55 protein-coding genes (2 of these 55 cut by a window edge) are annotated in these 57,671 nt (G+C 39.6%); 46 read left to right on the forward strand and 9 right to left on the reverse strand.

The genetic code is table 11. The features are described from left to right. The 3 genes in view from lepA to NHH15_RS07720 are tightly spaced (at most 9 nt apart) and all read left to right on the forward strand, a layout consistent with a single transcriptional unit that may run on beyond the window. Positions 1-951, forward strand: the 3' portion of a protein-coding gene (gene lepA / locus NHH15_RS07710; protein WP_262066072.1) for a translation elongation factor 4. 864 nt of this gene lie to the left of the window's left edge; the window shows 951 of its 1,815 coding nt (coding positions 865-1,815); its start codon lies off the left edge, out of view; the stop codon is at positions 949-951. A 1-nt stretch (position 952) separates the two neighbouring features. Continuing rightward, a complete protein-coding gene (gene hemW / locus NHH15_RS07715) occupies positions 953-2,047 on the forward strand; it encodes a radical SAM family heme chaperone HemW (RefSeq protein WP_262066073.1) in 1,095 nt (364 codons plus the stop codon). 9 nt (positions 2,048-2,056) lie between these two features. After that, positions 2,057-2,605 carry a nitroreductase family protein gene (locus NHH15_RS07720; protein WP_262066074.1) on the forward strand — a complete coding sequence of 183 codons (549 nt, stop codon included), beginning with the start codon at positions 2,057-2,059 and terminating at the stop codon, positions 2,603-2,605. 2 nt (positions 2,606-2,607) lie between these two features. Here NHH15_RS07720 and NHH15_RS07725 read toward each other — a convergent pair whose 3' ends face one another. Both NHH15_RS07725 and mnmL read right to left on the reverse strand, forming a co-directional pair. Beyond that, on the reverse strand, positions 2,608-3,120 hold the full coding sequence (locus tag NHH15_RS07725) for a DUF4364 family protein (protein ID WP_262066075.1): 513 nt from the start codon (positions 3,118-3,120) through the stop codon (positions 2,608-2,610). A gap of 1 nt (position 3,121) precedes the next feature. After that, positions 3,122-4,048 (reverse strand): tRNA modification radical SAM protein MnmL/YtqA, encoded by a 927-nt coding sequence (gene mnmL, locus NHH15_RS07730; protein WP_262066076.1) that lies wholly within the window; start codon positions 4,046-4,048, stop codon positions 3,122-3,124. A 159-nt stretch (positions 4,049-4,207) separates the two neighbouring features. Here mnmL and rho point away from each other — a divergent pair, with 159 nt between their 5' ends. From rho to NHH15_RS07840, 22 genes are all read left to right on the forward strand, one after another. After that, positions 4,208-5,551, forward strand: coding sequence for a transcription termination factor Rho (gene rho, locus NHH15_RS07735; protein WP_262066131.1), 1,344 nt, complete (start codon positions 4,208-4,210; stop codon positions 5,549-5,551). 94 nt (positions 5,552-5,645) lie between these two features. Continuing rightward, positions 5,646-5,849, forward strand: coding sequence for a 50S ribosomal protein L31 (gene rpmE / locus NHH15_RS07740; RefSeq protein ID WP_262066077.1), 204 nt, complete (start codon positions 5,646-5,648; stop codon positions 5,847-5,849). A gap of 78 nt (positions 5,850-5,927) precedes the next feature. Beyond that, positions 5,928-6,845 (forward strand): DUF1385 domain-containing protein, encoded by a 918-nt coding sequence (locus NHH15_RS07745; protein WP_262066078.1) that lies wholly within the window; start codon positions 5,928-5,930, stop codon positions 6,843-6,845. Next, on the forward strand, positions 6,823-7,683 hold the full coding sequence (gene prmC / locus NHH15_RS07750) for a peptide chain release factor N(5)-glutamine methyltransferase (protein ID WP_262066079.1): 861 nt from the start codon (positions 6,823-6,825) through the stop codon (positions 7,681-7,683). The genes NHH15_RS07745 and prmC overlap by 23 nt, the downstream gene beginning before the upstream one ends. Before the next feature lie 19 nt (positions 7,684-7,702). Further along, complete coding sequence (gene prfA, locus NHH15_RS07755; protein ID WP_262066080.1) at positions 7,703-8,776, forward strand: peptide chain release factor 1; 1,074 nt, start codon at positions 7,703-7,705, stop codon at positions 8,774-8,776. A 58-nt stretch (positions 8,777-8,834) separates the two neighbouring features. Next, entirely contained in the window at positions 8,835-10,568 is a 1,734-nt protein-coding gene (locus NHH15_RS07760) for an ABC transporter ATP-binding protein (RefSeq protein ID WP_262066081.1), read from the forward strand. 38 nt (positions 10,569-10,606) lie between these two features. Further along, positions 10,607-11,515 (forward strand): DUF2156 domain-containing protein, encoded by a 909-nt coding sequence (locus NHH15_RS07765; RefSeq protein ID WP_262066082.1) that lies wholly within the window; start codon positions 10,607-10,609, stop codon positions 11,513-11,515. 1 nt (position 11,516) lies between these two features. Further along, the gene (locus NHH15_RS07770) at positions 11,517-12,707 is read left to right on the forward strand and encodes a pyridoxal phosphate-dependent aminotransferase (protein ID WP_262066083.1); all 1,191 of its coding nucleotides are present in this window, start codon (positions 11,517-11,519) and stop codon (positions 12,705-12,707) included. Beyond that, complete coding sequence (gene hisC, locus NHH15_RS07775) at positions 12,704-13,756, forward strand: histidinol-phosphate transaminase (RefSeq protein WP_262066084.1); 1,053 nt, start codon at positions 12,704-12,706, stop codon at positions 13,754-13,756. The genes NHH15_RS07770 and hisC overlap by 4 nt, the downstream gene beginning before the upstream one ends. A 14-nt stretch (positions 13,757-13,770) precedes the next feature. After that, the gene (locus NHH15_RS07780) at positions 13,771-14,601 is read left to right on the forward strand and encodes a DUF368 domain-containing protein (protein ID WP_262066085.1); all 831 of its coding nucleotides are present in this window, start codon (positions 13,771-13,773) and stop codon (positions 14,599-14,601) included. Continuing rightward, a complete protein-coding gene (locus NHH15_RS07785) occupies positions 14,591-15,553 on the forward strand; it encodes a carbohydrate kinase family protein (protein WP_262066086.1) in 963 nt (320 codons plus the stop codon). The genes NHH15_RS07780 and NHH15_RS07785 overlap by 11 nt, the downstream gene beginning before the upstream one ends. 14 nt (positions 15,554-15,567) lie before the next feature. Then, positions 15,568-15,975, forward strand: coding sequence for a hypothetical protein (locus NHH15_RS07790; protein WP_262066087.1), 408 nt, complete (start codon positions 15,568-15,570; stop codon positions 15,973-15,975). Between the two features lie 75 nt (positions 15,976-16,050). Beyond that, positions 16,051-17,106 (forward strand): flavodoxin-dependent (E)-4-hydroxy-3-methylbut-2-enyl-diphosphate synthase, encoded by a 1,056-nt coding sequence (ispG, locus tag NHH15_RS07795; RefSeq protein ID WP_262066088.1) that lies wholly within the window; start codon positions 16,051-16,053, stop codon positions 17,104-17,106. Continuing rightward, a complete protein-coding gene (locus NHH15_RS07800) occupies positions 17,099-21,517 on the forward strand; it encodes a PolC-type DNA polymerase III (protein ID WP_262066089.1) in 4,419 nt (1,472 codons plus the stop codon). Before ispG ends, NHH15_RS07800 begins: the two co-directional genes overlap by 8 nt. A gap of 277 nt (positions 21,518-21,794) precedes the next feature. Further along, a complete protein-coding gene (mgtE, locus tag NHH15_RS07805; RefSeq protein WP_262066090.1) occupies positions 21,795-23,126 on the forward strand; it encodes a magnesium transporter in 1,332 nt (443 codons plus the stop codon). Between the two features lie 18 nt (positions 23,127-23,144). After that, positions 23,145-23,621, forward strand: coding sequence for a pyridoxamine 5'-phosphate oxidase family protein (locus NHH15_RS07810; RefSeq protein ID WP_262066091.1), 477 nt, complete (start codon positions 23,145-23,147; stop codon positions 23,619-23,621). Between the two features lie 92 nt (positions 23,622-23,713). Next, complete coding sequence (locus NHH15_RS07815) at positions 23,714-25,024, forward strand: phenylacetate--CoA ligase family protein (RefSeq protein ID WP_262066092.1); 1,311 nt, start codon at positions 23,714-23,716, stop codon at positions 25,022-25,024. A 3-nt stretch (positions 25,025-25,027) separates the two neighbouring features. After that, the gene (gene iorA, locus NHH15_RS07820) at positions 25,028-26,776 is read left to right on the forward strand and encodes an indolepyruvate ferredoxin oxidoreductase subunit alpha (RefSeq protein WP_262066093.1); all 1,749 of its coding nucleotides are present in this window, start codon (positions 25,028-25,030) and stop codon (positions 26,774-26,776) included. Between the two features lie 2 nt (positions 26,777-26,778). Then, positions 26,779-27,348, forward strand: a complete 570-nt coding sequence (locus NHH15_RS07825) for an indolepyruvate oxidoreductase subunit beta (protein ID WP_262066094.1) — start codon at positions 26,779-26,781, stop codon at positions 27,346-27,348. Between the two features lie 12 nt (positions 27,349-27,360). Continuing rightward, positions 27,361-27,780 carry an ACT domain-containing protein gene (locus tag NHH15_RS07830; RefSeq protein ID WP_262066095.1) on the forward strand — a complete coding sequence of 140 codons (420 nt, stop codon included), beginning with the start codon at positions 27,361-27,363 and terminating at the stop codon, positions 27,778-27,780. A 20-nt stretch (positions 27,781-27,800) separates the two neighbouring features. Beyond that, positions 27,801-29,129, forward strand: coding sequence for a phenylacetate--CoA ligase family protein (locus tag NHH15_RS07835; RefSeq protein ID WP_262066096.1), 1,329 nt, complete (start codon positions 27,801-27,803; stop codon positions 29,127-29,129). Positions 29,130-29,147: 18 nt separating this feature from the next. After that, the gene (locus tag NHH15_RS07840; protein ID WP_262066097.1) at positions 29,148-29,609 is read left to right on the forward strand and encodes an ACT domain-containing protein; all 462 of its coding nucleotides are present in this window, start codon (positions 29,148-29,150) and stop codon (positions 29,607-29,609) included. A 136-nt stretch (positions 29,610-29,745) separates the two neighbouring features. Here the strand turns inward: NHH15_RS07840 and NHH15_RS07845 are convergent, their stop codons facing one another. After that, positions 29,746-29,943 (reverse strand): cold-shock protein, encoded by a 198-nt coding sequence (locus NHH15_RS07845; RefSeq protein WP_262066098.1) that lies wholly within the window; start codon positions 29,941-29,943, stop codon positions 29,746-29,748. A gap of 191 nt (positions 29,944-30,134) precedes the next feature. On the opposite strand from NHH15_RS07845, the gene NHH15_RS07850 reads away from it, so the two are divergent. From NHH15_RS07850 to NHH15_RS07875, 6 genes are all read left to right on the forward strand, one after another. Further along, positions 30,135-30,578, forward strand: coding sequence for an RrF2 family transcriptional regulator (locus tag NHH15_RS07850; protein WP_262066099.1), 444 nt, complete (start codon positions 30,135-30,137; stop codon positions 30,576-30,578). Between the two features lie 11 nt (positions 30,579-30,589). Beyond that, positions 30,590-31,501, forward strand: a complete 912-nt coding sequence (gene cysK / locus NHH15_RS07855) for a cysteine synthase A (RefSeq protein WP_262066100.1) — start codon at positions 30,590-30,592, stop codon at positions 31,499-31,501. 61 nt (positions 31,502-31,562) lie between these two features. Next, complete coding sequence (ptsP, locus tag NHH15_RS07860) at positions 31,563-33,176, forward strand: phosphoenolpyruvate--protein phosphotransferase (RefSeq protein ID WP_262066101.1); 1,614 nt, start codon at positions 31,563-31,565, stop codon at positions 33,174-33,176. Between the two features lie 32 nt (positions 33,177-33,208). Further along, positions 33,209-34,591 carry an NCS2 family permease gene (locus NHH15_RS07865; protein ID WP_262066102.1) on the forward strand — a complete coding sequence of 461 codons (1,383 nt, stop codon included), beginning with the start codon at positions 33,209-33,211 and terminating at the stop codon, positions 34,589-34,591. A gap of 66 nt (positions 34,592-34,657) precedes the next feature. Next, positions 34,658-35,494 (forward strand): DUF368 domain-containing protein, encoded by an 837-nt coding sequence (locus NHH15_RS07870; protein WP_262066103.1) that lies wholly within the window; start codon positions 34,658-34,660, stop codon positions 35,492-35,494. 13 nt (positions 35,495-35,507) lie between these two features. After that, complete coding sequence (locus NHH15_RS07875; RefSeq protein ID WP_262066104.1) at positions 35,508-36,818, forward strand: D-serine ammonia-lyase; 1,311 nt, start codon at positions 35,508-35,510, stop codon at positions 36,816-36,818. A gap of 30 nt (positions 36,819-36,848) precedes the next feature. On the opposite strand, the gene NHH15_RS07880 is transcribed toward NHH15_RS07875, so the two are convergent. Further along, positions 36,849-37,847, reverse strand: coding sequence for an asparaginase (locus tag NHH15_RS07880; RefSeq protein ID WP_262066105.1), 999 nt, complete (start codon positions 37,845-37,847; stop codon positions 36,849-36,851). A 104-nt stretch (positions 37,848-37,951) separates the two neighbouring features. On the opposite strand from NHH15_RS07880, the gene NHH15_RS07885 reads away from it, so the two are divergent. Both NHH15_RS07885 and NHH15_RS07890 read left to right on the forward strand, forming a co-directional pair. Further along, a complete protein-coding gene (locus tag NHH15_RS07885) occupies positions 37,952-38,665 on the forward strand; it encodes a phosphatase (RefSeq protein WP_262066106.1) in 714 nt (237 codons plus the stop codon). Between the two features lie 67 nt (positions 38,666-38,732). Beyond that, positions 38,733-39,023, forward strand: coding sequence for a YerC/YecD family TrpR-related protein (locus tag NHH15_RS07890; RefSeq protein ID WP_262066107.1), 291 nt, complete (start codon positions 38,733-38,735; stop codon positions 39,021-39,023). Between the two features lie 38 nt (positions 39,024-39,061). Here NHH15_RS07890 and NHH15_RS07895 read toward each other — a convergent pair whose 3' ends face one another. Beyond that, complete coding sequence (locus tag NHH15_RS07895) at positions 39,062-39,664, reverse strand: DUF1836 domain-containing protein (RefSeq protein ID WP_262066108.1); 603 nt, start codon at positions 39,662-39,664, stop codon at positions 39,062-39,064. Between the two features lie 158 nt (positions 39,665-39,822). On the opposite strand from NHH15_RS07895, the gene NHH15_RS07900 reads away from it, so the two are divergent. The 9 genes from NHH15_RS07900 to NHH15_RS07940 all read left to right on the forward strand — a co-directional run bounded on the left by NHH15_RS07900 (position 39,823) and on the right by NHH15_RS07940 (position 48,089). After that, positions 39,823-40,209: a DUF3783 domain-containing protein gene (locus NHH15_RS07900; RefSeq protein ID WP_262066109.1), complete on the forward strand. Its 387-nt coding sequence runs from the start codon at positions 39,823-39,825 to the stop codon at positions 40,207-40,209. A gap of 2 nt (positions 40,210-40,211) precedes the next feature. Continuing rightward, entirely contained in the window at positions 40,212-42,434 is a 2,223-nt protein-coding gene (gene pcrA / locus NHH15_RS07905; RefSeq protein WP_262066110.1) for a DNA helicase PcrA, read from the forward strand. 89 nt (positions 42,435-42,523) lie between these two features. Then, on the forward strand, positions 42,524-42,784 hold the full coding sequence (locus tag NHH15_RS07910; protein ID WP_262066111.1) for a DUF4366 domain-containing protein: 261 nt from the start codon (positions 42,524-42,526) through the stop codon (positions 42,782-42,784). A 99-nt stretch (positions 42,785-42,883) separates the two neighbouring features. Further along, entirely contained in the window at positions 42,884-44,251 is a 1,368-nt protein-coding gene (gene rlmD, locus NHH15_RS07915; RefSeq protein WP_262066112.1) for a 23S rRNA (uracil(1939)-C(5))-methyltransferase RlmD, read from the forward strand. A gap of 419 nt (positions 44,252-44,670) precedes the next feature. Next, a complete protein-coding gene (locus tag NHH15_RS07920) occupies positions 44,671-45,312 on the forward strand; it encodes a CPBP family intramembrane glutamic endopeptidase (RefSeq protein WP_262066113.1) in 642 nt (213 codons plus the stop codon). Positions 45,313-45,493: 181 nt separating this feature from the next. Next, positions 45,494-46,066, forward strand: coding sequence for an SAP domain-containing protein (locus tag NHH15_RS07925; RefSeq protein ID WP_262066114.1), 573 nt, complete (start codon positions 45,494-45,496; stop codon positions 46,064-46,066). A gap of 111 nt (positions 46,067-46,177) precedes the next feature. Beyond that, complete coding sequence (locus NHH15_RS07930; RefSeq protein ID WP_262066115.1) at positions 46,178-46,843, forward strand: CPBP family intramembrane glutamic endopeptidase; 666 nt, start codon at positions 46,178-46,180, stop codon at positions 46,841-46,843. 95 nt (positions 46,844-46,938) lie between these two features. Then, positions 46,939-47,445 (forward strand): GNAT family N-acetyltransferase, encoded by a 507-nt coding sequence (locus tag NHH15_RS07935; protein WP_262066116.1) that lies wholly within the window; start codon positions 46,939-46,941, stop codon positions 47,443-47,445. A 17-nt stretch (positions 47,446-47,462) separates the two neighbouring features. Then, the gene (locus NHH15_RS07940) at positions 47,463-48,089 is read left to right on the forward strand and encodes a DUF6037 family protein (protein WP_262066117.1); all 627 of its coding nucleotides are present in this window, start codon (positions 47,463-47,465) and stop codon (positions 48,087-48,089) included. 60 nt (positions 48,090-48,149) lie between these two features. On the opposite strand, the gene NHH15_RS07945 is transcribed toward NHH15_RS07940, so the two are convergent. Genes NHH15_RS07945 through NHH15_RS07960 form a run of 4 tightly spaced genes read right to left on the reverse strand, consistent with a single transcriptional unit; the run spans position 48,150 to position 51,909 of the window. Then, positions 48,150-49,715 carry a recombinase family protein gene (locus NHH15_RS07945; protein ID WP_429060211.1) on the reverse strand — a complete coding sequence of 522 codons (1,566 nt, stop codon included), beginning with the start codon at positions 49,713-49,715 and terminating at the stop codon, positions 48,150-48,152. Next, positions 49,716-50,120: a recombinase family protein gene (locus NHH15_RS07950; protein ID WP_262066118.1), complete on the reverse strand. Its 405-nt coding sequence runs from the start codon at positions 50,118-50,120 to the stop codon at positions 49,716-49,718. Positions 50,121-50,123: 3 nt separating this feature from the next. Beyond that, positions 50,124-51,677: a recombinase family protein gene (locus NHH15_RS07955; protein ID WP_262066119.1), complete on the reverse strand. Its 1,554-nt coding sequence runs from the start codon at positions 51,675-51,677 to the stop codon at positions 50,124-50,126. A gap of 52 nt (positions 51,678-51,729) precedes the next feature. Further along, positions 51,730-51,909, reverse strand: coding sequence for an SHOCT domain-containing protein (locus NHH15_RS07960; RefSeq protein WP_262066120.1), 180 nt, complete (start codon positions 51,907-51,909; stop codon positions 51,730-51,732). Between the two features lie 339 nt (positions 51,910-52,248). On the opposite strand from NHH15_RS07960, the gene NHH15_RS07965 reads away from it, so the two are divergent. The 4 genes from NHH15_RS07965 to NHH15_RS07980 form a co-directional block, all read left to right on the forward strand. Further along, positions 52,249-52,890, forward strand: a complete 642-nt coding sequence (locus NHH15_RS07965; RefSeq protein WP_262066121.1) for a YesL family protein — start codon at positions 52,249-52,251, stop codon at positions 52,888-52,890. Beyond that, positions 52,862-54,619 carry a cache domain-containing sensor histidine kinase gene (locus NHH15_RS07970; RefSeq protein ID WP_262066122.1) on the forward strand — a complete coding sequence of 586 codons (1,758 nt, stop codon included), beginning with the start codon at positions 52,862-52,864 and terminating at the stop codon, positions 54,617-54,619. Before NHH15_RS07965 ends, NHH15_RS07970 begins: the two co-directional genes overlap by 29 nt. Further along, positions 54,620-56,221: a response regulator transcription factor gene (locus NHH15_RS07975; protein WP_262066123.1), complete on the forward strand. Its 1,602-nt coding sequence runs from the start codon at positions 54,620-54,622 to the stop codon at positions 56,219-56,221. 167 nt (positions 56,222-56,388) lie between these two features. Then, on the forward strand, positions 56,389-57,671 hold the 5' portion of the coding sequence (locus NHH15_RS07980; protein WP_262066124.1) for an ABC transporter substrate-binding protein. 16 nt of this gene lie beyond the right edge of the window; the window shows 1,283 of its 1,299 coding nt (coding positions 1-1,283); the start codon lies at positions 56,389-56,391; the stop codon falls past the right edge of the window.

Consider the following 57,671-nt stretch of genomic DNA (forward strand, 5'->3'; position numbering starts at 1 on the left):
GAGCCCTTGCCGGGATATAAAAAAGTAAATCCGATGGTATACTGTGGTTTATACCCGGCAGACGGAGCTAAGTATCAGGACTTAAGAGATGCGCTGGAAAAGCTTCAGTTAAATGATGCGGCTCTTCAATACGAACCGGAGACATCGATTGCACTAGGTTTTGGTTTCCGATGTGGATTCCTGGGATTATTGCATTTGGAAATCATTCAGGAGAGACTGGAGAGGGAATACAACCTGGATCTTGTAACAACTGCACCGGGAGTTGTGTACCGAGTGTATAAATCGAATGGGGAAATGATTGAGCTGACAAACCCTTCAAACTTACCAGATCCATCAGAGATTGAATATATGGAAGAACCTGTGGTGAAAGCAGAGATTATGGTAACTTCTCCTTATATTGGCGCTATTATGGATTTGTGCCAGGAGAGAAGAGGCCAGTATGAGGGTATGGAATACATAGAGGAGACACGGGCGGTATTGCATTATCAGCTTCCGCTAAATGAAATCATTTATGACTTCTTTGATGCTTTAAAGTCTCGTTCAAAAGGCTATGCCTCTTTTGATTATGAGATGAATGGTTACCAACGATCCGAGCTTGTGAAGCTGGATATATTGATTAATAAAGAAGAAGTGGATGCCCTTTCCTTCATCGTTCATGCTGGAACAGCTTATGAGCGGGGAAGAAAGATGTGTGAAAAGCTAAAAGAGGAGATTCCAAGACAGCTTTTTGAAGTGCCGATTCAAGCAGCAATTGGAAGTAAGGTTATTGCAAGAGAAACTGTTCGTGCAATGCGAAAGGATGTGCTTGCAAAATGCTACGGTGGTGACATTTCAAGAAAGAGAAAACTCTTAGAAAAGCAAAAAGAAGGAAAGAAACGTATGAGGCAAGTAGGAAACGTAGAAATTCCTCAGAAAGCTTTCATGAGTGTCCTGAAATTGGATGATAAATAAGATGAAAAAACTAGGACTGTATATCCACATACCCTTTTGCATTAAGAAATGCAATTACTGCGACTTCCCATCTCAAAAAGGGACGCTCCAGGAGCAAAAGACTTATGTGACAAATTTGTTGAGGAAGCTTGATACGTATCGTGAAATGGCAAAAGATTATCAAGTGGATACAATTTTTATTGGAGGGGGGACCCCCTCCATTTTAGAACCGGGAGAAATAAAAAGACTGATGGAAAAGGTTTACAGCATCTTCTCTGTTGAGGCGGATGCCGAGATTTCCATAGAAATGAATCCTGGAACGGCAACAAAGGAAAAAGTAGGAGAGTATAAGCAGGCAGGAATCAACCGATTAAGTATCGGTTTGCAATCAGCCAAAGACGAAGAATTGAAAATCCTGGGACGGATTCACACTTTTGAGGATTTTCTACGAAGTTATGAAATGGTACGAAACGAAGGATTTTCAAATGTTAATGTGGATCTCATGTTTGGAATCCCCAAGCAGACCAGTGATAGCTTTGTAAGCACACTTAAAAAAACGGCCGCCTTAAATCCGGAGCATCTGTCTGTTTACAGCCTTATTATTGAAGAAGGAACTCCGTTTTTTCAATGGTATCAACAAAAGGAAATGGTACTTCCAGACGAAGAGGAAGAAAGACAAATGTATAAAGGGGCACAGGAAATTCTCTGGAATTATGGATACAATCGCTATGAAATATCGAATTATGCCAAAAACGGGTATGAATGCAGACATAACTTAAAATATTGGAATATGGATGAATATCTGGGAATAGGAAGAAGTGCCGCGTCCTTTCTTGACAAGGAACGATTCGTGGAAAATGAAAAGCGAGAGGTATTAACCAGAGAAAGTCTTATGGAAGAGTTTATGTTTTTAGGACTTCGCAAGATGGAAGGCATTCGGGAAATGGATTTCCAAAAGAGATTTGCCCAAAATGTGGATGAAATTTATCAAAATGAACTTCTGAAATTGGTGGACAATAAGCTTCTGATGCGAGAAGAGGGAAGGATTTTTTTGACGGAGAGAGGGATTGATATCAGCAACTATGTGATGCAGCATTTTATTTTTGACAAAGAATAGGAGGTTTCTATGTTAGATGCAATTAAAAACAGACGAAGTGTAAGAAAATACACAAATACACCAGTGGAAAAAGAAAAGCTTTTAGAGGTTATAAATGCAGCGCGGATGGCGCCTTCAGGACATAATATGCAGCCGTGGACATTTATTGTGATTGAAAATGAAGAGACGAAAAAAGCTCTTGCCTTTGCAGACCATGAGCAGTATTGGATGGAGGAGGCACCGGTATTAATTGCTTGTGTAGCCGATATTAGAAAATGGATTGGAGGAGAAAAGGTTTACGTCAATGAAACCAGTGATTTCTTTGCATTGAAACGTGTGATTCGTGATACCTCTATCGCAATTACCCATATTTTGTTGGAAGCAGAAAACCAAGGACTTTCCACTTGTTGGACAGGATGGTACCAGCAGCTAGACGTCAGACCCCTTTTAGACATACCGGAAGACCAGTATGTTGTAGGGATTGTAGCATTAGGATACGGTGCGGAACAACCAGAAGAAAGACCAAGAAAAAAGCTGGAAGAAATAATCCGATATGAAACCTGGGGAGAGGAACAATAGTTTTATAGAAGTTTTTGCATAATCAAAGAATAAACTTCTTCGCTGTTTTTGTACCAATTATCCGCAATTGTTTGCGCTTCTGCAATCGATGGAACGGAGACGTTTAAGTCAATCAGGGGAACGTTTCCTTCCATTACCCGCAGACGTACGGTGTATTCATGATTCACATTCTCATAATAATCTGCTTTAATCTGAGATTCTATTTTCAAATCATATTTTTTTTCGGACAGATAAACATCAATATCTGCAATGATATCTCCAGATATTTCTTTTGAAAAATAGTGGAGTGTTTTTTCACCCTCCTCTGTTAAATGGTAAAGAGTACGATTGTGGGTGTTTTCCACACGAATAAAGCCGGAATTTTCTAGTTCCGACAAGGTTTGCTGCAGCTTAAAATATGTGGTGTAACCCTTGTCTAAGATGAAATCTGAAATCTGTGAGGTTGCCAAGGGGAAGTCCACCTTGTTTAACATGTATAATACGATTAATTTATAAAGCAAGTTTACGTCTGCCATTTTATTTCAGCTCCTTTCCCTGCCAAATATCCTGTTCCTTCAAATAGTGGTGAAGTCTGTTTAATACCAGTTTTTTGTTTGCTGTCCATTTTGGCTCGATGAGTAAGTTTTTTGGGCCGTCTCCTGTTAAACGGTGTATGACAATATCAGGGTCTAAATGCCCGATGCAAAATCCGATGAAATCCAAATATTCCTCCAAGGATGGAATACAGAAAGGAGACTGCTCAAACAGTACGCCTAAATCTGTCTGTTTTAAAATGTAGAGCAAAGAAATTTTTACCCCCCATATAGGAGACTGGTTAATGTATTGTAATGTTTCGTAAATCTCTTTCTGGCTTTCGCCGGGAAGTCCCAGTATCATGTGGACAACCACGGGAATTTTATGGATGTTCAATTGATTCAAAGCTTTATCGAAGGTTTGGTGGGAATAGCCTCTGCGAATAAAGTCAATACTTTTCTCGTGGATTGTCTGTAATCCTAGTTCGATCCAAACCGGCTTTATTTTATGAATGCGGCAAAGCACATCAATAATCTCATCCGGGAGACAGTCACCTCGGGTTGCAATTGATATCGCCTTAATGTCAGGATGGTTTGCAGCCTCCAGATAAAGAGATTCCAGTCTTTGAGGATTGCCATATGTATTGGTAAAGGCTTGGAAATAAGCAATATAAGAGGAACCTTTATATTTATCTCCAATCCGAAGTTTTTCTGCTTCAATTTGTTCTGTAATGGACAAAGAAGAAGAGGAAGTGAAATCCCCAGAGCCACCGCTGCTGCAGAATATACAGCCTCTTGTATCAAGAGAGCCATCACGGTTTGGACAAGTACAGCCTGTGTTTAAGGAGACTTTGTAGACTTTTTCTCCAAAGGTCTGCTTTAAATAATAGTCCAAAGAATGGTAAGGTTTATCGCCCCATGTTTTTTTCATAATTTGTTAATCCCTTCTGATAGGTATATTATCATATTTTTCATTGTATTTCCAAGATTTTTGTAGTATACTTTGAGAAGTGTATTCATCCAGTCGTTTCTGACGAAAATTCCAAGGGATAAAAGATAAATAATGAAAGAGAAAGGAAATAAAAACACAATGCGTGAAAAGTATGAGTCATTACCTCTTGCGACGCTAAAAGAATTGGCAAAGGCCAGAGGGATCAAGGGTATTTCAGCTCTAAAAAAGGCAGAACTCATTGAAGTAATGTTACAAGAAGACAAAAAGGCGGAAGTGGAGAAGGCAGAACAGGTTAAGACAGAGCCGGTTAAGACAGAGGCTGCAAAAACGGAAACAAAGGAATTTAAGGCTTTAGATAGTGGGGATAAGGCTTTTGGTATTTTAGAGGTGATGGCAGATGGTTTCGGTTTTATACGAAGCGATAATTATTTGCCGGGAGATGCGGATGTGTATGTGTCACCTTCCCAAATTCGTAAGTTTAATTTAAAGACTGGAGATATTTTAGAGGGACATACGAGAGTAAAAACCCAACAGGAAAAATTTAGCGCTTTATTATACCTGTCCAAAATAAACGGATTATCTCCTCGTGAAATAATCGGGCGTGGAAATTTTGAGGATATGACTCCCATTTTCCCTAATAAGCGTCTGAAATTAGAGACCACAAAAGATAATAGGGCAATGAGGGTAATGGATTTGATTTCACCAATTGGTAAGGGACAAAGAGGGATGATTGTTTCTCCACCAAAGGCTGGAAAAACAACTCTTTTAAAACAGGTGGCCTTATCTGTGAGAGAAAACAATCCAGAAGTACACATGCTGATTCTGCTTATTGATGAGCGTCCTGAGGAAGTGACGGATATTAAAGAAGCCATTGAGGGAGAAAATGTAGAGGTAATTTACTCGACTTTTGATGAATTGCCAGATCATCATAAGAGAGTTTCGGAAATGGTGATTGAACGGGCGAAGAGATTGGTAGAGCAAAAACAGGATGTAATGATTTTACTGGACAGCATTACAAGACTTGCAAGAGCATACAATCTAACTGTTCCGCCGTCAGGGCGAACACTTTCAGGTGGATTGGATCCGGCAGCACTTCATATGCCAAAACGTTTCTTTGGTGCGGCACGAAATATGAGAGAAGGCGGCAGTCTTACAATCTTAGCAACGGCTCTTGTAGACACAGGAAGTAAAATGGATGATGTGGTTTATGAAGAATTCAAAGGAACAGGTAATATGGAGCTTGTGTTGGATCGTAAAATGTCAGAACGTAGAATCTTCCCGGCAATCGATATTTTAAAATCTGGTACCAGACGAGATGACTTACTCTTTGAGGGAGAAGAAAAAGCGGCGACGGATTACATGCGCCGTAATCTTAATGGGAATCGAAGTGATGAAGCAGTTGACAAGATTCTTTATATGTTCTCAAAAACAGAAAATAATGTAGAATTTATTCAATGGTTAAAAAAGACGAAATTCAACTAGACAAAGACATGCTTTTATGATATACTAACAAAGCTGTTTAAAAGTGAAACAATCACGTGTATCGTGTGAAATAATAATTAAAAGAGGTGATACTATGAGAGAAGGAATACATCCAGATTACTATCAGGCAAAAGTGACCTGCAACTGTGGAAATGAATTTGTAACAGGTTCAACAAACAAAGAGATTCATGTGGAAATCTGTTCAAAGTGCCATCCATTCTACACAGGACAACAAAAAGCTACAAAAGCTCGTGGACGAGTTGATCAGTTTAACAAGAGATACGGAATGGACAAATAAGTATGTTACGAGGGTTGAGGTTTTTATAAATCTCAACCTTTTGTTTCATACCAAGAAATTTGTAAAAGGTGTAATGATATGAAAAGAACATCCAACATTGGTGGACAGGCTGTTTTGGAAGGGATTATGATGCGCCACGGCAATGAGTATGCATTGGCGGTTCGTACACCTCAAGGAGAAATAGCAGTTGAAAAGCATGAATATCAAAATTTTTTCAAATCCAAAAAGTTAACGACGACTCCTTTTATAAGAGGAGTATTTAATTTTATAGAATCGATGATTATGGGAGTGAAAACTCTGATGATCTCAGCAAATTATGCTATGGATGAAGATGAGGAAGAAGATAAGACAGAAAAGAGCGAGAAAAAAGAAAAGCTTATGATGACGATTACAACAATCGTATCCTTTGTTCTTGCAATTGGAATCTTTATGGTGCTTCCCTATTTGCTTATGAATTTGGTGAAACCATTCATTGCTTCCTATGCTATACGAACGATTATTGAAGGATTTCTTAGGATTGGCATTTTCGTATGTTATATTTTGCTGGTGTCTCGTATGGAGGACATTCAGAGAACTTTTATGTATCATGGAGCTGAGCATAAGTGCATTAATTGCATTGAAGATGGAAAAGAATTAACAGTAGAAAATGTAAGGGAATCATCCAGACAACATAAAAGATGTGGGACGAGCTTTATCTTTTTTGTTTTAATCATAAGTGTCATCTTATTGCTTTTAATTCCGGTGGAGTCTACCATCATGCGAATTGTCATTCGTCTTGCTCTTATGCCTGTGATAGCGGGAATATCTTACGAACTATTAAAGCTGGCAGGAAGAAGCGAAAATCCAATAATCAATTTGGTAAGCAAGCCAGGGTTGGCGATACAGAAGCTGACGACAAAAGAGCCAGATGATTCTATGATTGAAGTGGCGATTCGTGCAGTGGAAGAAGTGTTTGATTGGAGAGAGTTTTTAGATGAAGGAAAACCAGTGTCTTAAAGATGCATATGGCTGGGGGATGGATACCTTAAAAAAGGCCGGTGTTACAGAGTATGCAATAGATGCATTCTATTTACTGGAGTTTGTTACAGGAGTTTCCCGTGGAAACTATTATGCAAATCCGGAGGCAATGATAGGAGAAGAAGATTTACAAAAATATCAAAGCCTTATCCAAAAAAGAAGCAGAAAAATCCCGTTGCAGCATCTTACAATGGAACAGGAATTTATGGGTCTAAAGTTTTATGTCAATGAAGATGTATTAATTCCAAGACAAGATAGTGAAACATTGGTGGAAGAAGCCCTCGGTGAAATAGAAAATGAAAGCAAAGTCTTAGATATGTGTACAGGCTCAGGATGTCTTTTGCTCTCCCTTCTAAAACATACCAGGAAAAAGAACGTTGAAGGGACTGGTGTGGATATTTCACCAGATGCTCTAAGGGTTGCAAAAAGAAATGCAGAGAATTTAGGAGTGGATGCAGTTTTTTTTCAGAGTGATTTGTTCCAGCAGGTAGAAGGCAGATTCCAGATGATTCTGTCGAACCCGCCATATATCAGAAAAGAAGAAATCAACAGTTTGGAAGAAGAGGTAAAAATCCATGATCCAATGCTTGCATTGGATGGCGGAGAAGATGGCTTGGATTTTTATCGCCGGATCATTGAAATGAGCCCGAACCATCTAACAGAAGAGGGGATTCTGATTTTTGAAATCGGTTATGATCAGGCAGATGATGTGGTTCAGCTTTTAAAAATGAAAGATTTTCATGGAATTGTTGTGAAAAAAGATTTAACAGGTCTTGACCGGGTTGTAAAGGCTCGGTACAATGGCAGTGATGAGTAACAGGAGGAATTAGAGAAATATGTTTGATAAATTGGAAGATTTGCTCAGGAAGTATGATGAACTGATGAATGAGCTTTCTCAGCCGGAAGTAATTAATGATACCAAGCGCTATACGGCTCTTATGAAAGAAGAAAATGACTTGCGTCCTATTGTAGCAGCGTATAAAGAATACAAGGATTGTAAGACGAATATAGAAGACTCACTTGCCATGCTGGATGAAGAAAGCGATGATGAATTAAGAGAATTGGCAAAAATGGAATTGAATGATTCCAAGAGTCGTGTAGAAGAATTGGAGAAGGAGCTTAAGGTTCTTTTACTTCCCAAAGACCCAAATGATGATAAAAACGTTATGGTGGAAATTCGGGCAGGGGCAGGCGGAGACGAAGCAGCTTTGTTTGCAGCCGAGGTTTACCGTATGTATGTACATTATGCGGAAAGCAGACGCTGGAAGACTGAGATGATGTCTTTAAATGAAAATGGAATTGGTGGATTTAAGGAATGTGTTTTTATGATTTCGGGGCAAGGAGCATATTCCAGACTGAAATATGAAAGCGGTGTTCATCGTGTGCAAAGGGTGCCAGAAACAGAAAGTGGTGGAAGAATACATACCTCTACCATTACGGTTGCTATTATGCCAGAAGCCGAAGAAGTAGACGTTGAAATTGATATGAATGATATTAAATTTGATGTATTCCGTGCCTCAGGAAATGGTGGACAGAGTGTAAATACTACTGACTCTGCGGTTCGATTAACGCATATGCCTTCTGGTATTGTAATCTCTTCTCAGGATGAAAAGTCTCAGTTAAAGAACAAAGATAAAGCGATGAAAATATTGAGAGCCAGACTTTATGAACTGGAGATTCAGAAGAAGCAAAGCGAAGAAGCGAAGGAAAGAAGAAGCCAGGTGGGAACAGGAGACCGTTCCGAGAAAATCAGAACGTATAACTTCCCTCAGGGAAGAGTAACGGATCATCGAATCAAACTTACTTTGCATAAACTGGAATCCATTCTAAACGGAGATTTGGATGAGATTATCGATAGCTTAATTGCAGCGGATCAGGCAGCAAAATTAGCAAATATGAATCAGGACTAAATATTGGGCTGTCGTAGATAAATGCGGCAGCTCATTTTCCATATAGAGGAGAAGAAAATTGAAAGAAAATTTGAAAAAACTAATCGGGTATTATAAACCCTATAAAGCACTGTTTTTCAGTGATATGTTCTTTGCTATTATAGGGGCAGCAGTAACCTTGGTGATACCGCTTATTGTGCGCTATATTACCAATGACGTGATACACTATTCTCATGACAAAGCATTGCATACGGTATTGATGCTGGGGCTTGCTATGCTGGGATTGGTATTGATAGAGATGTTTTGTAATTTCTACATTGCTTACTTTGGACATATTATGGGTGCGAAGATTGAAGCAAACATGAGAAGAGATATCTTTGGACATTATACAAAGCTTACCTTTGCATTTTATGATAATCAAAAGGTTGGGTCTTTATTATCCAGAATCACCAGTGATTTGTTTGACATCAGTGAGTTACTGCACCATGGTCCAGAAGACCTTGTGATTTCAGTAATTAAAATTATTGGGTCTTTTATCATTTTACTGTTGGTCAATGTGAAGCTGGCTTTGGTTGCCTTTGCATTTATACCCATTATGGCAATTTATGCGTTTTACTACAATGGAAAGATGAAAAGTGCTTTTCGAAGAAACAGGGAACGTATTTCGGAAATTAACAGCCAGATAGAAGACAGTCTCTCCGGTATCCGTGTGGTCAAATCCTTTGCCAATGAAAAGGTAGAGATGAAAAAGTTCAAGGCAGGGAATGACCACTTTGTGGAAGCAAAGAAACTGAGCTACAAGTATATGGGGATTTATCACTCCGGCTTAGGGGCTATGAGTACCTTGATTACCGTAGCGGTTTTAGTGGTAGGTGTATTTTTCATGATACAAGGGCAAGTAGAAGTGACAGACTTAATCACATTTTTACTCTACATCAATAACTTTACTGAGCCAGTGAAAAAGCTGGTAAACTTTACGGAACAATTTCAAAATGGATACTCTGGTTTTGAACGTTTCTTGGAAATACTGGCTATTGCACCAGATATCAAAGACAGAGAAGAAGCAGTCAGTGTGGAAATGTTAAAAGGAGAAATTGAATTTAAAGATGTGTCTTTCCAATACGAAGAAAAAAATGAAAAGGTTCTTAGTCATATTAACCTTCAGGTAAAAGCGGGAGAATATGTTGCACTTGTTGGACCTTCCGGGGTAGGAAAAACAACCTTATGTAGTTTGATTCCCAGGTTTTATGAGGTGTCAAAAGGAAAGATACTTATTGATCATATGGATATTCGGGATATCAAGCTAAAGGATTTACGGGAAAACATTGGAATTGTTCAGCAGGACGTATATCTTTTTGCAGGAACGATTATGGATAATATACGTTATGGAAAATACGATGCGACAGATGAGGAAGTCATTCGGGCAGCGAAAAATGCCAATGCCCATGAATTTATTATGAGCTTCCCGGAGGGGTACAATACAGATATAGGACAAAGAGGTGTGAAGTTGTCAGGTGGACAGAAACAACGCCTTTCAATCGCCCGGGTATTTTTGAAAAATCCATCCATTCTCATTTTTGATGAAGCAACTTCTGCATTGGATAATGAGAGTGAAAATGTAGTTCAAAAATCAATGGAAGGGTTGGCGGAGAACCGGACTACCTTTGTGATTGCCCATCGCCTCAGCACAATAAGAAATGCCAAGAAGATTTTGGTTTTAACAGAAAGAGGCATTGTAGAAGAAGGAACTCATGAGGAATTACTCCAGGAAAATGGTGTATATGAGTCTTTATATCATAGGAATTTTAATTAAGATGTGGTACAATACTTTTTGGAAAGTGAGACAATATTATGACAGATTTGAATTTTAAAAAAGCAACCTTAGAAGATAAAGATATAATTAGTCACTATTTTAATCATCACACAGGAAGAAGCTGTGAAAGAACATTTGCAAACATCTATTTGTGGTCGAAATCCAGCCCGGTAACCTTTGCAATTATTGAAGATACCTTGGTATTTAAACGAGAAGTAGAGGGTGATTTGGCATTTACTTATCCAGCGGGAAAAATAGAAAATATAGATAAAACAATTGGAATTCTGGAGCAATATAGTGAAGAAAAAGGATTTCCTTTCAAAATGTATTTCGTAACAGAAAATCAGTTTGAAGAAATTGAAGAGGCGTATCCTGATAAATTTCAGATCGAATATGTAAGAGATGTGGCGGATTACGTTTATGAACAGGAAAAGCTTGCAACTCTGGCAGGAAAGAAGCTTCATGGGAAAAGAAACCATATTAACAAGTTTCTTAAAGTGAATGAAGGACGATGGGCTTATGAACCCATGTCCAAAGAGAACTTGGAAGATTGTTTTCAAATGAATCTCAAGTGGTGTCAGCAAAAAGGCTGTTTTGAAGACGAAGAACAAACCGCTGAAATGATGGTGGCACAAAATGCCCTAAGATTATTTGAAGAGCTTGAACTCACGGGAGGCGTTATAAGACTGGATGGAGAGGTGATTGCCTATACCATCGGGGAGAGAGTGAGCTCAGATACCTTTGTGGTCCACATCGAAAAAGCCTTTGCTGATATAGATGGAGCATATCCGATGATTAACCAGCAGTTTGTAATTCATGCCTGTGAAGGATATACCTATGTCAATCGGGAAGATGATGCGGGAGTAGAAGGTTTGAGAAAAGCAAAGCTATCTTATTATCCGGCATTCTTGTTGCAAAAGGGAGAAGTTACGTTGAAGGAGAGATAAAATGATTGCAGAAAAAATGATGAAGATGGTAGAAGGAAGCTCAGCCATAAGAGCAATGTTTGAAGAAGGAAACCGCCTTGCGAAAATACACGGAAGAGAAAATGTATTTGATTTCAGCCTGGGGAATCCAAATGTAGAAGCACCTAAGAGAGTCAATGAAAGTATAAAAGAGATTGTGGATGAGGTGCCTTCTTTGGAGCTGCACGGTTATAATAACAGCAATAGTGGATTTGAAGATGTCAGAGAATGCGTTGCAAATTCCTTGAATCAGAAATTTGAGACACACTTCAATGCTTCGAATATTATTATGACGGTTGGAGCAGCTGGTGGATTAAATGTAATCTTAAAAGCAATCCTAAATCCGGGAGATGAGGTGATTGTGTTTGCTCCTTATTTTGGGGAGTATCGTTCTTACGTAAGCAATTATGATGGAGTAATTGTTGAGGTTTCTCCAAATCTTGAAAACTTCATGCCAAAACTGGATGAGTTCAAAGAGAAAATCACAAAGAAAACAAAGGCTGTTATAATCAATACTCCAAATAATCCGACTGGTGTTGTGTATTCGGAGGATACGATAAAAGAAATCAGTAGAATTTTACTGGAAAAAGAACGTGAATATAACACATCAATTTGTCTTGTATCGGATGAACCTTATCGGGAATTGGTGTATGGTGATATTGAGGTGCCTTTTCTGACCCAATATTATCATAATACAGTTGTTGGATATTCTTTCAGCAAATCCTTATCTCTTCCGGGAGAACGTATCGGGTATTTAGTGATTCCAGATGAAATGACAGACAGCGAGAATTTAAAGGTGGCAGCTGGAGTTGCAACGCGAATCTTAGGGTATGTAAATGCTCCGAATATTCAACAGAAGCTGGTTATGAAATGCATCAATGAAAAAACGGATTTATCCTATTATGCAAAGAATAGAGATGCTTTATACAAAGGGCTTACAGAAGCTGGATTTGAATGTGTAAAGCCACAGGGGGCATTCTATCAGTTTATGAAGTCTCCTGTAGCAGATGAAAAAGAATTTGTTAAAAAGGCAAAAGAATATAATATCCTTATTGTTCCGGGAACGTCTTTTGGATGCCCGGGATACGTAAGAATAGCCTACTGTGTTGCCTATGAGACAATTCAAAATTCACTTCCGAAATTCAAGGAATTGGCAAAGGAATTTGGACTATGAAATCATTTGAAGCAAATATAAAAAAAGTGGTTCCTTATACACCGGGGGAGCAGCCACAAAACAAGGTAATCAAGTTGAATACCAATGAAAATCCATATCCTCCTTCAAAAGAGGTGGAGAAGGTGCTGCATAATTTTGATGTGGATGTGCTTCGTCTTTACCCTGACCCAACCATAAAGGAACTGGTAGATACGATTGCAGATTATCACGGTGTAGACCCAGAACAGGTTTTTGCAGGAGTAGGCTCGGATGAGGTGTTAGCCCTTTCGTTTTTAACGTTTTTTCATGGGAAAAAGCCAATTCTTTTCCCGAAGGTGACGTATTCCTTCTATAAAGTCTGGGCGGATTTATATGACATTCCTTACAAATGCACGGAGTTAGATGAGAATTTCGTAATCGAAAAAGAAGATTTTTATGAGGATAATGGTGGCATTATTATACCGAATCCAAATGCACCAACATCTCTTTATATGGAACTTTCAGAGATAGAAGATATTTTAAAGCATAATCAGGATGTGGTTGTCATTATTGATGAGGCCTATATTGATTATGCAAAAGAATCAGCGTTAAAGCTTTTGGATCGTTACGAGAATTTATTAGTGATACGCACGTTTTCAAAATCAAGGTCTATGGCAGGTATGCGAATTGGTTATGGGATTGGAAGTAAAGTTTTAATTAAACATCTGAATAATACGAAGCATTCCTTTAATTCCTACACACTAAATGCAGTTTCGATTCAGTGTGGAAAGGCTTCAATCGAAGATGATGCTTATTTTAAAGAGATGATTGCCCGTGTCATTGAAACGAGAGAACAAGTGAAAATAGAGTTGAAAAGTCTTGGGTTTACGGTTTTAGATTCATCAACAAATTTTCTGTTTGTAAAACATAAAGAAGCAAATGCAAAGAAATTATTTGAAGCTTTAAAAGCAAAGGATATTTATGTGAGACACTGGATGGATGAGCCGGTATCTGATTATTTGAGGATTTCCATTGGAACCAATGAAGAGATGGAGAAGCTCATCAAGTTTATGAAAGAATATTTGAATTGAAACGAGGAGACTAGATGCTGGAAATCATGACAGTTATGAAGGGATTTGTTGTGGGAGCTTTTATGCTCGTTCCGGGAGTGAGTGGGGGGACCATGTGTATGGTCTTTAAGGTCTATGATCGTTTGATTGAATCCGTAAGCCGTTTTACGGATAATGTAAAAAAGAATTTTTTCTTTTTAATTCAATTTGTACTGGGAGCGGGAGTGGCATTTTTGTTATTGTCAAAAGTGGTGACAGGACTGAATATTGCTTTTCCAAAAGAAGTGGCTTTTTTCGTGATGGGAGCAATTGCAGCCGGTCTTCCGGTCATTTATAAAGAAGCGAAGGTTGAAAAACTCTCACCAAAGATACTTTTTTATGGTGCATTGGGATTGCTGATTGTGTTTCTGTTTACCAGACTGCCTAAGAACCTCTTTACGGTTACAGATTTGAATTTGGTTACCGTAATCATACAAATTTTTGCAGGAGTATTAGGAGCCTTGGGTTTGATTTTACCGGGGATATCTTTTTCAGCGATGCTCTATATGATGGGGGTATATAATTTTATCTATGGAGCCATAGGTGACCGGAATTTTTTAGTACTGATTCCTTTTGGCATTGGAATGCTTTTAGGCGTGATTCTATTAACACGAATATTGGAATTGGCAATGAAAAAGCATCCAACACCAACTTATCTGGTTATTATTGGATTTGTAATTGGCTCTATAGGTGATATAATAAAAGAAATGGATGGTTTGCCCAAAGGATCACAGTGGGTGGTTTGTATTGTAACTTTTATAGTTGGATTTGTCTCCATTTATCTAATGGGGAAATGGGAAGAAAGGAAAATGAAAAATGAGATATGATGTGTGCGCTCTGGGAGAGACGTTAATTGATTTTACTACTTATGGAGAAAGTGACCAAGGAAATACAGTATTCGAGGCCTGCCCGGGAGGAGCGCCCTGTAACGTATTGACAATGTTGACAAAATTGGGAAGAGACACTGCTTTTATTGGAAAAGTAGGGAAAGACCAATTTGGGAAGACATTAATCGAGACGATTAAAAAGGTCGGTGTGGAGACCAAAGGTATTGTGGAAGACGAAAAAGTCAATACAACCCTTGCCTTTGTACATACCTTTCCTGACGGGGACAGAGATTTTTCATTTTATCGAAATCCAGGAGCAGATATGATGCTTACAAGTGAGGAAGTGGATTTTGATTTGATAAAAGATTCAAAAGTGTTTCATTTTGGAACTCTTTCGATGACTTCAGAACCAGTTTACGGTGCAACAATGGAGGCATTAAAAGTAGCGAAAGAAAACAATGTGCTTATTAGCTTCGACCCGAATCTGCGTCCTCCTCTATGGGATACTTTAGAACGGGCAAAAGAAATGATGGAGTTAGGATTTGCACAGTGTGATATCCTGAAAATATCAGACAATGAAATTCAATTTGTAACAGGAGTAGAGGATTACGACGAAGGCATTCGTATCATCCGTGAGAAATATAATATTCCGTTGGTTTTCCTGACGATGGGAAAGGATGGAAGCAGGGCCTATTATAAGGATATTCGAGTGGAAATGCCAGGATATAAGGTGGAAACAATTGAAACCACTGGTGCAGGAGATACTTTTACAGCCTGTGGAATCGGTGGAGTCCTGGAACATGGCATTGAGAACTTGAACAAAGAGAATTTGGCTGAAATTATCGATTTTGCAAATGCAGCAGCGGCATGTACGACAACAAGAAAAGGTGCAATTTTATCGATGCCAGATATCGAAGAAGTAGAAGCATTAAGAAATAAAAGCCGTCAATAAAAGGAGCGATCAAGATGATTGTGGAAAACGAAGAAAAGCGAACAAAAATATGGAGAATTGTTTTTGGAATCTCCACAATTGCTGTTGTAATAGTAGCAGTAATGATTTTGGTTAAAATGTTTACAACAAATCCGATTAGCGGAAGCTGGCAAGCGGATGATGGCAGCATGGAAATGAATTTAAATAGCAGTAATGTGGCAAAAATCACTCTCTTAGATGGAGATGAAAAGGGAGAAAGTGTGGAGTTTCGCTATACATTGAGTCGTTCCGAAAAGAAAGTAAGTTTTCAGGAGATGGGAAAATCCTCAGACAATGGACTCCTTAACATCCTATCCGGCACCTTTAATTACAATGTGGAAGGTGGAATGCTAACCTTGACAAATCCGGAGTACGGAGAACAATATATGTTTGAGAAGAAATAAAGTGAAAAGAAGAAGGAAAGGAGCTGTTGCAAAATCTGTTTTTGTGACAGCCTCTTTCGTCATTGGAGGAAACGAATGAAACGTGAAAACACAAAGGTGGTATACATAGGAAATGTTCCGATTGGTGGTGGAAATCCGATTGCCATTCAATCGATGACCAATACAAAAACAGAAGATGTAAAAGGAACAGTGGCACAGATTTTGGAGTTAGAAAAAGTGGGCTGTGATATTATTCGGGTTGCAGTCCCTACTATGGAAGCAGCCAAAGCAATTTCAGAAATAAAAAAGGAGATTCATATTCCATTGGTTGCAGACATTCATTTTGATTATAAGCTTGCCATTGCAGCAATGGAGTATGGTGCGGATAAAATTCGTATTAATCCCGGGAATATTGGCAGCAAAGAACGAGTTGCAGAAGTAGTGGAAAAAGCAAAGGAAAAGAACATTCCCATTCGTGTGGGAGTAAATAGTGGTTCCTTGGAAAAGAACCTATTGGAAAAGTATGGCAAAGTCTGCCCGGAAGCCCTTGTGGAAAGTGCCCTTGATAAAATTAATTTAATCAAAGGAATGGGGTATGATAATTTGGTGCTAAGTATCAAGTCGTCCGATGTATTGACTTGTGTTGAGGTTTACAAATTGGCTGCAGAAAGCGTGGACTGTCCTCTCCACGTAGGGATTACAGAGGCCGGAACCTTACTCTCAGGAAATATTAAATCCTCCATAGGTCTTGGACTCATATTGAACGAAGGAATTGGAGATACCATACGTGTTTCTTTGACAGGAGAGCCAAAAGAAGAAATAAAAAGTGCAAAGATTATTCTCAAGACACTGGGTCTTCGAAAAGGTGGAGTGGAAGTGGTATCTTGCCCCACTTGTGGACGGACGAGAATTGATTTGATTGGCCTGGCAAATCAGGTTGAAGAGTTAGTGGAGGACATTCCACTTGACATTAAGGTGGCTGTTATGGGATGTGTGGTAAATGGCCCTGGAGAAGCAAAAGACGCAGATATAGGTGTGGCTGGTGGAATTGGTGAAGGCGTTCTGATTAAAAAAGGTGAGATTGTTAAAAAGGTAAAAGAGGATAAACTGTTAGAGACATTAAGATGGGAGCTTATGCACTGGAATGAGTAAAGCATTTTTTGACGTATTTACAAGTTTAAAACTAAATAGTGATTTGACGGCTCTTTTTTTAGAAGTTCAGGTCAACAAAGTAACCACAACATCACGACGGGATTGTGTAAAAATATACTTGGAAAGCAGCCATATATTACCGAAGGGGAAAGTTTATCAAACAGAAGATGAAATAAAAAAGCAGCTCTTTCCAAAGGGAAATATTAAAATCTGTATCATTGAAAATTATTCCTTATCTGCGCTGTATACTACCAGTTATATTATGGAGGAGTATTATGACAGCTTTTCAATAGAACTGGGACAAAAGAGTCTTGTGCTTAAGAATATGTTTCAAAACGCAAAAATCACCTTTGATGGAAGTGTTTTGATGCTGGAAGTGCCGGATAATATTGTTATGCGTGAAAAAGAAAAGGAACTTATCACGTATTTGAGATCCGTATATACAGAGCGGTTTTCCTTGCCGGTTGAGATTAAGACAACCTACAACAAAGAGGTGGAGTCGGTCAATAAAGATAACGACCGCCAAATCCAACAGGAAATTCGTGAGATTCTAAAACAGTCTAAACCGAAGGAACCAGTGAAGCAAACACCTGGAAAAGCAACAGGGAGAGGTGGGAAAGGACAACAAGGCTTTAAACGTTCGAAAAACGATCCTACCCTTGTCTGGGGACGGCCTTTTGATGAGGATTCTATTGATATTTCCCGAGTAGGGGATAATTCAGATGTGACAATCAGAGGAAAGGTCATCAGTGTAGAAACCAGAGAAATATCTTTGGATCGAACGATTATCTCTTTTGCAATAACGGATTACACCGATACGATTATGTGTAAAATCTTTGCAAAAAGCGAGGATTTTCCGGATCTGATTGGTGAAATAAAAAAAGGAGCCTGCTTTAAGATAAAAGGTTTGGCGAGATATGATACGTATGCAAATGAAGTAGTAATATCCCTGGTTTTAGGAATGAAAATAATTGCTGATTTTGTCACACGAAGGGAAGATAAGGCAGTGGAGAAGAGAGTGGAGCTTCATTGCCATACCAAGATGAGTGATATGGATGCGATTTCTTCTGCAAAGGATTTAGTAAAATTAGCACATGGATGGGGACATAAGGCAATTGCAATTACGGATCACGGTGTTGTACAGGCATTTCCTGAAGCCCACCATGTGATCGAAGATATCAGGAGGGAGAATAAAGAAGATCCTTTTAAGGTAATTTACGGTGTGGAAGGATATTTAGTAGATGATTTGAAGGATATTGCAATCGGAGAAACGGGCCAGACGCTGGATGATACTTATGTTGTATTTGATCTTGAGACCACAGGATTCAGCAGTATTAAGGATAAGATTATTGAGATTGGAGCAGTGAAGATCCAAGGGGGCAAGATTGTGGATACCTTCAGCTCTTATGTGAATCCAAAGGTGCCGATTCCATATCGAATTACCCAGCTTACCTCGATTACAGATCAGATGGTTTTGGAAGCCCCCCTTATTGAAGAAATTCTACCGAAGTTTTTAGATTTTATCGGAGAGAGTGTGCTAGTAGCCCATAATGCCTCCTTTGATGTTGGGTTTATCCAGCAAAATATGCGGTATATGGATATTTATCATAATTATCCATATTTGGATACCGTTGCCCTTGCCAGAATTTTACTGCCCCAGCTTTCAAAGTATAAGTTAAATGTTGTAGCCAAGGCTCTTGGAATTCCATTGGATAATCACCACAGAGCAATAGATGATGCCAATGCAACAGCGGAAATTTTTGTACATTTTTTAGAGATGTTGAAAAAGCGGGAAGTCTTTACCTTGAAAGATCTAAATCGTATTGGAGCAAAAAACATTAATGCTGTCAAAAAGGAACGTTATTATCACGTTATTATTTTGGCAAAGAACGAGATTGGAAGAGTGAATTTATATCGGCTTATTTCGAAATCCCATTTGGAATATTATTATCGGAAGCCAAGGATTCCAAAGAGTGAGTTATCCAATTTGCGGGAAGGCTTAATTGTTGGAAGTGCATGTGAAGCAGGAGAATTGATTCAGGCAATGCTCAGTAATAGTTCCTCGGAGAAAATCGCACGGATTGTAGATTACTATGATTATCTGGAGGTACAGCCCATTGGAAATAACTCCTTTATGATTAAGGAGGATCGTTTCTCAGAGATTCAAAATGAAGAGGATTTAAGAAATATCAATCGGAGGATTGTGGAGCTGGGAGAAAAGATGAATAAGCCAGTGGTTGCGACGTGTGATGTTCATTTTATGGAGCCAAAGGATGAGGTTTACCGAAAGATTATTATGGCAGGAAAGGGATTTAGTGATGCAGATGACCAGCCTCCCCTTTATTTTCATACCACAGAGGAAATGCTGGAAGAGTTTGAGTATTTAGGCTCGAAAAAGGCGAAAGAGATTGTGGTGGATAATACAAATAAGATTGCAGATATGATAGAAGATATTTCGCCAATTCATCCGGACAAGTGTCCTCCGGTTATTGAAAACTCGGATGAAGACTTAAAGAGGATTTGCTATGAAAAGGCACACTCTATGTATGGGAATCCTTTGCCGCCAATTGTAGAAGAGCGATTGGAGAGAGAGCTTCATTCGATTATCTCAAATGGTTACGCAGTTATGTATATTATTGCACAAAAACTGGTTTGGAAATCGGTTGAAGACGGGTATTTGGTGGGCTCCAGAGGTTCTGTAGGTTCTTCCTTTGCAGCTACCATGGCAGGAATCACAGAGGTAAACCCTCTTTCCCCCCATTATTATTGTAAGAAATGTCATTACAGTGACTTTGATTCCGAAGAGGTAAAAGCCTTTGCAGGAGGCTGTGGGTGGGATATGGAGGATAAGAACTGTCCCAATTGTGGAGAACCATTGGTAAAGGATGGGTTTGATACTCCTTTTGAGACCTTCTTAGGATTTATGGGAGATAAGGAACCGGATATTGACTTGAACTTTTCCGGTGAATATCAAAGTACCGCACATAAGTATACAGAGGAAATCTTTGGAGAAGGGCAGACCTTCCGTGCCGGAACCATTGGAACCTTAGCGGAAAAGACCGCCTTTAGTTATGTGAAGAAATATTATGAAGAAAAAGGTATCAATAAGCGAAATGTGGAAATTGACCGTTTGGCCAAGGAGTGTGTAGGGATCCGAAGAAGTACAGGACAGCATCCAGGTGGAATTATTGTACTTCCCCATGGGAGAGATATTAATGAATTTACACCTGTGCAGCATCCGGCCAATGATATGAGTACCGATACGATTACCACTCATTTTGATTATCACTCCATTGATAGTAATCTTCTAAAGCTTGATATCTTAGGACATGATGATCCAACAATGATTAAATCTTTAGAGAGTTATATTAATTCAGAGGCGATGGACAATGAATATAATGAAGAGACGAATCCCTTTCATGCAGTTGATATACCCTTGGATGATCCAGACGTAATGTCTTTGTTTCATCATACAAAGGCCTTGGGAATCCGACCGGAGGATATCAGTGGAACGAAGCTGGGATGTCTTGGGATTCCGGAATTTGGTACCGACTTTGTTATTCAGATGGTATTAGAAGCGAAACCGACAAATCTCTCGGATTTAATAAGAATTTCAGGCTTATCTCATGGAACAGACGTATGGCTTAATAATGCCCAGGACTTGATACGAAGTGGACAAGCCACAATTTCCACGGCGATATGTACAAGAGATGATATTATGACCTTCTTAATTAACCAAGGAATGGATCCCGCTCTTTCCTTTAATATTATGGAGAAGGTACGAAAGGGAAAAGGACTGACGCCGGATCAGGAAGAGGCAATGAAAGAGTCTAATATCCCACCATGGTATATCGAATCCTGTAAAAAGATCAAATACATGTTTCCAAAAGCCCATGCAGCAGCTTACGTTATGATGGCCTATCGAATTGCCTATTGTAAAATTAATTATCCCCTGGCCTATTATGGATCTTATTTTGGAATCCGTGCAGATGCCTTTAATTATGAATTGATGTGCCAAGGAAAAGAACGTTTGAAATATTATATGGAAGACTATAAAGCAAGAAGCGACGAGCTGACAAAAAAAGAACAGGATACCTTGAAGGATATGCAGCTTGTACAAGAGATGTATGCAAGAGGGTATGAGTTTGAGCCAATCAATATCTATCAGGCCAAAGCCAATCGATTTGTCATTGTGAATAATAAATTGATGCCGCCTCTCAGCAGTATTGAGGGAATGGGCGAAAAGGCTGCGGAAGCTGTGGAAGAAGCTTCGAAAGATGGAAAGTATTTATCAATAGATGATTTTAGAATAAGAACAAAGGTCAGCAAGACAGTTATTGAAACAATGGAAAATCTGGATTTGTTTGGAGATATTCCAAAATCAAATCAGATGTCGATTTTTGACTTATAAGGAGATGGATACGCAGCATTTGTTTTCAAATAGAAGTTGACAAAGAGTGAAAAATTAAGATATGCTTAAAGAAGTTTAATAAAAGGCAGGTGAAAGAATATGGAAGGTTCTCCGGAACGAAGTTGTAACTTTATAGTGTATAGACGGATGTCTGCTTCCCGTGGAGTGCCTTTGTATTCTTTTTTTTCCATTACATAGGCATCTTTGGTGTTGAGAAATCCGTCGGTTTTTGACGGATTTTTTTTGATAGAAAAAACTCCGAAAAAGGAGGAAAAAAATGACAAAGATTAATGTAATGGATTTGATAAAAAACAGAGAGTTCAGAGAGATTCATGATGAGTTAAAAGAAATGAATCCAGTAGACATTGCAGAACTGCTGGAGGATTTGGATGAAAAAGACCGTCCCTTGGTATTTCGTATGCTGGATAAGGAAAGAGGTGCAGAGGTCTTTTCTTATATGGATGATGAAGAAAGACAGGAGCTTGTAAAAAGCTTTACGGATCAGGAAATTACGTATATCTTAGACAGCATGTATACCGATGATGCAGTGGATTTTCTGGAAGAAATGCCAGCCAATGTTGTAACGAGACTTTTGGAAAGAGTCAGGACAGATACGAGAAGAGACGTAAATATGCTGCTGAAATATCCAGAGGATAGTGCTGGAAGTATTATGACCGTAGAGTATGCAACATTAAAAAAGGAAATGACCGTAGGAGAAGCTCTCGATAAGATTCGTACCATAGGTATTCATTCGGAAACGATTTATACGTGCTACGTAGTGGAAAATAAAAAACTGCTTGGTCTGGTAACGGCAAAGGATCTTATTACCCATGAAAGAGATGAGAAAATCATAGACTTGATGCTGGATCAGTTTGTTTCCATTCGAACAACAGACAACCGTGAAGATGCTGCAAAGATGTTTAGTAAATATGGACTGATTGTAATTCCGGTTCTAGATCCAGATGATTTGATGGTGGGGATTGTAACCTTTGATGATGCGATTGATGTATTACAGGAAGAGACAACAGAAGATATGCAGAAGATGGCAGCTATGGAGTTTAATGAGGAATCCTACTTGAAAAGCTCAGTATTTTCTCAGGCAAGACATCGGATTGTGTGGTTGTTAATTCTGATGTTCTCGGCCAGTATTACAGGAGCTATAATTACCCGTTATGAAGAAGCTTTTGCAGTGATTCCCCTTTTGGTTTCCTTTATTCCCATGTTAATGGATACCGGAGGAAACTGTGGTTCTCAAAGCTCCACGCTAATTATTAGGGGATTAGCCATTGATGAGCTGAATTTTTCAGATGCTTTTCAGATTTTATGGAAGGAATTCCGGGTGGCAATATTAGTAGGAATTACTTTGGCATTAGCCAATGGATTGCGTATCTACTTGGTCTATAAGAATTTAAATATGGCAATTGTTGTTGCATTATCCTTGATTGCAACTATTATTGTTGCAAAGGTGGTGGGAAGTATGCTGCCGCTTTTGGCCAAGAAATGCAAGTTGGATCCTGCGATAATGGCGTCTCCGATTATTACAACGGTTGTGGATACTTGTTCGATTATAATTTATTTTAAAATTGCTACGATATTATTTAAGCTGTAGAAAAGGAAGGGAAAAAGAATGCGAAGAAAAGACAGAGAAGTGAAGGATGAAAAGGAAATCAAAAGAATACTGGATTCACTTAAGATTTGCAGATTGGGGCTTTCAGGGAAAGAGGGAGTTTATATTGTTCCACTGAACTACGGATATGAATACCAGGATGGGAGGCTGACTCTTTATTTTCATAGTGCAAAACTGGGGAAAAAGATTGAAATGCTGAAAGAAAATCCTGCTGTTGGATTTGAGATGGATGGAGAAGGACAGTTGGTGGAAGGAGAAATTCCATGTAGCTATACTTATCGTTATGCTTCTATTATCGGAAATGGAAAAGGGGAAATTGTTGAAGATGAGGAAGAGAAGAAAGAAGGATTAAGAATTCTAATGGAAGCTCAAACTGGAAAAAAATTTCAATTGGAAGAATTTGAAAGCAAATATGTGAAAGCAATTTCAGTGATTAAGGTGGCAGTAGATTCCTTTAGCTGTAAGGAGAATAAATAGATTTTTGCAAATTAATGCTTTAACTCGCGAAAGTATTGTGCTATACTTGTTATGCATGTTTTTAACAGATTTTAAACAAGGAGGAAGAATGAATGATTTGGGCAGATGAAGAAACATTACCAAGGCACGAGATGGAAGCATTGCAGTTAAAGAAGCTAAAGGAGACTGTCAATTATATCTATTCGAATGTCGGGCTTTATCAGAGCAAAATGGATGCTGCGGGTGTCAATCCGAAAGATATTCAATCTTTAGATGATTTGAGAAAGCTTCCCTTCACATATAAAGCAGATTTTCGTGACAATTATCCTACGGGACTTTTTGCAGTAGAGAAAAAGGACATTGTTCGCTTTCATGCCAGCAGTGGGACGACAGGGAAACCGACAATGGTAGGATATACAGCAAAAGACCTAGGGAATTGGTTGAACAACGTAGCCAGAGTGGCCTGTATGGGCGGTGCTACCAGCAAGGATGTAGCACAAATTGCTTTTGGGTATGGAACCTTTACTGGAGCATTAGGATTACACGGCGGTTTGGAGAAGCTGGGAGCGAGTGTAATACCCATGTCTTCAGGCAATACAAATAAGCAAATTATGTTTATGAAAGATTTAGGAACTACGTTGCTGGTGGCAACTCCTTCTTATGCACTTCATTTAGGAGAAGAGATTAAAAGCAGAGGGATGGATCCGGAAAAGGACTTGAATTTAAGGATTGGACTTTTTGGAGGAGAAGGTATGACAGAAGCCATGCGTGAGGAAATGCGTAAGGTTTGGGGAGAAGACTTCTTCTGTACTCAAAATTACGGAATGAGTGAGCTGTGTGGTCCCGGTGTGGCAGGAGAATGTGAAGCCTTAGTTGGGATGCATATAAACGAAGACTGGTTTATACCGGAAATTATTGATCCTGTAACCATGGAGGTGTTGCCTCCGGGAGAAAAGGGAGAGCTTGTCATTACTTGTCTGAACAAAGAGGCTTTGCCACTTGTACGCTATAGAACAGGTGATTTGACCCGGCTTTTTTACGAACCATGTTCTTGTGGAAGAACGACAGTACGTATGGAGAATATTACAGGAAGAGCCGATGATATGCTTGTTATCAGAGGGGTGAATGTATTCCCAACTCAGATTGAGGAAGTTCTTTTTGATATACCGGAAATAGGACCTCACTACGAAATCCTGGTAGAGAGAGTGAATCATTTGGATGTTATGACGATATCTGTTGAGCTAGTGGATGATCGTTTGTTAGACAGTTATAAACTCTTAAGTGAATTAGGAGATCGTATTAAGAATGGATTGAAAGCACAACTGGGACTGGCGACGAAGATAAAGCTTGTGGCACCTCAGTCACTTCAAAGGTTTGAAGGAAAGGCGAAAAGAGTTACGGATTTAAGAAAGGATGGAATTTAGAGTATGTCAAATGATAAGAAAATTATGCTGGGTAATGAGGCAATTGCCCGAGGGGTCTATGAAGCAGGAGTAAAGGTTTCCTCTGCATACCCTGGAACACCCAGTACCGAAATAAGCGAATATATGGTGCAGTATAAAGATGATGTATATTGCGAATGGGCTCCAAATGAAAAGGTGGCAACAGAGGTGGCAATTGGAGCGTCTATTTCAGGAGTACGTTCTCTTGCCTGTATGAAGCATGTAGGCTTCAACGTTGCAGCGGATCCTGCTTATACGATGTCTTACATTGGTGTAAATGGTGGAATGGTGATTGTCGTTGCAGATGACCCAGGTCTTTACAGCTCACAGAACGAGCAAGATACCAGAATGGTGGCAAGAGCCGCGAAGATTCCGGTTATTGAACCTTCTGACAGCAAGGAAGCAAAAGAATTTATCAAAGAGGCTTATGAAATCAGTGAGAAATTTGATCGTCCTATTATTTTCCGTATTACAACGAGATTGGCCCACTCACAAGGACAAGTTCCGTTGGAGGAACGGAAAGAAGTGGAAGATAAGCCTTACGAAAAAAATGTGGCAAAAACAGTAATGATGCCGGGAAATGCCAAGAACCGTCACGTGGAAATTGAAAAGAGAATGGAAGAACTTGGGGAAGCTGCGAATACCCTTCCGATGAATAAAGTTGAATACAGGGATAAGAAAATTGGTGTGATTACCAGTGGAATTCCTTATGAATACGTGAGAGAAGCTCTTCCAGAAGCATCTACCTTAAAGCTGGGTATGGTTTATCCGTTGCCAAAGCAGATGATAATGGATTTCGCAAAAGAAGTAGAAACACTCTATGTGATTGAGGAATTAGATCCCTTTATGGAAGAGCAGATTAAATCCTGGGGAATTGATGTTATTGGAAAAGATAAATTCACATTACTGGGAGAATATTCTGCCAATATGATACGGGAGAATATTTTAGGAGAAACCATTGAATTAAAGAGCGTGGTGCAGGTTCCAAACAGACCACCGATTCTTTGCCCAGGCTGTCCTCATAGAAGCGTTTACCATGTTTTAAACAAGTTAAAGATTCACGCAGCAGGAGACATAGGCTGTTATACCTTAGGAGCAGTACCTCCTTTGAGTGTTGTAGACACAACAGTCTGTATGGGAGCCAGCATTTCCACTCTTCACGGGATGGAAAAAGCAAGGGGCAAAGATTATGTCAAGAACTGGGTGGCAGTAATTGGTGACTCTACCTTCCTGCATACAGGAGTGAATTCCCTTATGAACATGGTTTACAATAAGGCAACAGGAACCGTAATGATCCTGGATAACTCAACGACAGGAATGACAGGACATCAAGAGCATGCAGCAACAGGGAAAACCTTACAAGGAGATCCCACCAATGCCGTTAATCTTATGGGACTGTGTCAGGCAATTGGGATTCAAAATGTTCAAGAAATAAATGCTTTTGATTTAGAGAAACTAGAGGCAGCAGTAAAAGAAGAGACTGCAAAAGATGAGATTTCAGTTATCATTACAAAATCACCTTGCGTACTGTTGACCAAGGGAAAGAAGCCACACTATGAGCCAATTAGTGAGAAGTGCAAAAAATGTGGTATGTGTTTAAAACCAGGATGTCCTGCAATGAGTAAGAATGAGGATGGAACCATTGATATTGATGAAACCATGTGTACTGGATGTGGCCTATGCTACAATTTGTGTAAATTTGATGCCATAAAATTTGTAAAGGTGGGTGAATAGTAATGGGGACAAAAAATATAATGATCGTTGGAGTTGGTGGTCAGGGAACCTTACTTACCAGCCGTATCTTAGGTGGACTTGCTTTAGAAGGTGGATATGATGTAAAGCTTTCAGAGGTGCATGGAATGGCACAAAGAGGCGGAAGTGTTGTAACCTTTGTACGCTATGGAGAAGAAGTAAACGAACCAATCGTAGAAGAAGGTGGAGCAGATATTATTATTGCCTTTGAAAAACTAGAGGCAATGCGTTACAAGCACTTCTTGAAGCCAGAAGGTGTTTTGATTGTAAATGACTGGAGAATTAATCCTATGCCGGTTGTAATAGGGGCAGCCACTTATCCAGAAAACATTATCGAAGAGCTGAAAAAAGATACGACTGTATATGAAGTCAACGCAACAGAACTTGCAAAGGAATTAGGAAATTCAAGAGTGTTTAACTTGATTGTTCTGGGTGTGGCAGCGAAAAGCATGGATTTCACAAAAGAGCAATGGGAAAAAGTAATCCATGACACCGTTCCGCCAAAAACGGTTGACTTAAATATGAAAGCATTTGAGACTGGATATGAATTATAGGAGGGGAAGCTTATGATAAGACAGGTGTCAATTTTTGTAGAAAATAGACCGGGCTCTTTAAGAGAAATCACCCAGGTATTGGCAGATGCAAAGATTAACATTCGCGCATTTGCAGCTGTTGATACACCAGAGTTTGGAATACTGCGTACGATAGTAGATGAACCACAGGCGGCGAAAGAGTGTCTGACAAGCAAAGGATTTGTAGTACGGGTGCAAGAAGTAATTGGTGTTGAGCTGGTGGATGAAGAAGGAAACTTGGATACGATGCTTCGTATTCTATCCGAAGAAAATGTGAACATCAACTACATTTATTCCTTTGTAATCCGACAAGGGAGAGCGCCAATTATGGTTTTCCAGCCAGACAATGGAGAGAAGGCAGAGGCTATTTTAAGGGCAAATAATATAACGATGATAGAGGAAAAGGATTTATAAGAGATTAAGGAGAAAGACAGATGGCAATAGGAACCCTAGACACGTGGAAAGAGACAATTAGAGATAAAAAAATAGAATGTGCCAGTAAAGATGAGATGCATTCGATACAAAGTGAAAAACTGGTTAATCAAGTCAAGCATGTATATAAAAATGTAGAATTTTATCGTAATAAGATGACGGCTATGGGCCTGGAGCCAGGAGATATTAAAAGCATAGATGATATTGTAAAGCTTCCTTTTACGACGAAAGAAGACATAAGAGACCAATATCCTTTTGGTTTGGTTGCCGTTCCACAGGATCAAATTGTCCGTGTTCAGGGAACTTCAGGTACGACTGGAAAATTAACACTGGCCTCTTACTCCGATTATGATGTAAAGGTCTGGGGCGAGTGTGTGGCAAGAGCCCTTACAATGGCTGGACTTGATTCTCAGGATCGTATTCATGTATGTTATGGATATGGTTTATTTACAGGAGGGCTGGGCATTGACTTTGGAGCCCAGGCACTTGGAGCTATGGCAATTCCTATGTCGGCGGGAAATACCAAGAGACAGATGACTTGTATGGAGGATTTTGAGGCAACTGCATTTGCTTGTACTCCGTCCTATGCATTACACCTGGCGGAATCAATGAAAGAAGCTGGTGTAGTAGACCGCATGAAGATAAAGGTTGGAATACATGGCGCAGAACCTTGGACAGAAGAGATGCGTAAAAAAATTGAGAATCTTTTAGGCATCAATTGCTTTGACATTTATGGATTGTGTGAAATTACCGGGCCAGGAGTTGCAATGGATTGTATTCATCATAAAGGTCTTCATGTGTACGAAGATCATTTTTATCCAGAGATTTTAGATGATCAGAATAATCCTTGTAAGGATAAGGAACAAGGAGAACTGGTTTTTACAACTCTGTCAAAAGAAGCAATGCCTTTGCTCCGTTACCGTACGAAGGATATCACCAGTATTGAAAGAGATGTTTGTGAGTGTGGAAGAACTCTTCCAAGAATTCAGAAATTTGCAGGAAGAAAAGACGATATGAAGGTAATTCGCGGAGTTAATGTCTTCCCTACCCAGGTGGAAACGGCTCTTCTTTCTATGGGTGGTGGTGTTGCACCTCATTATATGATGATTGTAGACCGGGAAAATAATTTAGATACTCTTACCGTAATGGTTGAAGTAGATGAAAGATACTTCTCTGATGAGATTCGAAAACTGGATGCTTTAAAGCAGCGTGTTGGAAATACATTAAAGCAAGCTTTAGGTGTTCAGGTAAAAGTAAAGCTGGTTGAGCCAAAGACGATTGAAAGAAGCGAGGGTAAAGCCGTTCGTGTAATCGATAGACGAGAATTTTAAGGAGAGGGGATGGATTCTATGAAAAACTATACAATTAAACAATTATCTGTGTTTTTGGAAAATAGAAAAGGCAGATTGGATGAGGTATTGGCAATATTAGCAAAAAATGACATTGATATTGTGGCAATGTCATTAGCAGATACTTCCGAATTTGGAATGCTTCGTATGATTGTAAATGATCCGACGAAGGGAAGAAAGGTATTAAAAGAGGAATCAATTACAGCAGTGCTGACAGATGTAGTAGCACTGCGGGTATCTCATGAAACAGGTTCTTTAAGCAAGGCAATGCATCAAATCGTGGAAAAGGATGTGAATGTAGAGTATATGTATGCATTTGCAAATGGACCAGATGCATCAGCAGTGATTAAAAGCGATGATCCAGATAAGGTGATAGAGATTCTGACAAAGAATGGTTTCGGTGTGTGGGAAGAAGGAGAAGCCTATAAGGCAAATCAATTTGTAAGCAACACGGAAGCATAGAAGTTTATAACAAAAAAAGAGAAGTCCACGACTTCTCTTTTTTTGATCTTCTTCTTGGTGTATTACCTTTATAACTTGATAAGTATTGTATCTTAACACATAAAAGGTACAACGCAATTTTCGATCAAGAGTTGAATTAAAGTTTTGTTACGTTAACAGCCTGAGGTCCTTTTGCACCTTCTGTTACTTCATATTCAACTTCTTGTCCTTCTTCTAAAGACTTGAAGCCATCCATGTTAAGTCCAGAATAGTGTACAAACACATCGTTTCCTGCATCATCAGAGATGAAGCCATAACCTTTTTGGTTGTTAAACCATTTTACAGTACCTTTCATTGTACTACCTCCATAAAAATAAAAAATTTACGTTATCCCTACCACGTTCCGTAGGTTCCCTGTTAGGGTATCATAAACTTTTTTAAAAGTCAAATAGAAATTTAGTTGACAATGCCCGAAAATAGGAGTATATGTAGTAATAACATATAAAACGTATCGGTTTTATAATAAACGAAAGGAGGGAGAGAGAAATGAGTGTTTCGACAAAGGGAAGATATGGACTGTATGGGATGGTGGATTTGTCTGTGTGTCCAAAGGACGTCCCGGTTCCTTTAGTAAGCATTGCCAAAAGACAAGGCATCTCATTAAACTATTTAGAGCAAGTGTTTGGAGCGCTTCGCAAGGCAGGTCTTGTGAAAAGTATAAAGGGTCCCAATGGCGGCTATTTACTCAATAGGCAGCCGGAAGAAATCTCCTGTAGGGAGGTTTTGGAAATATTAGAGGGGGACATTAGTACGGCGGGAAAGAAGCTTATTATAAAGGAAGGGAACATCTGTCAAGAAACAGTAAAGGAAGTTGTTTGGGACAAATTAGACAATTTAGTGCTGACATTTTTGGAGAATTTGACCTTGGCAGAGTTACGAGATGAGTTTAAGAAAAAAGAGTATGAATCAGAACCTATGTATTACATTTAAGGAGGAAAATTATGAGCAAAATATTCGAAAATGTGGAAGATTTAATAGGGAGAACACCTATTTTGCAACTGAATAATATCAAGTCCAACGTTTATGTGAAATTAGAACTGTTTAATCCGGCAGGAAGTGTAAAGGATCGAATTGCCCTTAATATGATTCAAGAAGCAGAAGAAAAAGGACTTATTCGAGAGGGAAGTACGATTATTGAGCCCACCAGTGGAAATACTGGAATTGGCCTTGCATCTATTGCAGCCGCACGAGGATATAAAGCCATTTTAACAATGCCTGAAACGATGTCGATAGAAAGAAGAAAGCTTTTAGCAGGATATGGAGCTCAGATTGTTCTTACAGATGGAAAAGCAGGAATGAGAGGTGCAATTGCAAAAGCCAATGAGCTGGCAGAAGAAATAGAGGGTGGCATTGTGCTGGGACAATTTTCGAATCCAGATAATCCGAAGGCTCATTATCGTACAACAGGACCAGAAATATGGGAAGATATGGATGGAGAGGTGGATATTTTCGTTGCAGGAGTTGGAACAGGCGGTACCTTAACTGGTGTCGGTACATACCTGAAAGAAAAGAAACCGGAAATCCAAATTGTTGCAGTAGAACCGGAAAGCTCACCGGTGTTATCAGGAGGAAATCCAGGGCCTCATGGAATTCAAGGAATTGGTGCGGGATTTATCCCGGAAATATTAAACAGGGATGTTATTGATGATATTATTCAGGTTTCAAATGAACAAGCCTATGAAGGATCAAGGCTTTTGGCACACAAAGAGGGGGTTTTAACAGGAATTTCATCAGGAGCAGCTTTGTCAGCGGCGTTAGAATTATCGAATCGGGAAGAAAATAGAAATAAAAAGATTGTGGTTTTGCTTCCGGATACGGGAGAAAGATATCTTTCCACACCATTATTTTCTTGACGAGATTGCCCATAAAGGGTAAAGTATATTTGTTACGAATAAGGAAGTAATGAGGTAAGAAATGATTACATTAATGGGTAAAAAGGTATCGGACGGTATCGCAATAGGAAAATTATCTTTTTTTAAGAGATCGTCCAAAGAAGTTCGGCAAATATACGTAAAGGATGTTGAGAAGGAAATCAGCAGATTGATGAAAGCAAAAGAGCGTGCTTTGGTTGAGCTGAAGGAGCTGTATGAAAAGACAGCTGAGGATGTGGGAGATGTAAATGCTACTGCATTTGAGATTCAACAGCAAATTTTACTGGATGATGATTTTAACACCTTCATCAACACAATTATACTGGAGAAAAAGTTAAATGCAGAGTATGCAGTTATGACTGGTGTGGAGCAGTTTATTGCTGAGGGATTAACCTCTGAAAAGGGATTTGTCAGCAGTCATAAGGTAGATGCAAGGGATTTGGCTTCTCGTTTGGTACGTATTTTGTCTACAAAGTGGAAGGAAATGCTTTTGGTGGATGATCCCTTCGTTTTAGCAACGGATGAGCTTTATCCCAGCGAAGCTGTTCAATTTGAACAGGATAAGGCTTTGGCATTTGTGACCCGCTATGGAACCATCAATTCACATACGGCAATTTTAGCTCGTACAAAAGGAATTCCTTCGATTATAGGGCTGGGGGAAGCACTAAAAGATGAGTATGATGGAAAAACGATTATCGTAGATGGGTTTGAAGGAAAGATTTACATAGAGCCAGACTATACCACTTTGCAGAAGATGCAAAATAAGAAGGACTCAAACTTGGCAGTTATTACCAGTTTAGAGCGCCTAAAAGGAAAAGAGAATATCACACAAAGTGGACGAAAAATTGATGTCTGTGCAAATATCAGCAGCCGAGAGGATATTGAAGCAGTTTTGATGAGTGATGCTGGTGGGATTGGGCTTTTTCGTACGGAGTTTATGTTCCTTGCGAATGAGGCAAAGCCGCCAACGGAGGAGCAACAGTTTCAAGTCTATAAGATGGCAGCAGAAACCATGGGAAGTCAGCCAACTGTAATTCGTGTAGCGGATTTGGGCGGAGATAAGGACTTTGAAGCAGATGAGAAGGAAGAGACCTTTGGATATCGGGGGATTCGTTATCTTTTGGATAAAGAAGAAATGCTAACGACACAACTTCGCGGGATTCTCCGGGCTTCTGATTTTGGAAATGTCTCGATACTTTTGCCAATGATTACAGCAGTTGAGGAAGTAGTGACTGTGAAAAAGCTGGTAAAAAAAATCATGAAGGATTTGGATGATGAGAAGATTTCTTATAACAGTGACATTCAAATCGGAGCAATGATTGAAACTCCTGCAGCCGTTATGATTAGTGGTGAGCTTGCAAGAGAGCTGGATTTCTTTAGTATTGGTACAAATGATTTGACACAGTTTACCTTGGCAGTGGGCAGAGGAAACGAGAAGCTGCAAAGATACTTTAATCAAAAGCATCCGGCGCTGCTTAAAATGATTCGTATTGTAACCAACAATGTGCATTTGGAAGGCAAGAGAATCAGCGTCTGTGGAAATCTGGCGGCAGATTTGGAGATGACAGAGTTCTTTATTAAAATAGGTATTGACGAATTGTCTGTGGCACCTCATGAGGTTTTAGGGCTCCGGAAGAAGATTCGTGACATACAATAAATTTATGAATGAGAGAGTTTAAGGAGGGAAACATGTTAGAGAAATTATTCAAGCTAAAGGAACATGGCACAGATGTGAAGACGGAGGTTATGGCCGGAATCACTACCTTTATGACAATGGCCTATATTCTTGCAGTTAATCCGAATATTTTAGGAGCGGCAGGAATGGATGCAGGTGCAGTTTTCACTGCCACGGCGATTGCTTCAGCATTAGGTACTTTATTAATGGCTGTTTTTGCCAACTATCCTTTTGCACTGGCGCCAGGTATGGGACTGAATGCATACTTTGCTTACACTGTAGTTTTAGGAATGGGATATTCCTGGCAAACTGCTTTAACGGCTGTATTTGTGGAGGGTGTTATCTTTATCGTCCTTTCATTGACAAATGTCCGTGAAGCAATTTTTAATGCAATACCAAGAAATCTTAAGTCAGCTGTGTCGGTAGGAATCGGACTGTTTATTGCGTTTATTGGACTTCAAAATGCAAACATTGTTGTTGGAGGAGCTACCTTGGTGGAGCTTTTCTCAATTGAAGGATACAACAATGCTAAAATGGTAGAAGCGGGAATGTCAGATGTAGGAATCACCGTTCTTCTTGCGATAGCTGGTGTTATCATTACATCAATATTGGTGGTAAAAAACGTAAAGGGAAACATTCTTTGGGGAATCTTAATTACCTGGATTTTAGGGATTATTTGTCAGGGAGTAGGAATTTATGTTCCAAACCCAGAAATTGGTTTTTATAACTTATTGCCAGATTTCAGCAATGGAATTTCTGTACCAAGTATCGCACCTATTTTTGGTAAGCTTGATTTTTCCAATATATTTTCATTAAACTTCTTTGTTATTGTAATGGCATTTTTGTTTGTGGATTTATTTGATACAATAGGAACTCTAATTGGTGTATCTACGAAAGCTGGGATGTTGGATAAAGACGGAAAGCTTCCAAGAATTAAGGGTGCCTTGTTATCCGATGCAGTTGCAACTACTGCAGGAGCAGTGTTGGGTACATCAACCGTTACGACTTTTGTAGAAAGTGCTTCCGGGGTGTCTGAAGGAGGAAGAACAGGTTTGACTGCTGTAACAAGTGCTATTCTATTTGGACTTGCACTATTGCTCTCACCTATTTTTCTGGCGATTCCATCGTTTGCAACAGCTCCTGCGCTGATTATTGTTGGATTCTATATGCTTACGAACATTGTAGAAATTGACTTCAAAGATTTATCTGAGGCAGTGCCTTGCTATATCTGTATTGCAGCAATGCCATTTTTCTACAGTATCTCAGAAGGTATTTCCATGGGAGTTATCTCTTATGTTGCATTAAACTTATTAAGTGGTAAGTTTAAAGAAAAGAAATTAAGTATACTCATGTATGTGCTGGCAGTTTTGTTCATACTGAAATATATATTCCTGTAAAATGAAAACAAAACAAAGGGGGCTGCAGAGAAGAATGCAGTCCCCTTACTATGAAAGGATAGAACAATGAATTTATTATTTGACGTATTAAGAGGAATGCCCATAGGGCTTTCGATGTTAATCCCTGGAGTATCAGGAGGAACAATGGCAGTTATTATGGGAATTTTTGACCGGCTGATTAATGCAGTGGGTTCTTTTTTCAAGGATCCTAAAAAAAGTCTTTTAACCATTATTCCCATTGGTATTGGTGCCTTGCTGGGGATTCTTGTTTTTATTAAGCCGATTCTTTATATGTTAGATGAAAAAAATGGTTTGAAGGAAGCGACTGTTTTTCTGTTTATGGGGGCAGTTATTGGAGGAATTCCCTCTGTATTCCGTGAAACCACCATGGGGAAACGAAGAAATGTTCAAGGAAAAAGTATTCTTCTTTTTTTGATTGGTGCAGTTATTGTACTGGGAATTTCCCTTCTTCCAAAAGGAACCTTTTCAGTGGACACAGATAATGGGTTTATGAATGTTGTTATTTTTGCCCTATCAGGAATCATCTCCTCCATGGCTCTTGTTCTGCCGGGAATAAGCGGTTCTTACATTTTATTGCTGCTGGGTCTCTATGAGACGGTAATGAAGGCCATTGACAGCCGGAATATTATAAAGTTAATTCCCTTTGCAATCGGTGTTCTATTGGGTATAATATTGGTAGCGAAACTATTGCAATATTTGCTAAAGAAATACAGAGAAGGAACTTTTACAGTGATTCTTGGGTTTATCGTGGCCTCACTTGTTGAGCTTTATCCAGGTTTCCCTGGGGACATAAAAGGGATTGTGTTTACAGTTATCTTTTTCTTTGGCGGTTTGATTGCAATCCTTTACTTATCAAAGTATGAGGAGAAGACGAGTTCTTAAAATGGAGGTGTCCATGAAAGAGTATACCAATTTACCATTCGTACAAGCATTGCAAAGAGAAGAAGAGATTCTTTGGATTAACGAGAAGAAACAGGGGTTCAATGAGGAGCTGCTGGAAGTAAAAGCCAGTGATATTGAAGATGCAGAAGAGCGGTTGAATCGTTTTGCACCCTTTATTCAAATGAGTTTTCCGGAAACGGAAGAAGCATTTGGAATCATTGAATCGAAGCTTCAAAAGATACCAAAAATGAAAGCATATCTCAATGAGAAATATGATGGAAAAATTGAAGGAGAGCTTTTGGTAAAGCTTGATAGTCATCTTCCGATTGCAGGATCGATTAAGGCAAGAGGAGGAATCTATGAGGTGCTGAAGCATACAGAAGACTTAGCACTGGAAGAGGGGCTATTAACTCTGGAAGAGAATTACGAAAAACTTGCCTCGAAGGAAATGAGGAAATTTTTCGGGCAGCATACCATTCAGGTTGGTTCTACGGGAAATCTTGGGTTAAGTATTGGAATATCCTCAGCAGCTATAGGATATAAGGTAATCGTTCATATGTCTTCAGATGCAAAACAATGGAAAAAAGATTTGCTGAGAAGCCACGGGGTTACTGTAAAGGAATACGAAGATGATTACAGCAAGGCAGTAGAAGAAGGCAGAAAAGAGTCTAATCAAGACCCTAAGAGCTATTTTATTGATGATGAGAACTCAAAAAATCTTTTTATGGGCTATGCTGTGGCGGCCAGACGTCTGGAAACCCAACTGATTGAAATGGGCCAGACCATTGATGAGGAGCACCCGTTATTTGTATACATCCCATGTGGAGTGGGTGGTGCACCGGGGGGTGTCACCTTTGGATTAAAAGAAATCTTTCAGGACAACGTTCATTGCTTTTTCGTAGAGCCTACGCAAGCTCCCTGTATGACACTTGGAATGGGAACGGGACTTCACAATGCCATCAGTGTAAAGGACATAGGATTAACGGGAATAACGGATGCAGACGGTCTTGCTGTTGGACGTCCTTCTGGTTTTGTGGGCCGGGTAATGGAGCCACTTCTTAGTGGAATCTTTACGTTAAAGGACGATAAGCTTTATCAATACATGAAAGCTTTATACGAAAGGGAAAAGGTATTTATTGAGCCAAGTGCAGCAGCAGCCTTTGAAGGAGTTGTTGGGCTATTGAATTCCCCAGAAGGAAAAGAATACATCAGAAACAATGGCTTAGAGAATAAAATGGCGAAAGGGATACATATTCCCTGGGCAACTGGAGGCCGTTTGGTACCGGATTCCATCCGCAAAGAATATTTGAGCAGAGGTTTATAAGACAAAGGAAGGTGTGGGCACACCTTCCTTTTATTCTCCCCTGTCGTGATTAATCACAGTATAAAACATCTTTTCAATCCGTTCATGGTCTGTGGTTTGTCCAAGAATCCACATGGTTTTTACGACAATGGCCTCAGTTGTCATATTTCCTGCTTCCAATACACCGGGAATCTGAGAGAATTTTTTGCCTACTTCATAGCGGGAAAGATCGAGTCCTTCCTCTGGAACCTGTGTGGTGATTAAAAGAATCTTTCCGGCCTGTACCCACTCTTTTATGGCTTGATAAAAATCATCCTTTTCATACTCGGGAATTCCACCAATACCAAAAGTTTCAATTACAAGGGCATCATAATGGGATTTAAGCACCTGAAAGATTTCTGGACTGAGTCCAGGTGTCAGGCGCAGAACAAAAACCTTATTATTTAGCTTTGTATAAATTCTTGGTTTATGAGGAACCTCTTGCTTGGCCATAGAAGAGAAAATAATCTCGTCCTCTAAGAAGGTGGCAATAGGAGGAAGGTTCATACTTTCGAAAGCATTGTAGCTCTTTGTTCTTTGTTTTCTTACCCGGGTTCCGCAAATCACTTTGTTGTGAAACACAATGGATACGTGAGAAGCCTTTTCATGTATGGCGTACAAGACACTTTGGTAGATATTAAGTCTGGCATCCGTAAAGGGGTTGGAGATGGGCTTTTGAGACCCGGTGAGTACAATGGGTTTTTGGCTGTCTTGAATCAAGTAAGAGAGTGCCGCGGCGGTATATGCCATGGTATCCGTTCCATGTAAAACAACAAATCCATCATAGGAATCATACTCTTCTGTGATTTTTTTGGCAATAAGAAGCCAGTGATCAGGAGCCATATTACTACTGTCAATATTTAAAAGCTGAATCACTTCAATCTTACACAAAGAATTTACTTCTGGTACTTTTTCTAAAATATAATCCCCGGGAAGCTTAGGGCTTAGTCCCTTTTCAGTTGCTAAAGATGCAATCGTCCCACCGGTTGCAAGTAATAAAATTTTCTTCATGGTTTTTTCCTCTCAAAATGGTATATTTTCATCCTAACATAAAAAAAGTAGAAAAGAAATTCCAAATGGTCTATAATTGAATCGAACAAGAAGGAGAAAAGGAAATGAAAATTGAAATTGACACCCATACCCATACTTTGGTAAGTGGGCATGCATATAGCACGATGAATGAAATGGCTGTGGCAGCCAGGGAAAAAGGCCTCAAAGGAATTGCTCTTACGGAGCATGCACCGTTACTTCCAGGAAGTCCTCATTTTTATTATTTTCAAAACTTAAAGGTGGTTCCCCGGGAAAAATGTGGAATCCGCCTGTTTTTAGGAGTGGAGCTAAACATTTTAAATCAAAAAGGGGAAGTGGATTTAGCGCCAGAAATTCTGGAAATTTTAGATCTTCGTATCGCTTCTATACACGTACCTTGCTATGAAGGAGAAAGGACAGTAGACGCAATTACAGAGGCGTATTTAAGGGCAATGGAAAACCCCAATATTGACATCATTGGACATCCAGATGATGGGAGATTTCCAATTAATTATTATAGATTGGTGCAGGGAGCCGTTGCAACAGGGACTATTTTAGAAGTCAATAACACATCTCTGAGTCCAGAAAGCTTTCGTCAAAATGGCAGGGAAAACATATTGAATCTACTTCAGGAGTGTAAGGCACAAGGGGCTTTTATTGCCCTAGGAACAGATGCCCATGTGGACACAGCCATTGGAGAATATCCATACGTAATGGAGCTTTTAAAAGAGTCGGATTTTCCAGAGGAATTAGTTGTCAATACTTCGATTGAGAAATTAGAGAAGTATATAAAGAAGTAGACTTTATAGATTTAGTGTGTTAAAATGTAGAAGTAAAATTCAGGTAGACAAAGGGGACACTAAGAATATGAGTAAAAACGTTAGAACAGAAGCTGTTGATTACTTATTTGAAGCAATTCTCTCATTAAAAGATAAAGAGGAATGTTACACGTTTTTTGAGGATATCTGTACAATAAACGAGCTTTTATCTTTATCACAGCGCTTTGAAGTTGCGAAAATGCTAAGAGAGCATAAGACCTACTTGGAAATTGCGGAAAAGACGGGAGCCTCAACGGCAACCATCAGTAGAGTAAACCGGTCATTAAACTATGGAAATGATGGTTATGACATGGTTTTCCAGCGTATTGATAAGGAATAAAAAAACGTCGCGGACTGCGACGTTTTTTGTTGGAGATTTTATTCCTCATCCTCATTTAGAGAATCAATTAGTTTTTCAATAAAATACTTTTTAATATAAACATCAAAAGACAAAGAACAGATTAGATTGAAGTAGGTCAGATATTCTGCTTCGTTTTCTTCAAGGTTCAAGTTTTTGGTGTTTTTTGATACCCTTACATATGCTGACTTCAGCTCATCTGGAAGAGCATGCATTTGATCCATACAGATGTCAATTACATTTTCGTAAATTTCCGTAAGAGAAGTATCGGAGTTTTCATCAAAATACTTTTCTGTTAAAGGATTTAAAAGAGTTTCAATATCCTTTATAGACAAAATATTTTTAAAGTAATAAATAAAGGTGAGCACCAGCATATGATCTTTCGAGTATTTCTTTTTCACAGGTGGTGGAAGCAGGTTGTTTTTTGCATAGTTATTAATCATTGTTTTCGTTAGAATCTTATCCTCCTCATGGCGTTTTGAAGAGGAAAGATGGGTATCCATAAATGTGGTCACCTGATCCATATATAAATCAATGTCCGGGATGTTCTCCGATTTTACATAATTAATTTCTTTTAAGTCTTGAAGGATGGACAAAAACATTTTCTTGGTATCCTTTTCCATAGAGTGCCTCCTTACTAAATTCTCAATTCCCTTTGACAAGTAGTCATTATACCATTATTTCCCCTTCAATTAAAGAGAAATGACGAGACTTTTATTGCGTATTGGATGAAAAATCACTATAATGATAGTCAGTGCAATAAAAATGGGAGGTCAAATGTATGAAACCAAGGGTACTGTTGTTCAATTTGAAAGAGACAGAAAAAGGAAAGAACCTGGAACGAATTTTCACATTCTTGAAATATCAAGTTTTTTATCCAGTAAAGGATGATTACGATTATACTTTAGGGGAGCTGTCAGGACTGGATGAAATTCAAAAGGAGAGAATTTATACAGGGGAAGACTTTCAAGAGGAGTTGATGGTTCTTTACACGGAAACAGAAGACCAACTTAACCAGGCACTTTTCTTTATGCGGGAAGAAAAAGTTACTGTGGATTTAAAAGCAATGATTACTCCAACCAACCGAAAATGGAAGATTTTAGATCTCTACAAAGAGATTAAAGAAGAGCATGAATATATGAAAAAAATGAAAGAAGAAGGAAAATAGATTTGAGTATATATGATACATTAAATGAAAATCAAAGAGAAGCGGTATTTCACACAGAAGGCCCCCTTCTAATTCTGGCCGGTGCAGGTTCAGGAAAGACCAGAGTACTAACACACCGAGTAGCCTATTTGATTGAACAAGGGGTGATGCCTTACCATATACTGGCAATTACCTTTACCAATAAAGCGGCAGAGGAAATGAAGGAAAGAGTAGATGATATTGTAGGTGAAAATGGAGGAAGTATATGGGTGAGTACTTTTCACTCTATGTGTGTGCGGATCTTAAGGAGACATATTGACCGTATTGGCTTTGACACCAACTTCACTATTTATGATACAGATGATCAGAAGACCCTTATGAAGGAGGTTATCCGCCTTTTAAATATTGATACGAAAGTGTTTAAAGAGCGTATGCTTTTAAGCATTGTTTCCAGTGCTAAAAATGAGATGGTCAGTCCAGACGAATTTGAGCAAAGGATGGAAGGTGACTTCCAAAAGAAACGAATTGCCAAGGTCTATCGGGAGTATGAAAAGCAGTTGAAGAAAAATAATGCATTGGACTTTGACGATTTGCTTCTTAAAACAGTGGAGCTGTTGCAAAGGGATGAGGAAGTACGAAGCTATTACCAAGATCGGTTCCGTTATATCATGGTGGATGAATATCAGGATACCAATACGGTTCAGTTTGAATTGATTCGCATCCTGTCAGATAAATACCGAAATCTATGTGTAGTAGGTGATGATGATCAATCGATTTATAAATTCCGTGGTGCTAATATTCAAAACATTTTGAGTTTTGAGGATGTGTATAAAGATGCAAGAGTGATTAAGCTGGAGCAAAACTATCGCTCCACTCAGACGATATTAGATGCAGCCAATGCGGTGATTCAAAATAATAAGGGCAGAAAAGAGAAAGCTCTTTGGACAGATAACGGGCAAGGGGACGTCATTGCAATGAAGACCTTCGAGTCTGCTTATGAAGAAGCGGAATATGTTGTGGGAGACATTTCCCAGAAGGTTCGGGAAGGGAAAGAAGAGTATAAGGATAATGCCATCCTTTATCGTACCAATGCACAGTCCAGACTTTTTGAAGAAAAATTTGTCACTGCCGGCATTCCCTATAAGATTGTAGGGGGAGTAAACTTCTATTCCAGAAGAGAAATCAAAGATATTTTAGCTTATTTAAAAACCATTGATAATGGAAAGGATGATATTGCAGTACGAAGAGTGATTAATGTCCCCAAAAGAGGAATAGGACTTACCAGTGTAAACCGGGTACAGAATTATGCACAAGATAAAGATATCAGCTTTTATGATGCACTTTTAGGAGCAGACTTCATCCCGGACATTGGGCGGGGATTATCAAAGCTGGAGTCCTTTGTGGCTCTTATTGAGTATTTAAAAGGAGCAAAAGAAAAGCTAGGCCTTTTCGATTTTGTCAAAGAGATTCTGTCCAAAACAGAATATATTGAAAGCCTGGAACAAGAAGATCCAGAGGTTGCTCAGACGCGTATGGAAAATATTGATGAATTCATCAGTAAGGTGGCGGCCTATGAAGAGAATGCTATTGCTTCCGGAGAGCAGGCGAGTCTGTCTGGATTTTTAGAGGAAGTTGCCTTAGTAGCAGATATTGATTCTCTGGATGAAAGTCAGGATTATGTGATTCTTATGACTCTTCACAGTGCCAAAGGATTGGAGTTCCCAAGTGTTTATCTGACAGGGATGGAGGATGGACTTTTCCCAAGTTATATGACCATTGTGGCAGATGACAAGGATGAATTGGAAGAAGAGAGACGCCTTTGCTACGTAGGAATTACCAGGGCAAAGCAGCATTTAACTTTGACGAATGCAAAGCGCCGTATGATCAGAGGCGAAACCCAGTACAATAAAACCTCTCGTTTCTTAAAAGAAATTCCCCGTTATCTTATTGCCAAGGGAGCGGTGTTTGAAAGAGAGAAACCAGACCGGGATGGCTTTGGGTTCAAACCGAAAACGGGATTTCGGGAAAATCCTTTTAAGGAGCGGAAACCCATCAAGCAGTTTAATGTAAATGACAGTAGTGGTCCAGGATATGATGTGGGTGACCGGGTGCTGCACACCAAGTTTGGTGTGGGAACGGTTACCAATATTACGGCAGGAGGACGAGACTACGAAGTAACCGTGAATTTTGACACTGCAGGAGTCAAGAAGATGTTTGCGACTTTTGCAAAATTACAGAAGCAGTAATTGAGGTGTGAAAATTCTATAAATTTCTAGTATTTGTATACTGATAATGCTATAATAAAAATTAGTAAATAAAGAAAGGACGTGGGAGCATGAGTAAATTAGAAGATATTATCACAGCAACCAAGTTAAGCGAACTGGTAAATAAGAAGGACGACGAAAAAGTTGGAAAAAGAATTCTTTGGATCTTGGCAATCGTAGGTGCAGTAGTAGCAATTGCAGGAATTGCTTATGCAGTATACACATTCTTCGCTCCGGACTATCTAGAGGATTTCGAAGAGGATTTTGATGATGACTTTGACGATGACTTCTTCAAAGATGATGAGCCGGAAACAGTTGCAGTAACAGAATAGTTTTTTTGAATATTTAAAGGGGCTGTTGAGTAAGATAACGGTCCCCTTTTTAATGCACTCCAAAAAGGTGGATATAGAATAGAAGGATAAGAGGTTAGGATGAAAAAGAAAGAAATATACAATGGAATTGTAGAGAGTGTAGAGTTTCCAAATAAGGGAAGGGTAATCGTTGAAGGGGAAGAGAAACCCGTATTGGTTAAAAATGTACTGAAGGATCAAGAAGTGGAATTCCGTGTTCTAAAAATGCGGAAAGGAAAGGCAGAGGGTCGCCTTCTGCAGGTTACAAAAAACAGTCCCATAGAAATAGAGCCTCAATGTCAGCACTTTAATAGTTGTGGAGGGTGTTCTTACCAAAACCTTCCTTATGAGGAGCAGCTGAAGCTAAAAGAAAGCCAGGTAAAGGAGCTTCTGGATCCGGTCATTCGAGGTGAATATCTTTTTGAAGGAATTAAGGGGAGTCCCAGAGAAAGGGAATACCGAAATAAAATGGAATTTTCTTTTGGAGATGAAATCAAAGATGGACCTTTGTCTTTAGGAATGCATAAGCGAGGCAGCTTCCACGATATTGTGAATGTAGATGCCTGTCAGATTGTTGATGAGGATTTTAGGAAAATTCTTACAGCAACCAGGGAATATTTCACAGAGGAGAAAGTTCCTTTCTATCATCGCATGAAGCATACGGGATATCTCCGTCATTTATTGGTACGAAAAGGAATTAAAACGGGAGATATTCTGGTGGACTTGATTACCACGAGCCAGATTAACCGACAGGAAGATGCCTGGAAGGAGGTTCTCCTTAGTCTTGAGCTGAAAGGAAATTTAGTGGGAGTTTTGCATACGATTAATGACAGTGTGGCAGATGTGGTAAAGGATGAAGGAACCACAATTCTACAGGGTCAGGATTATTTTTATGAAGAGCTGTTAGGTTTGAATTTTAAAATCACTCCCTTTTCTTTTTTTCAAACGAATTCTCTGGGAGCTGAGGTGCTTTACGATGTCACCAGGGAGTATATTGGGGATACTCAGGGAAAGGTGATTTTCGATCTTTACAGTGGAACTGGAACCATTGCCCAGATTCTTTCTCCTGTTGCGGAAAAGGTGGTAGGAGTGGAGATTGTGGAAGAGGCGGTAGAGGCGGCGAAGGAAAATGGAGTTTTAAACAAGTTGACAAACTGTGATTTTTGGGCAGGGGATGTGCTAAAGGTTATTGATGAACTGGAAGACAAGCCAGATTTGATTATCCTTGATCCACCCAGAGATGGGATTCATCCAAAGGCGATTGGAAAGATTATTAACTTTGGGGTGGATAAGATGGTGTATGTGAGCTGTAAGCCTACGAGTCTTGCAAGGGATTTGGTGGCGCTGCAGGCAGGAGGATATCAGGTGGAGAAGGTTCAGTGTGTGGATATGTTTCCTGGGACGGTGCATGTGGAGACGGTATGCTTGATGTCTAAGGTCTCAGAATAAGGTGTGAGAAAAGCCTTGTTTCAAGGGATTTGTGAGGATTGATGGTTTTTGCAAGCGATGAGGAAATGGACAGAATATCGCTTCATGGAAACATATCAAAATCGAGAAAAGGTATAGTTTAGACTTTGATTTGGATGTCGGCAAAATTGAGTAGGCGATTTGGATGTTATGAAATTTTGCCTGACAGGTCAGTCGGATTTTAGATTATAGTTTAGGCTGTGGATTGGATGTCGGGAAATTGAATTAGTGATATGGATGTTGTTGAGATAAATAGATATTTAGGATTAATATGAGCACATTTACTATAAAAGAATATGATGAAGCACCTGCACCACAAGAGGCAACATTTCTAGATTTGGTTTATATCTATTGCATCTTTCGCAAGGATTTATTACTGCAAACATGAAAGTGAGAATTTTATGAGTACAAAAAAGCTAAATATCAAAGTAATTGTAATGTCCTATATCTTCTTTCTTTTAGGTTGGACTATCCGTGTCACTTGCATCAGTCTTTCGGGTTTAAATGAATATGCTGCATGGGCAATGGGATTTCTCATTCATTTTGTGTGGTGGTTCTTATTTGCATTGTTCATGGTTAGAAGATACAGCGGAGAGCTTCTTGTTTCATTAAAAGACATGATAAAAACTAAACCAAACATGAAAGTATTACTGCCTCTTTTGCTATTTGCCGTTGCATATAATGCAGCTGTGTTTTTTAATCAGGGTACTGGTTTTCATTTAGAGATGAAATTATATGACTTAATTATTACAATCCTGACGGTGGGGATTTTTGAAGAGGCTGTGTTTCGAGGCTGGTTCTTAAACGCAATAGCACGCTTTACCACTGAGCGTAAGGCAAATTTGATTTCTTCGGTCATGTTTGTGTTTATTCACTACCCGTCATGGATTTTTCATGGGTACGATACGGTAACAATTATAACCACAAGTATTTTGATGTATGGTCTCAGCTTAACATTTGGCTGGATATTTAGGAAAAATCGTTCCATTTGGCCAGGGGCAATCTTCCATTCGTTCTGGGACATGCTGTCATTTATCATGTAAAAACAAAAGTGTGGTAGGATGATATACAACGGCAAGTTGCCGGATGGCAAGCTGAAGTGGGAAGATTGGAATGAAGAGGTTTTAGTTTATCGGATAGTTTGGACCGTGGATTGGATGTTGGGGGATTGAGTGAGCGATATGGATAACAAGAGAAACTTGAAAGGAAAAAAGTGAGTAAACTATGGCCGAAAGACCTGCTTTAGACAAAACATTATGCGGAAAAACATTTCGTGATTTCTATTATTTAAAAGATGAGTTGGTAGATTTTTGTAGAAAAAATGGACTTCCTGTTTCAGGGGGGAAGATAGAAATAACAGATAGAATTGCCTGTTTTCTTGATACGGGTGAAATACCAGCAGCTTCAAAAACAAAGAGAAAAGTAGTAACGGAATCTGATATTACCGAGAATTCAAAAATAGAAACTGATTTTGTTTGTTCGGAAAAACACAGATCGTTTTTTAAAAAACATATTGGAAATGGATTTTCTTTTAATGTAGCTTTTCAAAAATGGCTGAAAAGTAATACGGGAAGAACGTATAAAGAAGCAATTGCTGCTTATCATCAAATCCTTAAAGATAAGAAAGAAGGAAAAACAAACATTGATAAGCAGTTTGAGTATAACACCTATATCCGAGCTTTTTTTACAGATAACCGAGGGAAAACTTTAGAGCAAGCGATTACATGTTGGAAATATAAAAAACAATTACAGGGTCATAACCGCTATGAACAGTCTGACCTAGTTGCTATGGATTGATAAATTCCAGTTTATACCCCATATCAACCGCAAAATAGCCATATTTTAGGCTGTGGATTGGATGTTGGGATTTTTGAGTGGGCGAGATGGATGACAAGGAGAATAATTAACATGGCAAAAAGAAAACAAATTGCTTCTTTAATAATAGGTTTTTTAGGTGCTATTATAGGATTGCTTTGCGTTTGGGCATTCAATCAATATTTACTCATAACACTGCCGTTGGCGTTGCGAATGATAACGATGATTATCGTATACTGGCTAATAGTATTAGTGCCAACTATATTAATGATTAATAATAAAGATACGCTAACTGATTATGGCTTTAACAAAAATAAAGTTGAATTGCAGATTATCTTAGGAGTATCTATTGGTATCGCCATGTCCTTAATACTCACTTTACTTCCGCATTTATTGGGTTTAGGTAAGAATGTCGACAACGGCAAGCGATATACACAGTTGTGGCAATTTTGTTATGAGTTTGTTTACTGTATTATAGCGGTTGGTTTCGTTGAGGAGTTTGTATTTCGAGGGTTTGTTTTTGAGAAAATAAAGCGTATTACCAATAAAAATACTATGGCGGTTATTGTTTCGTCTCTGCTTTTTGGAGTATTTCATTTTTTGAGCGGAAATATTGTGCAGATGATACTAACCGGTTTTATAGGCGCGTTTTTCTGTTTATGCAAATTGAAAATCAAAAATTGTTCAATGCTATCATTGGTAATCGCACACGGAATATATGATGCGCTAATTACCGTTTGGGCATCGGTGTTATTATAAAGTTAGTTGACGATTCGGCTGTCGCACGATAGTTTAAGCTGTGGATTGGATGTTGGGGAATTGAGTTAGCGATATGGATGACAGGAGGAAAACCAATGGATTGCATCATAAGAGAATGGAGAATTGAGGATAAAGTCGATTTGGCGAAAGTGCTAAATAATAAACATATTTTAGATAATTTGCGTGACGGACTACCATACCCATATACGGTAGATGATGCAGAGGAATATATTATTGCGATGTTGTCAGCCGACAAAACAAAAACCTTTGCGTTTGCAATAACCTTAAATGATGTAGTTATAGGCAGTATTGGTGCGTTTCGCTGTGATAATATTCATTTCAGAACTGCCGAAATGGGATATTATATAGGAGAGGAACAATGGGGAAAAGGTTACGGCACAAGTGCTGTGACATGGGTCTGCAACTATCTATTTGAACACACCGATATTATCAGAATTTTTGCGGAACCGTTTGCTTATAATATTGCCTCATGCCGTATTCTCGAAAAATCAGGATTTCAATTTGAGGGGACTTTACATAGCAATGCGGTTAAAAACGGACAAGTCATAGACATGAAAATGTATGCATTAGTAAAAGTATAAGGAGTTAGGGGGAGGTTATGATTCTTGATAACTTAAAAGCATTAAAAGATGATATGGTCAGCAAGAAGTGGACAATCTGTAGCTTCATCTTTAACTATAAAGAAATTGAATACATAGTACTTGTAAAGAGGTTTGTGGGAGCAGAAAAAAGGATTAGCGATTATGCTTTAGTCAAATTACACTTTATGAAGTCTGCTGACCTAAAAGACGATTTAGAAGTAGAAGCAAATAGTAATGGTTTGCTCATTGATTCAAAAAAATTACGTCAATACTTCGGAATAGAGTATCAAGAAAATCTTGGTGACGTTCTTCGTCAATTCACAGAACGTTTAGGAAATGAGATTCCACCATCTGTTCCTGATTCTGACAGTGTTTCACAAATTGAAAAAAAGGCAATGGTTCAATCTTTAAGTAAAAGTGATTCGGAAGATCCAAATAAAATCTATTGTACAAAAGTAAAAAGAAACCCAAATCAAGGGCAACGAAGTGAGTTTAATTCTGATAAAACGAAATTGCTGAGAGAATCTTTATTCGAACACTTTCGTAACAACTCAGAGATTAGTTTTTGTTATTCTTTGGACGCTGAAAAGGAAAATAATGATGCTGCTATTTTAAGAAACTTTGCAAATAACAATTCCATGTAGAAATGCAATAATACCCCCTGCCAACCACAAGGTCAGCAGGGGTTCATGCTACCTATGCCCTTATCCCTCAATCTCCACATTCCCCCCCGACTTGAACTCCACCGAGAACCTATCCGAGGAAACTGTAATCTTCCCAATCAGCCGCCTTACCAGCTTCTCATCAAATTCAGTTACCTCAGTCGGCTGGGATGCCACAAAATCCTGCAAATCGGTAATCCGGCTCAGCTTTTCATCCCGTGCGACAGTGTCGGATTCAGCCTTGTTTTTCAGTTCACGCAGGCGGAATATCTCATCGGAAACGGTGTCATATTCCTCTTTTTTATGTGCTTTTTTAAGAAGTTCGTGCTGCAGCTCATTCAGCCGTTCATCAATGCCCTCTGCCGAAGCGGCATCAGATTGCCGTACCGCAGCGGCGATATTCTGCTGAAGGGTCTTGATAAGGTTTTCTTTATCGCCAAGTGTTTGGTTAATCGCTTTCAGCACGATTTCCTCTAACAGCAGCTCGTTTACGGTGCGTGAGCGGCAGACATGACCGGTGCTTTCAAGTCGGCTGATGCACCGCCAGACGATGGACTTACAGCCGCGGTTATTCCAATGGATTCGGCGGTACATCTCCCCGCATTCGCCGCAGAAAACGATCTGGGCAAAACAGTGATTGCTGCTGTAACTGCGTTTCTTTCCGCTTGGGCTAGTATGCACTACCCGCCTGCGGATGAGTTCTTCCTGCACCAGCATATAGAGTTCTTTGGGAATAATGGCAGGGTGGTTATCCTCAATATAATATTGCGGTACAGTGCCGTTATTCTTAATTCGCTTTTTGCTCAGAAAATCAATGGTATAAGTCTTTTGCAGGAGAGCATCTCCCATGTATTTTTCATTGCGCAGGATTTTATTAATCGTGCTTGTGTGCCATTTAGGCTTTCCGGCACCGGTAAGGATGCCGTCTGCTTCCAGTCCTGCCGCAATCTTATCCATGCTCGATCCCTCAAGGTACTCACGATAAATCCGCTTTACGATTTCAGCGCCCTCGGGTTCGATGACAAGATTGCCGTCCGCATCCTTGGTGTAACCGAGAAAGCGTTTGTGGTTGATTTGCACTTTTCCCTGTTGGTAACGGTACTGAAGCCCCATTTTGATGTTCTGGCTTAAACTTTGGCTTTCCTGTTGTGCAAGGCTCGCCATAATCGTGAGCATCACCTCGCCCTTGGAGTCCATTGTATTTATGTTTTCCTTCTCGAAGAAAACGGGGATATTCTTATCCTTCAGCTGCCGGATGTATTTCAGACAGTCGAGCGTATTACGGGCAAAGCGAGAGATGGATTTTGTAATAATCATATCAATGTTTCCCGCTTCGCACTCATCAATCATGCGGTTGAACTCACTTCTCTTCCTCGTGTCGGTGCCGCTGATACCATCGTCTGCGAACACGCCAGCCATCACCCATTCGGGATTTTTGCTGATGTATTCGGTGTAATGGGCAATCTGTGCTTCATAGCTTGTAGCCTGCTCTTCGCTGTCAGTACTGACTCGGCAGTACGCTGCGACACGCAGTTTAGGCTTTTCTTCCTGCGGTCTGGCGGTATTTCCGATTTGTCGTCTGGCAGGAATGACCATAACATTTCCCACTTAATTCACCTCGCTTCCGATTAAACTGTAAAGATATTCCGCTTGCTTAAAAGGGTTATCAAAATGCTCCCTCACAGGCTTTACGCTAAACTGCGTGGGAATGACAATCTCTTTTTCCTTTGATACTTTATCAAGCCTGCCAAGCTTAGTGGCTCGTTTTATGAGTTCCTCCTGCGTCTTATCAAATAGATCTGCATCAATGATGGCGGGATAAAAGCTGTCGCCAAGGTAGCGGCGGTTAGTTAAAATTCGCTTTGCTGTGCCGTGGTATGTTTTAAGCCCCGCTTCTTTTGCGGCACCCGCAAGGCTTAATCCCGATAAGTAATGCCTATAAAGATTTCTGATTTTCTCTGCGGAAGCTCTATCAATGACCGTCATGCCGTTTTCTGTTTTGTAGCCTAACATAATTCACATCTTTTCCCGCAGTACCAAGCCGCATTTTAATTCAAAGCCGACGTCCTGTCTTGAATAAACGATAATGCGGCTTACGTGCCTGCTGAATAATTCTTCGTCAAAGCATAAAAGCATATTTGCTTTTTCCGCAAAGCGAAGCAGACTGTTTAACTCGCTGACTTTGGCATTGTCGTCAGTCGCACTGCCAGCTAACATTTGGGTCTCTCTGCGGTAATTCTCAGCCTGCATAAGAAGTTCGTTGTTTTCCTTTGTGTAAACAATCTTGTCGATATAGCCGCTTGTCATTAGCCTTGTCAGCGTTTCTCGCTGCTCTTTGTTTTTAAGAAGCAGGGTCTGAATTTCGTGGGTGCGATGAAGATTATTGTCTGTTCCATTTGACTTAAATTCCTCAAGCAGTGGCTTTAAAATCAGCTTATGGGCAAATATCAGCTTGTTCATCATGGTGATAAAAGCAAACTGCAAATCGTCATCTCGGATATACTTCATGGAGCATTTTTCTTTATCCTCGATATGGGTATTACAGCACCATGCCGCATAACTTTGTTCTTTTTGGTAATGCGTTCTGCGCTTGAAGGTGCTGTGACACTCGCCGCAGATGATTTTACCCGAAAATGCGTACCGTCTTTGATATTTGCCGCTGCCGGAGACGATGTTTTTCTCAGCGGCACGTGTTTCAAGCAAAGCCGCCGCAGTTTCAAAGTCCTCTTTGCTGATGATTGCTTCATGATGGTCAGCTACCATGTACTGATCACGCTCGCCGTTATTGGTGCGGCGCTTAAAACGACTGTCGGTATAGGATTTTTGAAAAATCACATCGCCGGTATATTTTTCATTCTTCAGCATTCCGTTAATGGTGGAAGCTGTCCATTTACCGCCTTTCTTGGTAGGCACACCGTCAGCATTAAGAGCATCAGCAATCGCTTTTGTGCCTTTACCGATTAGGACTTCAGCAAAAATCCTCTTAACAACACCGGCTTGCTCCGTGTTTACAATCATCTCTTCGCCGTTCCAATCGTATCCGTAAGGCGGATAGCTGATTTTGTAGGTACCGTTTTGAAAGCGGTTCTTAATCGACCACTTGTTATTAAGAGAAATGGAAGAGGACTCATCCTGCGACATACTGCTTAGTATCGCAAGGAAAAGTTCACTTTCCATAGAGCCTGTGTTGATGTTCTCCTTCTCAAATAGGACGGGAATATCAAGATCTAGCAGTTTTCGCACCAGTTCCAGGCAGTCGGTGGTGTTGCGTGAAAATCGGCTGATGGATTTCGTTATCACAAAATCTATTTTCCTATTCTCACAGTCTTTCATCATTTGCATCAGTGCCGTGCGGTTTTCAGCCGATGCTCCACTAATCCCCTCGTCAAAATATAGACCGGCAAATTCCCAGTCGTTACGAGCAGCGATATAGTTTTCGTAGTGTGATTTTTGCGCTTCAAGGCTTTCTAACTGGGCTTCGCTGTCTGTGCTGACACGGCAGTAAGCGGCAACACGCAGTTTCTTTTTGCTCTGGCTTTCTACAGCATCAATTTTTGTTATCCTTTTCAAGGTCTCACCTCGCTTTCCGTAGGTAACATATTCGCTCTAAAAGCAGATAATATCAAGTCAATTTGGGCATTATCTCAGCCAAAAACGGAGAGAAATCCTGCCGATTTAATTCGGTTATTTTGTTGTATTCACACAAAGAAATAAGCCCTTCATCAAGCATGGTTTTGATGATGATCTGCCCACGGTGATAATCAAACTCGGCTTGCTCCTGCGCCTTACTAATCTCGTACATTTTAATATCCTCCAGTCCGAGGGATTTCCCTCAAACTCCAAAGGACAGAAAAGTTTCATTTGAGTACCCAATCTGAATGAAATACATTCAGATGAAAAAAATAATGCCCACAGAAGTTTAAAACCTCTGTGGGCATTATCTTAGTTACAAAAAAAGAAGCTGCGCACTAATTACTATTTAGTGCGACAGCCCCTCTTATTGCAAATACGATAACCGTGATGCGCCGTTTTCGGCGGGACAATAGCACAATCGAACATAAGAAGAATCCCAGTGTCTATATTTCCCATTGAACCAGCCCCTGTTGCCGTGATAACCTTACGGTGAAAGGTGGGATGGAAGATGAATTTTTTTACAAGGATTTCTGGGAAGATATTAGATTTGATCAAGCTGAATCTGCTTTTTATCGTAAGCTGTATTCCGATTATTACAATAGGGGCGAGCACGACGGCTCTCTATTATAATCTACTGAAAATGGTGCGAGACGAAGAATCCTATTTGTTCCGCGACTATAAGAAATCATTTAAGGAGAACTTCCTACAGGCAACAACAGTATGGATGGTTCTACTTCTTGCGCTTATTATTATATACAATAATCTGGGATTTGTAGGAAAGATTACCGGATACGGATCGATAATCGGATATATGCTCCTTGCGCTTTTGGCGGGAGTGGCAGTAGTTATTTTATATGTGTTTCCATTGATTGCACGGTACCAAAACACCTCAAGACAGATGATACGAAATGCTTTCGTATTAGCGTTTACGAACTTAAAAACCACTGTGCTGATTGTCTTAAGTTGTGTGATGGCACCTTTACTTGTGATTGCAGATTATAAACTATTCCCGTATTATATTTTATATATGATTCTTATTGGAGTTTCAGGACCTGCGTATTTGTCTTCCATTTTGTTTCGGAAAATGTTTGACAGATTAGAGGGAGAGGATGGAATACCTCATGAGAGAAAGAGTAAAGAACCGGTTTAGAGACCTGAAAATTTTTTATAAAGTGCTTCTTGCATGCCTAAGCATGACCATATTGATCTCATTGGTATCCGGTGGGATTACTTATTTTATTGCCTCAAAAATCGTGCTGAATAAAACCATTGAACAAACCCAGGAGACCATCCATCAGCTTGTAGACAATTACGATGCCTTTATGGAACTGATGAATTACAGGGTGAATACGATTGCGTTTAACGAAACCGTGCAAGAGGAACTTCGGGAAGAAGAGGATGAGGAGACGAAAAGTCTGCAAACAGAGAGTTATTACAGTAGAGCGAGAAGGGTAAACCGTCTTCTGGTACAGATGTTTTATAGCATCCAGATGGAGGACATTGAGATTTATGGTGAAGGCAACCGGGTCTATTTTTGTTCTGCCAATGATACGGATAAGCCATTCTTAGAAAATGAAGATAAATTAATAGAAAGTGCGCGAAATGAAAAGGGCGGAATCGTTTATTATAATGATTTAGAGGAAAGCGGATGTATCCAGGTTGTGAAGCAGATTAAAGATAACTTGACGATGACACCCCTTGGTGTGCTTCGCATAGGAGTACGTACATCTGCGCTGGAGCGCATTCAAAAAGACATCAATTTTGGTTCGGAAGGAAAGGTACTCCTATTAGATCAAAACAATGAAATCATACTGGGAGATCACATAGAGCTTTCCAAGCAGGCGGAAGAGCTTTTTACGGATTGGTACGGAAACTTCCAATACGAAGAGAATAACGAGACTTATCAGATTGTGTATGCAATATCCGAAGACACAGGGTGGAAAACCGTCGGTATTTTTCCGAGAGAAGTTATTACCAATTCCACATCTCCGGTGCAGCTGGCAACGATTGCATCCGTAACCACCGGGATTATTTTAAGCATTATTTTATCCATTCTTATGTCACGTATGATGTCAAATCCGATTCGGAAAACGGTAGGGGCATTAAAGGATGTGTCAAAGGGAGACTTTTCCGTACGATTAGAAGATGCAAGAAAAGATGAATATGGGGAGCTCAATCAGGAGTTTAACCATACCATTGAACAAATGGAAAACCTGCTGGATGAAATCAGTGAAAGCAGGCTTCTTAATAAGGAGATGGAGTTTAAGGCGCTGCAGGCTCAGATCAATCCTCATTTCCTATACAATGCTTTAGATACGGTGAGCTGGATGGCAAGGGCAAAAGGAGAAGAGGATATCAGCGACTTGGTGACGGCAGTGAGTAAGCTGCTTCGGATTAGCATCAGCAACAAAGAAGAGATGTTTACGATTGAAAAGGAATTGCTATACGTAAAGGATTATCTCTATATTCAAAAGACACGATATAAAAACAGGTTTGAGGTGCAGTATACCATCGATAATCGGATACTGTCTCATAAGGTTCCAAAGCTTACGCTGCAACCGATTGTGGAAAATGCCATTGTACACAGCGTTGAAATGAGCAGTAAGAAGACGATGCTTCATATCTCCGGATATATGGAGGGTGAGGATATTTATCTGGAAATCGAAGATACCGGAATCGGTATGGAGAAAGAGACACTGGATCATTTATTAAAACCCAGCAAAGAGAAGGTGAATCTTAAAACAACTCATACAGGACTGGGACTTTACGCCGTGGATCAGCGTTTGAAATATTTGTTCGGCGATGATTATGGAATTACGGCAACCTCAGTTTTGGGTGAAGGTACAACGATAAAAGTTAGAATAAAGGGAGAGGCTTAGATGGAGTTAAAGGTTCTTATTTTAGACGACGAGGAGATTATACTGGAGGGATTGTGTTCTTTTCCTTGGGAAAGATACGGATGTAAGGTAAGCGGTAAGGCGACAAACGGTCTGGCGGGTCTGGAGGAAATAAAGAAGCAGGAACCGGACTTAATCGTTAGCGACATTAAGATGCCGGAAATGGACGGGCTTGCATTTGCAAAAGAAGCGAGAGCTCTGTTGCCTGATGTGGAAATTGTATTTTTGACGGGATATGATAATTTTGAGTTTGCACGAAAAGCGATTAAAATCTCTGCGGCAGAATATTTATTAAAACCGGTGGATATGAAAGAAATGCATCATGTGGTGGAGAAAATCACGACGAAGATCTATGGAACAAGGCAAAAGATTAGTGACTATAAGGAATTGCGTAAAAAGTATAAGGAAGCCCTGCCGGTTGTAAAGAATAAGGTTATTTCCGATTTGATTCATGGAAGGTATAGCGATTATTCTAATATAAAGCGACGCCTTTCTTCTTTTAACATTTATCTGCGGCAGTTTGCTGTCCTTTACGGACGGCCTCATACGATAAACCGTGATGTACAGATGGATTTGGACGAAGATTTGTTTAACTTCGTTATCTGCAATGTATGCGAGGAGATTTTAGAAAAGTATGGTGCGAAAGTCTATTACGAAATAGGTGCCATGGGTTACTGTTTCTTAGTATCCTTTTCCCAGGTGATTGATTCTGTGGATTGTGAGAAGAAGTGCATTGATGCATGTGAGGAAATGAAGGAGTCCTTGAAGGAAGTCCTGCAGATGGACATTTCTTTCGGTGTCAGCAATTCGTCCTTAGATGTCAGTCTTTTGAGCGAGGCCTATTCCCAGGCAGTAGATGCATGTGAGCGGTGTGCATATCTGGGAGAAGAGTCTGAGGTTTTGGCATATGCAGACGTAGTGGATTTAAAGCGTTCTTCCTGGCAGTTAAACGACGGGGAAAAGAATCGTATTTTATCGGAGCTAGTGCGGGGAAATGTTGAAACGGCTAAGATGTTTATTTCCCAGGTATTTATGCGATGTGATGAAATAGAGGCCTCAAAATTTTCGGCTATGGAACTGCTCATGACTTGTTACCGTTATTTAAATAATGGGATTACAGCGGCGGAGGAAAAGAAGGAGCGATATTCGATTCTCTCGGAAAGCTTAAAGAAGATTCACAACAGTTATACAAAGAACGGAGCTGTGGATGTTTTAAAGAATGCGCTGATGTACTTTTCAAATCTAAACAGCGGTGCAACCATCAATCGAAATGAACACATGGCAGGGCGGATTTACGAATACGTAGAGCATAACTATATAGAGGATTTATCTCTCGATTTTTTAGCAGATCAGTTTAAGATGAGCAAGACTTATATCAACCGTCTTTTGAAAAATTATTGCGGGAAAAGCTTTCTGGAGGTATTGGTTGATATGCGGATGAAAAAGGCGGAGCAGCTCTTAGTCTCAGGCGAAATGAAGGTATATGAGATTGCCAAGAGTGTTGGATATCACGATCAAAGTTACTTTATCAGAGTGTTTAAGAAATATTACGGTGTGACTCCCAATGCCTATAAAAAAATATAAAAGGGTAAAAAAGGACACGGAAAAAATTGAGGTGTTCTTTTTTTATAGAAACAGTGTTCATATGTACACTTTTTATTCTTTTTTTGGATATTTATGCAATGAATGGGTCGATATAATGAATTCAACTTACAAATAGTTAATTCTGACAAAAGAACAGGAGGAAAGAAATGAGAAAGAAAAGATTATTGGCGGTACTGCTGACACTGGTTATGACGGCATCCATGATACTCACAGGATGTAGCGGAAATAGCACAGGAGATGAAGGCGGAAGTAAAAAGGGTGAACGAAAGAGAATATCGGTACTCCTAAGAGCGAGTGAGTCTCATCCGAAGTATATTATGCTGAAAAAGCTTTTAACAGAGTTTAGTGAGGAAAATGGATTGGACGAACCGGAGTTTGAACTTGTAGTTTCAGACGCGGATTACGTAACGAAATTACAGCTTTATATCAACAGTAATTCTCTGCCGGACATCTATGGAGGTGCAAACGGTGCCCTTTCAAAAGCAGCAAAGGATATTGATGGCATCGTCAATATAGGAGAGGAACTGGAACGTGTGGGAATGAAGGACACGATGAACGAAGCGGTATACGATTTCTTTGTAGACAATGAAGATGGAGAAGTATATTTATTTCCGGAATGCTTGAACTGTGAATTCTTCTTCTATCGGAAAGATATTTTCGAAAAATACAATCTGGAAACTCCTACAACATGGGATGAGTTTCTTGCAGTATGTGAAACATTGAAAAGCAACAATGAAGTACCTTTAATCGTTGCAGGTCAGGAAAACTGGCAGTTGATGCGTTATCTTTCTTTTGCACCATGGAGAGTGACAAAAGATGGGTTTATCACAGGGTATATGAGTGGTGAAGAAACATTTGGAGAAAATGAATCTGCACAGACTGGAGTGGAACTTTTAAATGAGCTTGGAACCAAAGGGTATTTTCAAGGCGGATTCTTAAGCACGGATTATACAGCAAGTAAGGATTTGTTCTTCGGAGGAACGGGGGCTATGTATTACAGTGGATCTGGACAGATTCAAGATGCAAGCGCTAAATACGACAGCGGTGAGTTGGGATTCTTCCCGGTACCGGATGTAGATGGAATGGAAAACATGGACACAAATGTACCAATCCATGGTGGATTCGGTACGGCATTTAACAAAGGAACTTATGACGAAACAATGCAGTCATTTTTCGAATACATGTGTAAAAATTACACAAGAGTATGCTACGAGGATGCGAAGGTATTTTCACCCTTTAACGAGGAAATCCCAGAAGGATTAGATGCTTTATTCTATGATTTGCAGCCATTGTTTGAAACTGCTTCCGATGCATGGGTTTCATGGGATGACAAACTGGATTCAGCAACACTAACCAGCATCGTAGACGAACAGCAGAAGTTGGCACAAGGAACCGTTAACCTGGAAGATTTTGAGAAGACGGTAGATGG

Origin of the sequence: Aequitasia blattaphilus (assembly GCF_024721305.1) — a bacterium.
In the GTDB taxonomy this organism is placed as follows: Bacteria; Bacillota; Clostridia; order Lachnospirales; family Lachnospiraceae; genus Aequitasia; species Aequitasia blattaphila.

Bases quoted from the DNA above. Each gene is read 5' to 3' on its own strand.
- hemW (WP_262066073.1), top strand. From the start codon at position 953: ATGAAAAAACTAGGACTGTATATCCACATACCCTTTTGCATTAAGAAA.
- NHH15_RS07720 (WP_262066074.1), top strand. From the start codon at position 2,057: ATGTTAGATGCAATTAAAAACAGACGAAGTGTAAGAAAATACACAAAT.
- NHH15_RS07725 (WP_262066075.1), bottom strand. From the start codon at position 3,120: ATGGCAGACGTAAACTTGCTTTATAAATTAATCGTATTATACATGTTA.
- mnmL (WP_262066076.1), bottom strand. From the start codon at position 4,048: ATGAAAAAAACATGGGGCGATAAACCTTACCATTCTTTGGACTATTAT.
- rho (WP_262066131.1), top strand. From the start codon at position 4,208: ATGCGTGAAAAGTATGAGTCATTACCTCTTGCGACGCTAAAAGAATTG.
- rpmE (WP_262066077.1), top strand. From the start codon at position 5,646: ATGAGAGAAGGAATACATCCAGATTACTATCAGGCAAAAGTGACCTGC.
- NHH15_RS07745 (WP_262066078.1), top strand. From the start codon at position 5,928: ATGAAAAGAACATCCAACATTGGTGGACAGGCTGTTTTGGAAGGGATT.
- prmC (WP_262066079.1), top strand. From the start codon at position 6,823: ATGAAGGAAAACCAGTGTCTTAAAGATGCATATGGCTGGGGGATGGAT.
- prfA (WP_262066080.1), top strand. From the start codon at position 7,703: ATGTTTGATAAATTGGAAGATTTGCTCAGGAAGTATGATGAACTGATG.
- NHH15_RS07765 (WP_262066082.1), top strand. From the start codon at position 10,607: ATGACAGATTTGAATTTTAAAAAAGCAACCTTAGAAGATAAAGATATA.
- NHH15_RS07770 (WP_262066083.1), top strand. From the start codon at position 11,517: ATGATTGCAGAAAAAATGATGAAGATGGTAGAAGGAAGCTCAGCCATA.
- hisC (WP_262066084.1), top strand. From the start codon at position 12,704: ATGAAATCATTTGAAGCAAATATAAAAAAAGTGGTTCCTTATACACCG.
- NHH15_RS07780 (WP_262066085.1), top strand. From the start codon at position 13,771: ATGCTGGAAATCATGACAGTTATGAAGGGATTTGTTGTGGGAGCTTTT.
- NHH15_RS07785 (WP_262066086.1), top strand. From the start codon at position 14,591: ATGAGATATGATGTGTGCGCTCTGGGAGAGACGTTAATTGATTTTACT.
- NHH15_RS07790 (WP_262066087.1), top strand. From the start codon at position 15,568: ATGATTGTGGAAAACGAAGAAAAGCGAACAAAAATATGGAGAATTGTT.
- ispG (WP_262066088.1), top strand. From the start codon at position 16,051: ATGAAACGTGAAAACACAAAGGTGGTATACATAGGAAATGTTCCGATT.
- NHH15_RS07800 (WP_262066089.1), top strand. From the start codon at position 17,099: ATGAGTAAAGCATTTTTTGACGTATTTACAAGTTTAAAACTAAATAGT.
- mgtE (WP_262066090.1), top strand. From the start codon at position 21,795: ATGACAAAGATTAATGTAATGGATTTGATAAAAAACAGAGAGTTCAGA.
- NHH15_RS07810 (WP_262066091.1), top strand. From the start codon at position 23,145: ATGCGAAGAAAAGACAGAGAAGTGAAGGATGAAAAGGAAATCAAAAGA.
- NHH15_RS07815 (WP_262066092.1), top strand. From the start codon at position 23,714: ATGATTTGGGCAGATGAAGAAACATTACCAAGGCACGAGATGGAAGCA.
- iorA (WP_262066093.1), top strand. From the start codon at position 25,028: ATGTCAAATGATAAGAAAATTATGCTGGGTAATGAGGCAATTGCCCGA.
- NHH15_RS07825 (WP_262066094.1), top strand. From the start codon at position 26,779: ATGGGGACAAAAAATATAATGATCGTTGGAGTTGGTGGTCAGGGAACC.
- NHH15_RS07830 (WP_262066095.1), top strand. From the start codon at position 27,361: ATGATAAGACAGGTGTCAATTTTTGTAGAAAATAGACCGGGCTCTTTA.
- NHH15_RS07835 (WP_262066096.1), top strand. From the start codon at position 27,801: ATGGCAATAGGAACCCTAGACACGTGGAAAGAGACAATTAGAGATAAA.
- NHH15_RS07840 (WP_262066097.1), top strand. From the start codon at position 29,148: ATGAAAAACTATACAATTAAACAATTATCTGTGTTTTTGGAAAATAGA.
- NHH15_RS07845 (WP_262066098.1), bottom strand. From the start codon at position 29,943: ATGAAAGGTACTGTAAAATGGTTTAACAACCAAAAAGGTTATGGCTTC.
- NHH15_RS07850 (WP_262066099.1), top strand. From the start codon at position 30,135: ATGAGTGTTTCGACAAAGGGAAGATATGGACTGTATGGGATGGTGGAT.
- cysK (WP_262066100.1), top strand. From the start codon at position 30,590: ATGAGCAAAATATTCGAAAATGTGGAAGATTTAATAGGGAGAACACCT.
- ptsP (WP_262066101.1), top strand. From the start codon at position 31,563: ATGATTACATTAATGGGTAAAAAGGTATCGGACGGTATCGCAATAGGA.
- NHH15_RS07865 (WP_262066102.1), top strand. From the start codon at position 33,209: ATGTTAGAGAAATTATTCAAGCTAAAGGAACATGGCACAGATGTGAAG.
- NHH15_RS07870 (WP_262066103.1), top strand. From the start codon at position 34,658: ATGAATTTATTATTTGACGTATTAAGAGGAATGCCCATAGGGCTTTCG.
- NHH15_RS07875 (WP_262066104.1), top strand. From the start codon at position 35,508: ATGAAAGAGTATACCAATTTACCATTCGTACAAGCATTGCAAAGAGAA.
- NHH15_RS07880 (WP_262066105.1), bottom strand. From the start codon at position 37,847: ATGAAGAAAATTTTATTACTTGCAACCGGTGGGACGATTGCATCTTTA.
- NHH15_RS07885 (WP_262066106.1), top strand. From the start codon at position 37,952: ATGAAAATTGAAATTGACACCCATACCCATACTTTGGTAAGTGGGCAT.
- NHH15_RS07890 (WP_262066107.1), top strand. From the start codon at position 38,733: ATGAGTAAAAACGTTAGAACAGAAGCTGTTGATTACTTATTTGAAGCA.
- NHH15_RS07895 (WP_262066108.1), bottom strand. From the start codon at position 39,664: ATGGAAAAGGATACCAAGAAAATGTTTTTGTCCATCCTTCAAGACTTA.
- NHH15_RS07900 (WP_262066109.1), top strand. From the start codon at position 39,823: ATGAAACCAAGGGTACTGTTGTTCAATTTGAAAGAGACAGAAAAAGGA.
- NHH15_RS07910 (WP_262066111.1), top strand. From the start codon at position 42,524: ATGAGTAAATTAGAAGATATTATCACAGCAACCAAGTTAAGCGAACTG.
- rlmD (WP_262066112.1), top strand. From the start codon at position 42,884: ATGAAAAAGAAAGAAATATACAATGGAATTGTAGAGAGTGTAGAGTTT.
- NHH15_RS07920 (WP_262066113.1), top strand. From the start codon at position 44,671: ATGAGTACAAAAAAGCTAAATATCAAAGTAATTGTAATGTCCTATATC.
- NHH15_RS07925 (WP_262066114.1), top strand. From the start codon at position 45,494: ATGGCCGAAAGACCTGCTTTAGACAAAACATTATGCGGAAAAACATTT.
- NHH15_RS07930 (WP_262066115.1), top strand. From the start codon at position 46,178: ATGGCAAAAAGAAAACAAATTGCTTCTTTAATAATAGGTTTTTTAGGT.
- NHH15_RS07935 (WP_262066116.1), top strand. From the start codon at position 46,939: ATGGATTGCATCATAAGAGAATGGAGAATTGAGGATAAAGTCGATTTG.
- NHH15_RS07940 (WP_262066117.1), top strand. From the start codon at position 47,463: ATGATTCTTGATAACTTAAAAGCATTAAAAGATGATATGGTCAGCAAG.
- NHH15_RS07950 (WP_262066118.1), bottom strand. From the start codon at position 50,120: ATGTTAGGCTACAAAACAGAAAACGGCATGACGGTCATTGATAGAGCT.
- NHH15_RS07960 (WP_262066120.1), bottom strand. From the start codon at position 51,909: ATGTACGAGATTAGTAAGGCGCAGGAGCAAGCCGAGTTTGATTATCAC.
- NHH15_RS07965 (WP_262066121.1), top strand. From the start codon at position 52,249: ATGAATTTTTTTACAAGGATTTCTGGGAAGATATTAGATTTGATCAAG.
- NHH15_RS07970 (WP_262066122.1), top strand. From the start codon at position 52,862: ATGAGAGAAAGAGTAAAGAACCGGTTTAGAGACCTGAAAATTTTTTAT.
- NHH15_RS07975 (WP_262066123.1), top strand. From the start codon at position 54,620: ATGGAGTTAAAGGTTCTTATTTTAGACGACGAGGAGATTATACTGGAG.